Origin of the sequence: Klebsiella sp. AqSCr, assembly GCF_008452795.1 — a bacterium.
GTDB lineage: Bacteria > Pseudomonadota > Gammaproteobacteria > Enterobacterales > Enterobacteriaceae > Klebsiella > Klebsiella pneumoniae.
In genome coordinates this window covers 2703963-2760620 of sequence record NZ_MJDM01000005.1, presented here as the reverse complement: position 1 = coordinate 2760620, position 56658 = coordinate 2703963, and the positions used below count along the sequence as shown (strand labels likewise).

Annotated in this window: 55 protein-coding genes (2 of these 55 running past the window's edge); 39 read left to right on the top strand and 16 right to left on the bottom strand. The window is 58.8% G+C overall.

What is annotated here, in order from left to right:
* Both nikA and BHE81_RS17630 read right to left on the bottom strand, forming a co-directional pair.
* Positions 1-1254, bottom strand: partial view of a nickel ABC transporter substrate-binding protein gene (gene nikA, locus BHE81_RS17635; RefSeq protein WP_004173960.1) — the 5' portion only. It extends 315 nt beyond the left edge of the window; 1254 of the gene's 1569 nt are visible here — the first part of the coding sequence; it begins with the start codon at positions 1252-1254; its stop codon lies beyond the left edge, outside the window.
* 138 nt (positions 1255-1392) lie between these two features.
* Positions 1393-2253 carry a LysR family transcriptional regulator gene (locus BHE81_RS17630; protein ID WP_023301451.1) on the bottom strand — a complete coding sequence of 287 codons (861 nt, stop codon included), beginning with the start codon at positions 2251-2253 and terminating at the stop codon, positions 1393-1395.
* Positions 2254-2350: 97 nt separating this feature from the next.
* Here BHE81_RS17630 and BHE81_RS17625 point away from each other — a divergent pair, with 97 nt between their 5' ends.
* From BHE81_RS17625 to arnF, 8 genes are all read left to right on the top strand, one after another.
* Positions 2351-2857 (top strand): phenolic acid decarboxylase, encoded by a 507-nt coding sequence (locus BHE81_RS17625; protein ID WP_004181483.1) that lies wholly within the window; start codon positions 2351-2353, stop codon positions 2855-2857.
* A gap of 396 nt (positions 2858-3253) precedes the next feature.
* Positions 3254-4393 carry a UDP-4-amino-4-deoxy-L-arabinose aminotransferase gene (arnB, locus tag BHE81_RS17620; protein ID WP_023301452.1) on the top strand — a complete coding sequence of 380 codons (1140 nt, stop codon included), beginning with the start codon at positions 3254-3256 and terminating at the stop codon, positions 4391-4393.
* 1 nt (position 4394) lies between these two features.
* Positions 4395-5378 carry an undecaprenyl-phosphate 4-deoxy-4-formamido-L-arabinose transferase gene (gene arnC, locus BHE81_RS17615; RefSeq protein WP_002921035.1) on the top strand — a complete coding sequence of 328 codons (984 nt, stop codon included), beginning with the start codon at positions 4395-4397 and terminating at the stop codon, positions 5376-5378.
* Positions 5375-7360, top strand: a complete 1986-nt coding sequence (arnA, locus tag BHE81_RS17610; RefSeq protein WP_004901142.1) for a bifunctional UDP-4-amino-4-deoxy-L-arabinose formyltransferase/UDP-glucuronic acid oxidase ArnA — start codon at positions 5375-5377, stop codon at positions 7358-7360. The genes arnC and arnA overlap by 4 nt, the downstream gene beginning before the upstream one ends.
* Complete coding sequence (gene arnD / locus BHE81_RS17605; protein WP_009308746.1) at positions 7357-8259, top strand: 4-deoxy-4-formamido-L-arabinose-phosphoundecaprenol deformylase; 903 nt, start codon at positions 7357-7359, stop codon at positions 8257-8259. The genes arnA and arnD overlap by 4 nt, the downstream gene beginning before the upstream one ends.
* On the top strand, positions 8259-9914 hold the full coding sequence (gene arnT / locus BHE81_RS17600) for a lipid IV(A) 4-amino-4-deoxy-L-arabinosyltransferase (protein ID WP_004151418.1): 1656 nt from the start codon (positions 8259-8261) through the stop codon (positions 9912-9914). The genes arnD and arnT overlap by 1 nt, the downstream gene beginning before the upstream one ends.
* The gene (arnE, locus tag BHE81_RS17595; protein WP_002920864.1) at positions 9911-10249 is read left to right on the top strand and encodes a 4-amino-4-deoxy-L-arabinose-phosphoundecaprenol flippase subunit ArnE; all 339 of its coding nucleotides are present in this window, start codon (positions 9911-9913) and stop codon (positions 10247-10249) included. Before arnT ends, arnE begins: the two co-directional genes overlap by 4 nt.
* Complete coding sequence (gene arnF / locus BHE81_RS17590; protein WP_002920863.1) at positions 10249-10629, top strand: 4-amino-4-deoxy-L-arabinose-phosphoundecaprenol flippase subunit ArnF; 381 nt, start codon at positions 10249-10251, stop codon at positions 10627-10629. The genes arnE and arnF overlap by 1 nt, the downstream gene beginning before the upstream one ends.
* On the opposite strand, the gene BHE81_RS17585 is transcribed toward arnF, so the two are convergent.
* The gene (locus BHE81_RS17585) at positions 10626-11675 is read right to left on the bottom strand and encodes an AI-2E family transporter (RefSeq protein ID WP_004145147.1); all 1050 of its coding nucleotides are present in this window, start codon (positions 11673-11675) and stop codon (positions 10626-10628) included. The two genes, arnF and BHE81_RS17585, sit on opposite strands and share 4 nt — an antisense overlap.
* Before the next feature lie 133 nt (positions 11676-11808).
* Between BHE81_RS17585 and BHE81_RS17580 the strand changes: the two genes are divergently transcribed.
* Positions 11809-13029: an MFS transporter gene (locus BHE81_RS17580; RefSeq protein ID WP_023301453.1), complete on the top strand. Its 1221-nt coding sequence runs from the start codon at positions 11809-11811 to the stop codon at positions 13027-13029.
* Here BHE81_RS17580 and BHE81_RS17575 read toward each other — a convergent pair whose 3' ends face one another.
* Entirely contained in the window at positions 13030-13587 is a 558-nt protein-coding gene (locus tag BHE81_RS17575; protein WP_002920861.1) for a DcrB family lipoprotein, read from the bottom strand.
* A 73-nt stretch (positions 13588-13660) separates the two neighbouring features.
* Positions 13661-14326 (bottom strand): 7-cyano-7-deazaguanine/7-aminomethyl-7-deazaguanine transporter, encoded by a 666-nt coding sequence (locus tag BHE81_RS17570; protein WP_002920860.1) that lies wholly within the window; start codon positions 14324-14326, stop codon positions 13661-13663.
* A 206-nt stretch (positions 14327-14532) separates the two neighbouring features.
* On the opposite strand from BHE81_RS17570, the gene tusA reads away from it, so the two are divergent.
* Positions 14533-14778, top strand: a complete 246-nt coding sequence (gene tusA, locus BHE81_RS17565) for a sulfurtransferase TusA (protein ID WP_002920858.1) — start codon at positions 14533-14535, stop codon at positions 14776-14778.
* A 326-nt stretch (positions 14779-15104) separates the two neighbouring features.
* On the opposite strand, the gene zntA is transcribed toward tusA, so the two are convergent.
* Both zntA and BHE81_RS17555 read right to left on the bottom strand, forming a co-directional pair.
* On the bottom strand, positions 15105-17315 hold the full coding sequence (zntA, locus tag BHE81_RS17560; protein ID WP_004173985.1) for a Zn(II)/Cd(II)/Pb(II) translocating P-type ATPase ZntA: 2211 nt from the start codon (positions 17313-17315) through the stop codon (positions 15105-15107).
* Between the two features lie 78 nt (positions 17316-17393).
* Positions 17394-18020, bottom strand: a complete 627-nt coding sequence (locus BHE81_RS17555) for a lysoplasmalogenase (protein WP_004173987.1) — start codon at positions 18018-18020, stop codon at positions 17394-17396.
* Positions 18021-18170: 150 nt separating this feature from the next.
* On the opposite strand from BHE81_RS17555, the gene BHE81_RS17550 reads away from it, so the two are divergent.
* Positions 18171-18521: a DUF2500 domain-containing protein gene (locus BHE81_RS17550; protein WP_004173989.1), complete on the top strand. Its 351-nt coding sequence runs from the start codon at positions 18171-18173 to the stop codon at positions 18519-18521.
* 13 nt (positions 18522-18534) lie between these two features.
* Here BHE81_RS17550 and BHE81_RS17545 read toward each other — a convergent pair whose 3' ends face one another.
* A complete protein-coding gene (locus tag BHE81_RS17545) occupies positions 18535-18810 on the bottom strand; it encodes a DUF1145 family protein (RefSeq protein WP_002920822.1) in 276 nt (91 codons plus the stop codon).
* On the bottom strand, positions 18800-19396 hold the full coding sequence (rsmD, locus tag BHE81_RS17540; protein ID WP_002920820.1) for a 16S rRNA (guanine(966)-N(2))-methyltransferase: 597 nt from the start codon (positions 19394-19396) through the stop codon (positions 18800-18802). Before rsmD ends, BHE81_RS17545 begins: the two co-directional genes overlap by 11 nt.
* Before the next feature lie 182 nt (positions 19397-19578).
* On the opposite strand from rsmD, the gene ftsY reads away from it, so the two are divergent.
* The 4 genes from ftsY to rpoH all read left to right on the top strand — a co-directional run bounded on the left by ftsY (position 19579) and on the right by rpoH (position 23945).
* Entirely contained in the window at positions 19579-21102 is a 1524-nt protein-coding gene (ftsY, locus tag BHE81_RS17535; protein WP_004173992.1) for a signal recognition particle-docking protein FtsY, read from the top strand.
* Positions 21103-21104: 2 nt separating this feature from the next.
* A complete protein-coding gene (ftsE, locus tag BHE81_RS17530; RefSeq protein ID WP_002920817.1) occupies positions 21105-21773 on the top strand; it encodes a cell division ATP-binding protein FtsE in 669 nt (222 codons plus the stop codon).
* Entirely contained in the window at positions 21766-22821 is a 1056-nt protein-coding gene (ftsX, locus tag BHE81_RS17525) for a permease-like cell division protein FtsX (RefSeq protein ID WP_004173994.1), read from the top strand. The genes ftsE and ftsX overlap by 8 nt, the downstream gene beginning before the upstream one ends.
* 269 nt (positions 22822-23090) lie before the next feature.
* A complete protein-coding gene (rpoH, locus tag BHE81_RS17520) occupies positions 23091-23945 on the top strand; it encodes an RNA polymerase sigma factor RpoH (protein WP_002920815.1) in 855 nt (284 codons plus the stop codon).
* Between the two features lie 52 nt (positions 23946-23997).
* Here rpoH and BHE81_RS17515 read toward each other — a convergent pair whose 3' ends face one another.
* Positions 23998-25521 (bottom strand): PLP-dependent aminotransferase family protein, encoded by a 1524-nt coding sequence (locus BHE81_RS17515; protein ID WP_004181476.1) that lies wholly within the window; start codon positions 25519-25521, stop codon positions 23998-24000.
* Between the two features lie 118 nt (positions 25522-25639).
* Here BHE81_RS17515 and BHE81_RS17510 point away from each other — a divergent pair, with 118 nt between their 5' ends.
* Positions 25640-26905 (top strand): 4-aminobutyrate--2-oxoglutarate transaminase, encoded by a 1266-nt coding sequence (locus BHE81_RS17510; RefSeq protein ID WP_004181475.1) that lies wholly within the window; start codon positions 25640-25642, stop codon positions 26903-26905.
* A 396-nt stretch (positions 26906-27301) separates the two neighbouring features.
* Here the strand turns inward: BHE81_RS17510 and BHE81_RS17505 are convergent, their stop codons facing one another.
* A complete protein-coding gene (locus BHE81_RS17505; protein WP_000427623.1) occupies positions 27302-28306 on the bottom strand; it encodes an IS110-like element IS4321 family transposase in 1005 nt (334 codons plus the stop codon).
* A gap of 73 nt (positions 28307-28379) precedes the next feature.
* Between BHE81_RS17505 and BHE81_RS17500 the strand changes: the two genes are divergently transcribed.
* Complete coding sequence (locus BHE81_RS17500) at positions 28380-29624, top strand: aromatic amino acid transport family protein (RefSeq protein WP_004150081.1); 1245 nt, start codon at positions 28380-28382, stop codon at positions 29622-29624.
* A 257-nt stretch (positions 29625-29881) separates the two neighbouring features.
* Positions 29882-30985 (top strand): branched chain amino acid ABC transporter substrate-binding protein LivJ, encoded by a 1104-nt coding sequence (gene livJ / locus BHE81_RS17495; RefSeq protein WP_002920812.1) that lies wholly within the window; start codon positions 29882-29884, stop codon positions 30983-30985.
* A gap of 271 nt (positions 30986-31256) precedes the next feature.
* On the opposite strand, the gene panM is transcribed toward livJ, so the two are convergent.
* Positions 31257-31640, bottom strand: a complete 384-nt coding sequence (gene panM, locus BHE81_RS17490; RefSeq protein ID WP_020325124.1) for an aspartate 1-decarboxylase autocleavage activator PanM — start codon at positions 31638-31640, stop codon at positions 31257-31259.
* Positions 31641-32063: 423 nt separating this feature from the next.
* On the opposite strand from panM, the gene livK reads away from it, so the two are divergent.
* From livK to ugpQ, 12 genes are all read left to right on the top strand, one after another.
* Complete coding sequence (gene livK, locus BHE81_RS17480) at positions 32064-33173, top strand: high-affinity branched-chain amino acid ABC transporter substrate-binding protein LivK (protein WP_002920808.1); 1110 nt, start codon at positions 32064-32066, stop codon at positions 33171-33173.
* A 61-nt stretch (positions 33174-33234) separates the two neighbouring features.
* Positions 33235-34161: a high-affinity branched-chain amino acid ABC transporter permease LivH gene (gene livH, locus BHE81_RS17475; RefSeq protein ID WP_002920807.1), complete on the top strand. Its 927-nt coding sequence runs from the start codon at positions 33235-33237 to the stop codon at positions 34159-34161.
* Complete coding sequence (livM, locus tag BHE81_RS17470) at positions 34158-35435, top strand: branched chain amino acid ABC transporter permease LivM (protein WP_004174005.1); 1278 nt, start codon at positions 34158-34160, stop codon at positions 35433-35435. Before livH ends, livM begins: the two co-directional genes overlap by 4 nt.
* Positions 35432-36199, top strand: coding sequence for a high-affinity branched-chain amino acid ABC transporter ATP-binding protein LivG (livG, locus tag BHE81_RS17465; protein ID WP_002920803.1), 768 nt, complete (start codon positions 35432-35434; stop codon positions 36197-36199). The genes livM and livG overlap by 4 nt, the downstream gene beginning before the upstream one ends.
* Before the next feature lies 1 nt (position 36200).
* Complete coding sequence (gene livF, locus BHE81_RS17460) at positions 36201-36914, top strand: high-affinity branched-chain amino acid ABC transporter ATP-binding protein LivF (RefSeq protein ID WP_004145133.1); 714 nt, start codon at positions 36201-36203, stop codon at positions 36912-36914.
* A 163-nt stretch (positions 36915-37077) separates the two neighbouring features.
* On the top strand, positions 37078-37299 hold the full coding sequence (locus tag BHE81_RS17455; protein WP_004174006.1) for a type II toxin-antitoxin system Phd/YefM family antitoxin: 222 nt from the start codon (positions 37078-37080) through the stop codon (positions 37297-37299).
* Positions 37296-37664 (top strand): type II toxin-antitoxin system death-on-curing family toxin, encoded by a 369-nt coding sequence (locus tag BHE81_RS17450; protein ID WP_023285605.1) that lies wholly within the window; start codon positions 37296-37298, stop codon positions 37662-37664. The genes BHE81_RS17455 and BHE81_RS17450 overlap by 4 nt, the downstream gene beginning before the upstream one ends.
* Before the next feature lie 272 nt (positions 37665-37936).
* Positions 37937-39253 (top strand): sn-glycerol-3-phosphate ABC transporter substrate-binding protein UgpB, encoded by a 1317-nt coding sequence (gene ugpB / locus BHE81_RS17445; protein ID WP_002920796.1) that lies wholly within the window; start codon positions 37937-37939, stop codon positions 39251-39253.
* A gap of 106 nt (positions 39254-39359) precedes the next feature.
* On the top strand, positions 39360-40247 hold the full coding sequence (ugpA, locus tag BHE81_RS17440) for a sn-glycerol-3-phosphate ABC transporter permease UgpA (protein ID WP_002920792.1): 888 nt from the start codon (positions 39360-39362) through the stop codon (positions 40245-40247).
* A complete protein-coding gene (gene ugpE / locus BHE81_RS17435) occupies positions 40244-41089 on the top strand; it encodes a sn-glycerol-3-phosphate ABC transporter permease UgpE (RefSeq protein WP_004145129.1) in 846 nt (281 codons plus the stop codon). The genes ugpA and ugpE overlap by 4 nt, the downstream gene beginning before the upstream one ends.
* 1 nt (position 41090) lies before the next feature.
* Positions 41091-42161: a sn-glycerol-3-phosphate import ATP-binding protein UgpC gene (locus BHE81_RS17430; RefSeq protein WP_004150074.1), complete on the top strand. Its 1071-nt coding sequence runs from the start codon at positions 41091-41093 to the stop codon at positions 42159-42161.
* Complete coding sequence (ugpQ, locus tag BHE81_RS17425; protein ID WP_016531888.1) at positions 42158-42898, top strand: glycerophosphodiester phosphodiesterase; 741 nt, start codon at positions 42158-42160, stop codon at positions 42896-42898. The genes BHE81_RS17430 and ugpQ overlap by 4 nt, the downstream gene beginning before the upstream one ends.
* A gap of 23 nt (positions 42899-42921) precedes the next feature.
* Here the strand turns inward: ugpQ and BHE81_RS17420 are convergent, their stop codons facing one another.
* The gene (locus tag BHE81_RS17420; RefSeq protein WP_004150073.1) at positions 42922-43242 is read right to left on the bottom strand and encodes a DUF2756 family protein; all 321 of its coding nucleotides are present in this window, start codon (positions 43240-43242) and stop codon (positions 42922-42924) included.
* Between the two features lie 123 nt (positions 43243-43365).
* Between BHE81_RS17420 and ggt the strand changes: the two genes are divergently transcribed.
* Complete coding sequence (gene ggt / locus BHE81_RS17415; protein WP_009484082.1) at positions 43366-45111, top strand: gamma-glutamyltransferase; 1746 nt, start codon at positions 43366-43368, stop codon at positions 45109-45111.
* 89 nt (positions 45112-45200) lie between these two features.
* On the opposite strand, the gene yhhY is transcribed toward ggt, so the two are convergent.
* Together yhhY and BHE81_RS17405 are read right to left on the bottom strand one after the other, a co-directional pair.
* Complete coding sequence (gene yhhY / locus BHE81_RS17410) at positions 45201-45677, bottom strand: N-acetyltransferase (protein WP_072145336.1); 477 nt, start codon at positions 45675-45677, stop codon at positions 45201-45203.
* A gap of 239 nt (positions 45678-45916) precedes the next feature.
* Positions 45917-46570, bottom strand: coding sequence for a bactofilin family protein (locus BHE81_RS17405; protein WP_110246645.1), 654 nt, complete (start codon positions 46568-46570; stop codon positions 45917-45919).
* Between the two features lie 264 nt (positions 46571-46834).
* Between BHE81_RS17405 and BHE81_RS17400 the strand changes: the two genes are divergently transcribed.
* The 5 genes from BHE81_RS17400 (at position 46835) to gntU (ending at position 51850) form a co-directional block, all read left to right on the top strand.
* On the top strand, positions 46835-47872 hold the full coding sequence (locus tag BHE81_RS17400) for an oxidoreductase (protein WP_004174013.1): 1038 nt from the start codon (positions 46835-46837) through the stop codon (positions 47870-47872).
* Between the two features lie 121 nt (positions 47873-47993).
* On the top strand, positions 47994-48689 hold the full coding sequence (locus BHE81_RS17395; RefSeq protein ID WP_002920779.1) for a pirin family protein: 696 nt from the start codon (positions 47994-47996) through the stop codon (positions 48687-48689).
* Between the two features lie 114 nt (positions 48690-48803).
* Entirely contained in the window at positions 48804-49799 is a 996-nt protein-coding gene (gene gntR / locus BHE81_RS17390) for a gluconate operon transcriptional repressor GntR (RefSeq protein WP_002920777.1), read from the top strand.
* A 180-nt stretch (positions 49800-49979) separates the two neighbouring features.
* On the top strand, positions 49980-50510 hold the full coding sequence (gene gntK, locus BHE81_RS17385) for a gluconokinase (protein WP_002920775.1): 531 nt from the start codon (positions 49980-49982) through the stop codon (positions 50508-50510).
* A complete protein-coding gene (gene gntU / locus BHE81_RS17380) occupies positions 50510-51850 on the top strand; it encodes a gluconate transporter (RefSeq protein ID WP_002920773.1) in 1341 nt (446 codons plus the stop codon). Before gntK ends, gntU begins: the two co-directional genes overlap by 1 nt.
* Here the strand turns inward: gntU and BHE81_RS17375 are convergent.
* A complete protein-coding gene (locus tag BHE81_RS17375) occupies positions 51847-52209 on the bottom strand; it encodes a hypothetical protein (protein WP_004213401.1) in 363 nt (120 codons plus the stop codon). The two genes, gntU and BHE81_RS17375, sit on opposite strands and share 4 nt — an antisense overlap.
* A gap of 103 nt (positions 52210-52312) precedes the next feature.
* Here BHE81_RS17375 and asd point away from each other — a divergent pair, with 103 nt between their 5' ends.
* The 3 genes from asd to glgX all read left to right on the top strand — a co-directional run.
* On the top strand, positions 52313-53419 hold the full coding sequence (gene asd, locus BHE81_RS17370; protein ID WP_002920570.1) for an aspartate-semialdehyde dehydrogenase: 1107 nt from the start codon (positions 52313-52315) through the stop codon (positions 53417-53419).
* A 238-nt stretch (positions 53420-53657) separates the two neighbouring features.
* Entirely contained in the window at positions 53658-55844 is a 2187-nt protein-coding gene (gene glgB, locus BHE81_RS17365; RefSeq protein WP_004150069.1) for a 1,4-alpha-glucan branching enzyme, read from the top strand.
* Positions 55841-56658, top strand: the 5' end (the start) of a protein-coding gene (gene glgX, locus BHE81_RS17360; RefSeq protein WP_023342583.1) for a glycogen debranching protein GlgX. 1159 nt of this gene lie beyond the right edge of the window; 818 of the gene's 1977 nt are visible here — the first part of the coding sequence; its start codon is at positions 55841-55843; its stop codon lies off the right edge, out of view. Before glgB ends, glgX begins: the two co-directional genes overlap by 4 nt.

Sequence of the window (56658 nt, the reverse complement as noted above, 5' to 3'; positions counted from 1 at the left end):
CCAGGTGCGATTGAAGATCATGCCGAAGCGGCCTTCGCGCTGGCGCGCGTAAATGCTGCTTTCCTCCTCGCCCACCAGGGTGACCTGCACGCCGACCTGCCGCAGATTGGCCTGAATAATTTCGGCCATCGATTTAGCCAGCGCGTCGGTGCCAATAAACGCCAGCTCAATCGCCAACGGTTGCCCGGCTTTTTGTCGCCAGGGCTGGCCCTCCAGCTGCTGCCAGCCGGCCTGTTCCAGCAGGGCGCGGGCTTTTGTCGGGTCGTAACGGCGCGGCGTCAGATTCTGCGGGGCGTAAGGGACGGAGGGGGCAAACAGGGTGTCGGCAACCTGCTGGGTGCCATACAACACGCTATCGACAAGGGTCTGTTTATCGACGGCGTAGTTGAGCGCCTCACGAACCGCCTGCTCGCGGGTCGGGCCCTGGCTGGCGTTTAGCGCCAGCATTACCGTCTCCGCCGGGGCGGACAGGCGCGCCACGTAGCCGGGGTGATGGCGAAAGCGTTCGAAGGTGTCCAGCGGCAGCAGCCCTTCATCGCCGTAGAGCATATCGATTTCCCCGGTTTCGAACGCCACCGCCCGGCTGGTGGCGTCAGGGATCACCTTGATGGTGATTTGCTGTAGCGCGGGTTTGCGACCCCAGTAGCGCTCATTGCGCACCAGCACATCGCGCTGATTGAGCTGCGAGCTTGCCAGCCGCCACGGGCCGGTGCCGATCGGGGCTTTAATGCCCCTGGCGGTGCCGCCATCGATAAACTGCGAGGGGGCGATGAAGCGGAACGGGCGGGGCAGGGCCAGCTCTTGCAGTAAGGGGGCGTAGGCGCTTTTCAGGGTGATCTGCAGCTCGGTGGCGCTGAGGGCCCGCACGTCGGTTATTTGGTTGGCGAGCTCAAGCCAAGCGTGGCGTTGGCGGTTGGCCAGCACCGCCTGAAAATTGGCCGCCGCGGCCTGGGCATTAAACGGTTCGCCGTTGGAGAAGGCCACATCGTCGCGCAGGGTGAACCACCAGGTTTTGCCGTCGGCGGAGTGACGCCAGCGGGTTGCCAGCCAGGGCTGTACGCTGCCGTCAGCCTGATACTTCACCAGCGGTTCATAGACCATGCTTTGGGCAAACATCTGGTTGGGCGTATAGAGATGGGGATTCAGCGGGCCGACGTTAACCGGCCAGGCGGTGGTGAGCTGGTACGGCGCGGCCTGAGCCAGCAGAGGGACGCAGGCGAGCAGCGCCAGCAGGGTGAGGCGGATAATAGACAAGACGGCAATCTCAACGACAGGAAAGTATGACGATTTTAGTGATTCATCATACTTTGGGAGTAACCTGGATCAATATTGCGCCGGAAAGTATAAGAAAATCGTATCATTACGCCCAGGCGACCAGCGCCGCCTTACCCCTCAGGGCGTCCGGAACAACGCCAGCAGCGTGGCCACCTGTTCGTCGATCGGCGCCAGGTCCCGCTTAACGATCAGATGCAGCGGCGTCGCGCGGCGCGCGCCATGGCTGAGGGGCAACCGCTTCAGCACGCCCTGGTTGAGATGGGGGCGAATGCGCTCCTCCGGCAGCCAGCCGAAGCCGACCTGATACATCACCGCATCAATGGCGGCATCAATGGTGGAGAAGGTCCAGGCGTCTCGCGGCGCCTGGCTATCTCCGCCCTGATCGGCAATGCGCACCAGCGGCCACGGCGCCAGCGCGCTATCCTCCAGCGGTCCGTCCAGCGCGGCGAGAGGGTGGTCGCGGTGGGCGACGGCGATGAAATCAATATTCATCAGCCACTCCCCGCGGCCGGTAATATCCTGGCGGCGGGTCAACACCATCACATCGGCTTCCGTCCGCGCCGCGCTCTCGTCATCCAGGTTTTCCAGCACTTCGGTGAGCCTGACCTGGGTCTGCGGATAGCGCTGCTGAAACTGGCGTAAAATCGCGAACAGCCGCTGGCGCGGGAAAATACTGTCGACCACCAGATCCAGGCGGGTCCGCGCCCCGTTGCGCAGAGTGGCGGCGTGCGTCTCGACGTAGGCGAAGGCCTGCAGCAGCGGCTTGACCTGATTCAGCAGTAGTTCGCCAGCCGGCGTCAGCACCGCCCGCCGGCCGGACGGCGCCAGCAGCGCCACGCCTAAGCGCTCCTGCAGCAGCGCGAGGTTATAGCTTACCGATGACTGACTGCGATTGGTCTCCTCCGCCGCTCTGGCAAAGCTCCCCAATTCCACTACCTTTTCGAGTAACGCCCACTGCTCCAGGGTTGTCTTGTGCATAATCAATCTAAAATTTGAATGTATTTAATCCAAACATAGCGTTATTCATTCATTTTTTAAAGACGTATGCTGTCCTCAACAAAACAGAGGAGAATAAATGATGAGCACTTTCGACAAACATGACCTCAGCGGCTTTATCGGTAAACATCTGGTCTATACCTACGACAACGGCTGGAACTACGAGATTTACGTCAAAAATGGCCACACCCTCGACTACCGTATTCACAGCGGCATCGTCGGCAATCGCTGGGTGAAAGATCAGGAAGCGTACATTGTGCGGGTGGGGGAAAGTATCTACAAAATCTCCTGGACCGAACCGACCGGCACCGACGTCAGCCTGATCGTCAACCTGGGCGACAAACTGTTCCACGGCACTATTTTCTTCCCGCGCTGGATCATGAATAACCCGGAAAAAACTATCTGCTTCCAGAACGACCATATTCCGCTGATGAATTCGTATCGCGATGCCGGCCCGGCCTACCCGACGGAAGTGATTGACGAGTTCGCCACTATCACCTTCATTCGCGACTGTGGCGCGGATAATGACGAGGTCATTAATTGCCCGGCGAGCGAATTGCCTGCGGATTTTCCTGCAAATTTGTAATTCAGCAGAAATAACTTTGTGATCTGCGCTAACTTTTTGTCATTAAGCGTGACAATGACAGAATAATAAATTGTGAACTGGTTTAGTTCTCGTTTAATTTCAACTATTGCGTTCCTGTTCTCTTTTTCGTGACAGGAACGCTCCTCCGTCAAATTTCTGCCATAAAAAACTCCTATCATACTGTTTATTAATAAGTTATTTCTTATTCTGAAGAAATATTAATTTCTTAATATTATCCTAAGCAAGGTCGACTACATTAATAGTGGTCGAGATACCCTGAAATGGAATGCCGTGCTGAACTCACTTCATTTTAATTTCGTTTAAGTCCGCAGGCGCAGGATATTTTATTCTAACGACCCAGATTCGTGCGTGGGTCATCTACAGAACAGGATGATGATGAGCGATTTTTTGCCTTTTTCGCGCCCGTCGATGGGCGACGCAGAGCTGGCTGCGCTGCGTGAAGTTTTAGCGTCGGGCTGGATCACCACCGGACCGAAGAATCAGGCACTCGAAGCGGCATTCTGCCAGCTGACCGGCAACCGCCACGCGATTGCCGTCAGTTCAGCGACCGGCGGGATGCATGTGACCCTGATGGCGCTGGGTATTGGCCCCGGCGATGAAGTCATTACGCCGTCCCAGACCTGGGTCTCCACTCTCAATATGATCTGCCTGCTGGGCGCCACGCCGGTGATGGTCGATGTCGATAACGACAATCTGATGATTACCCCTGCAGCGGTGGAAGCGGCGATCACCTCGCGTACCAAAGCGATAATTCCCGTGCACTACGCGGGCGCGCCAGCCGACATCGACGCCATTCGCGCGGTGGGCGAGCGCCATGGCATTTCGGTGATCGAAGACGCCGCCCATGCGGCCGGTACCCATTATAAAGGCCGCCACGTGGGCTGGCAGGGGACCGCCATTTTCTCGTTCCACGCGATCAAAAACATGACCTGCGCCGAAGGCGGGCTGATTGTCACCGACGACGACGAGCTGGCCTCCCGCATCCGTAGCCTGAAATTCCATGGTCTGGGCGTGGACGCTTATGATCGCCAGACCCACGGCCGCGCGCCGCAGGCGGAGGTGATCACCCCGGGCTTCAAGTACAACCTTGCCGATATCAACGCCGCTCTGGCGCTGGTCCAGCTGGAAAAACTGAGCCACGCCAATCAGCGCCGGACCGAGATTGCCCAGCGCTACCTGCGCGAGCTGGCGGACACGCCGTTTAAACCGCTGAGCGTCCCGACCTGGGATCACCAGCACGCCTGGCATCTGTTTATCATCCGCGTCGATGAGGCCGCGTGCGGCATCAGCCGCGACGCGCTGATGGAAAAGCTGAAGGCGATGGGCATCGGCACCGGCCTGCACTTCCGTGCGGCCCATACGCAAAAATATTACCGCGAGCGCTTTCCTGAGGTTTCCCTGCCGAATACCGAATGGAACAGCGCCCGCATCTGCTCTCTCCCGTTGTTCCCGGATATGACCGATGACGATGTCACTCGCGTTATCTCCGCACTGCGCCAGTTGTCAGGACGTTGATATGCTTACTTACCCTCCCGTGAAGAAGGTCTCGGTGGTTATCCCGGTTTATAACGAACAGGATAGCCTGCCGGAACTGCTTCGTCGTACGGATGCCGCCTGCGCCACCCTGGGGCGGCAATATGAAATTCTGTTGATCGACGATGGCAGCAGCGACGATTCCGCGCGCATGCTCACCGAAGCCGCCGAGGCGGAAGGCAGCCACGTCGTCGCCGTGCTGTTAAACCGTAACTACGGCCAGCACTCGGCGATCATGGCCGGCTTCAGCCATGTAACCGGCGATCTGATTATTACCCTCGACGCCGACCTGCAAAACCCGCCGGAGGAGATCCCGCGGCTGGTGGCGAAGGCTGATGAAGGTTACGACGTGGTGGGCACCGTCCGCCAGAACCGTCAGGACAGCATCTTCCGTAAAACCGCGTCGAAGATGATCAACCGCCTGATCCAGCGCACCACCGGCAAAGCGATGGGCGACTACGGCTGCATGCTGCGCGCTTACCGCCGCCATATCATCGACGCCATGCTCAACTGCCATGAGCGCAGCACCTTTATCCCGATCCTGGCGAATACCTTCGCCCGGCGCGCGGTGGAGATCCCGGTGATGCACGCCGAGCGCGAATTCGGCGACTCCAAATACAGCTTTATGCGCCTGATCAACCTGATGTACGACCTGGTGACCTGTCTGACCACCACGCCGCTGCGTCTGCTCAGCATTTTCGGCAGCGTGATTGCCCTGCTGGGCTTCGCCTTCGGCCTGCTGCTGGTGGTGCTGCGTCTGGCCTTCGGCCCACAGTGGGCGGCGGAAGGGGTGTTTATGCTCTTCGCCGTGCTGTTCATGTTCATCGGCGCCCAGTTTGTCGGTATGGGCCTGCTCGGGGAGTATATCGGCCGCATCTATAACGACGTGCGCGCCCGCCCCCGCTACTTTATTCAACGTGTTGTTCGCCAGCCGGAAACGGCATCTAAAGAGGAAGATCGTTCATGAAAGCCGTAGTCTTCGCTTATCACGATATGGGCTGCACCGGTATCCAGTCCCTGCTGGACGCCGGGTATGATATCGCTGCTATTTTCACCCACCCGGATAACCCTGGCGAAAACCATTTCTTTGGCTCCGTGGCGCGCCTTGCCGCCGAGCAGGGTATTCCGGTGTGGGCGCCGGAAGACGTGAACCATCCGCTGTGGATTGAGCGTATCCGCGAGATGAAGCCGGACGTGCTGTTCTCCTTCTACTATCGCAACCTGCTGGGCGATGAGATCCTCAATCTGGCGCCGAAAGGGGCGTTCAACCTGCACGGTTCGCTGCTGCCAAAATATCGCGGCCGCGCGCCGCTGAACTGGGTGCTGGTCAATGGCGAAAGCGAAACCGGCGTCACCCTGCACCGGATGGTGAACCGCGCAGACGCTGGCGATATCGTCGCCCAGCAGGCCGTGGCGATTGGCGCGGATGACGCCGCCCTGACGCTGCATCGTAAGCTGTGCGCTGCCGCCACTGAGCTGCTGAGCCGGGCGCTGCCGGCGATCCTCGCCGGCACCACCGATGAGCGTCCGCAGGATCACAGCCAGGCAACCTATGTGGGGCGTCGTACCCCGGAAGATGGCCGGCTGGACTGGGAGCTGCCGGCGCAGACCCTGCACAATCTGGTGCGTGCGGTCTCGGATCCGTGGCCGGGCGCCTTCGGCTACGCCGGAGCGAACAAGTTTATCGTCTGGAAATCCCGCGTTCGCCACGATTTGCCAGCAGCTAAACCGGGCACCGTGATCTCCATTGCGCCGCTGATCGTCGCGTGCCAGGACGGGGCGCTGGAGATTGTCACCGGCCAGACCGAACGCGGCGTGTACATGCAGGGCGCTCAGCTGGCGCAGGCGCTGGGCCTGGTGTCCGGGGCGGTGATCAGCAGCAAACCGGTGGTGGCGATTAAGCGTCGCACCCGGGTGCTGATCCTCGGCGTCAACGGCTTTATCGGTAACCACCTGACCGAGCGCCTGCTGCAGGACGACAACTATGAGATTTACGGTCTGGATATCGGCTCCGACGCCATCAGCCGTTTTCTCGACTGTCCGCGTTTCCACTTTGTGGAAGGCGATATCAGCATTCACTCCGAGTGGATCGAGTATCACATTAAGAAATGCGACGTGGTGCTGCCGCTGGTGGCCATCGCCACGCCTATCGAATACACCCGCAACCCGCTGCGCGTGTTCGAGCTGGATTTCGAAGAGAACCTGAAAATCATCCGCGACTGCGTAAAATACAATAAGCGCATTATCTTCCCGTCGACCTCGGAAGTGTACGGCATGTGCACCGACAAAAATTTCGACGAAGATAGCTCCAACCTGGTGGTGGGGCCGATCAACAAACAGCGCTGGATCTACTCGGTCTCCAAGCAGCTGCTGGATCGTGTGATCTGGGCCTATGGCGATAAGAATGGCCTCAAGTTCACCCTGTTCCGTCCGTTCAACTGGATGGGGCCGCGTCTGGATAACCTTAATGCCGCGCGTATCGGTAGCTCCCGCGCCATCACTCAGCTGATCCTCAACCTGGTGGAAGGGTCGCCGATCAAGCTTATCGAAGGCGGCAAGCAGAAGCGCTGCTTCACCGACATCAGCGACGGTATCGAAGCGCTGTTCCGCATCATCGAGAACAAAGACGGCCGCTGCGACGGGCAGATCATTAACATCGGCAACCCGGATAACGAAGCGAGCATCAAAGAGCTGGCCGAAATGCTGCTCGCCTGCTTCGAACGTCATCCGCTGCGCGATCGCTTCCCGCCGTTCGCCGGCTTCCGTGAAGTGGAAAGCAGCGATTACTACGGAAAGGGCTACCAGGACGTTGAGCATCGTAAGCCGAGCATCCGCAACGCCAAACGCTGCCTGAACTGGGAGCCGAAGGTGGAGATGGAAGAAACGGTCGAACACACGTTGGACTTCTTCCTGCGCACGGTTGAACTGGTGGACGATAAAAATCCATGAAACAGGTCGGCTTACGCATAGATGTCGATACCTTTCGCGGCACGCGGGACGGCGTTCCGCGGCTGCTGGAGCTGCTGGGCCGGCATGGGATCCAGGCAAGCTTCTTCTTCAGCGTCGGGCCGGACAATATGGGGCGCCACCTGTGGCGCCTGGTAAAACCGAAGTTTCTGTGGAAGATGCTGCGTTCCAGAGCCGCCTCGCTGTACGGCTGGGATATTCTGCTGGCCGGCACCGCCTGGCCGGGGCGCCGCATCGGCGCAGGGAACGAAGCGGTGATCCGCGCCGCCGCCGAATCTCATGAAGTCGGCCTGCACGCCTGGGACCACTACAGTTGGCAGGCGTGGAGCGGCGTCTGGCCGCAGGAACGGCTGGCGCTGGAAGTTGAGCGCGGCCTGCTGGAGCTCGAGCGCATCATCGGCCGGCCGGTGACCTGCTCGGCCGTCGCCGGCTGGCGCGCCGATCAGCGGGTGGTTAAAGCCAAAGAATCCTTCGATTTTCTCTACAACAGCGACTGTCGCGGCACGCGGCCGTTTCTGCCCCAGCTCGGCAGCGGCGTCTCTGGTACGGTGCAGATCCCGGTCACGTTGCCGACCTGGGACGAGGCGGTGGGCACGGCGGTGGATATCGCCGGCTTTAACCGCTACCTGCTGGACTGCATCCATCGCGATGCGGGCGTGCCGGTCTATACCATTCACGCTGAAGTGGAAGGCATTGCCTACGCCGATCAGTTCAATGAACTACTGACCATGGCGGCGGAAGAAGAAATTCAGTTTTGCCCACTGAGCCAGCTGCTGCCCGCTGACTTTAGCGAGCTGCCCTCAGGCAAAGTGGTTCGTGGTGAACTGGCTGGCCGGGAAGGCTGGCTCGGACGTGAACAATTACTGACTTCGGGTATTTGATGAAAAGCATTCGCTATGGCGTCTCTCTGATTGCGCTGTTTGCGCTGTATTATCTGCTGCCGCTCAATTTCCGTTTGCTCTGGCAACCCGACGAAACCCGCTACGCGGAGATCAGCCGTGAAATGCTGGCCACCGGCGACTGGGTGGTACCGCATTTTCTCGGCCTGCGCTACTTCGAAAAACCGATTGCCGGTTACTGGATCAACAGTATCGGTCAGTGGCTGTTTGGCCATAATAACTTCGGCGTACGCTTCGGGTCGGTCTTCGCCATCACCATGACCGCCCTGCTGGTGGCCTGGCTGGCGTGGCGGATCTTTCGTGATAAGCGGGTAGCTATCCTGTCGCCGATTATCTTCCTCACCGCGATGCTGGTGTATGCGATTGGCACCTATGCGGTGCTGGACCCGATGATCACCCTGTGGCTGGCGCTGGCGATGTGCAGCTTCTGGGGCGCGGCGCAGGCGCACAGCCGCAGCGGCAAAATACTGGGCTACGTGCTGCTGGGCGTCGCCTGCGGGATGGGGGTGATGACCAAGGGCTTCCTGGCGCTGGCGGTGCCGGTGGTGGGCGTTCTGCCGTGGGTGATCGCCCGTAAACGCTGGCGTGAAGTGCTGACCTACGGCTGGCTGGCGGTAATCGTCTGTACGCTGGTGGTGCTGCCCTGGGGGCTGGCTATCGCTCAGCGCGAGCCGGACTTCTGGCGCTACTTCTTCTGGGTCGAGCATATTCAGCGTTTTGCTGAAAAAGACGCCCAGCACAAAGCGCCGTTCTGGTACTACATCCCGTTCCTGATCGCCGGCAGTCTGCCGTGGCTGGCCCTGCTGCCGGGGGCGCTAAAGCGCGGCTGGCTTGAGCGCGATGAGGCCCGCGGCGCGCTGTATCTGTTAGGTTGGGTGGCGATGCCGTTCCTGTTCTTCAGTATCGCCAAAGGCAAACTGCCGACCTATATTCTGCCGTGCTTTGCGCCGCTGTCGATCCTGATGGCCCGCTACGCGCTGGAGGCCGCAAAGACCGGCGCGAAAGCGTTGCGCATCAACGGGATGATCAACCTGGGCGTTGGTTTGCTGGGGCTTATCGCCGTGCTGGTGGTCTCGCCGTGGGGCTTCATGCATAAGCCGGTGTGGACCAAGATTGAGCTGTATAAATGTCTGCTGGCGGCGATCGCTTTTGCCGTCTGGGCGCTGATGGGCTGGCTGGCGATGAAAGACTCTGGCCGCCGCTGGAGCCTCGCCGCGCTCTGTCCGCTCGGCCTGGCGCTGCTGGTGGGCTTCGCCATCCCGGACCGGGTTATCGACAGCAAACAGCCGCAGTTCCTCGTGGATATCGTCAGCGAATCCCTGCAGCCCAGCCGTTACGTCCTGACCAACAACGTTGGGATCGCCGGCGGCCTGGCCTGGGAGCTGAAGCGAAGCGATATTATTATGTTCGACAAACAGGGTGAGCTGAAGTACGGTCTCGACTGGCCGGATGCTCAGGGAAGCTTTGTCAGCCAGGCCGGTTTTGCCGACTGGCTGGCCGCGCATCGTCAGCAGGGGCCGGTCTCGCTGGTGCTGTTGATGGATAAAGGAGAGAGTATGCTCGACTTACCGTTACCGAAACCGGATAACGCCTACGAGCTGGGCCGGGTCGTTTTCCTTCAGTACCTGCCGCAATGAGCGTCTGGATCTGTCTGGTGTGCGCCAGCCTGCTGAGCTGCGCCGGACAGCTCTGCCAGAAACAGGCGACCCGCCCGTCCCGTCGCGGACGGCGGAGTCGCCATATACTCTTCTGGTTGGGGATGGCGCTGTTATGTCTGGGCTGCGGCATGCTGCTGTGGCTGAGCGTCCTGCAGTCTATTCCGGTCAGCATCGCCTATCCGATGCTGAGTCTGAATTTCGTCTGGGTTACCCTCGCGGGCTGGGGCATCTGGCATGAGCCGGTCGCCCGTCGCCACTGGCTTGGTGTCGGGTTGATCGTCGTGGGCATTGTCATTCTGGGGACCAGCGTCTGATGGGCTTTTTCTGGGCATTACTCAGCGTCGGCCTCGTCAGCGCCGCGCAGTTGCTGCTGCGCAGCGCCATGGTGGCCTTGCCGCCGCTGACCGATATTGTGGCATTTCTCCAGCATCTGCTGCATTTCCAGCCCGGGACTTTCGGCCTGTTTTTCGGCCTGCTGGGCTACCTGCTGTCGATGGTCTGCTGGTACTTTGCCCTCCATCGCCTGCCGCTGTCGAAAGCGTATGCGCTACTGAGCCTGAGCTATATCCTCGTGTGGGCCGCCGCCATCTGGCTGCCCGGCTGGCATGAGCCGTTCTACTGGCAATCGCTGCTGGGCGTGGCGATCATCGTCGCCGGCGTATTGACCATCTTCTGGCCGGTGAAACGCCGCTAGCCGGGGAGCCGGCTTTTGGGACGGCCCGGGCCGAGCAGGATCGCCAGCTTGCTGCCTCCGACGGTGGTTTCCATCCAGATTTTACAGACGCTGGTTAACGGCACTGAGAGCAGCATTCCCACCGGCCCCAGCAGCCAGCCCCAGACCAATAACGACAGGAACACCACCAGGGTCGACATCCCCAGCCGGTGGCCCATCATGCGCGGCTCCACCATGTTGCCCAGCACCATATGCACCACCAGAAACAGCGCCCCTACCAACAGGCACTCATAGATGCCGCTGAACAGCAGCGCCTGCAGCATGGGGGGGATAGCGGAGATGGCGGAGCCAATGTTCGGCACATAGTTCAGCAAAAACGCCAGCACCCCCCACATCAGGGCGAACTGTACCCCCATCGCCAGCAGCCCCAGCCAGACAATCAGCCCGGTCCACAGGCTAATCAGCGTCTTCAGCGCCAGATAATGGGTGACGCCTTTCAGCGCCCGGTGCAATCCGGCGATATGCAGGCGCGGGTTATTGAGGGCAAAACGCAGTTTGTAGGGCAGGTGGCGAACCTCAAACAGCATAAAGATCACCGTCATCACCAGCAGCACGATGCTGGCCATCGCCCCGGAAAGCTGGGTCATCAGCGTCGTGGCCCAGGTCATCAGCCGTTCTGAATCCATGCGCCGCAGCATCCGCTCCGGATTGATATGCAGATTAAGGAAGGGGAGATACTCCTGGAGCTGGAGGATCTTGCGCGTCAGGGCGCGGTTGAAATCGGGCAGCATGGCGACAAAGTCATTGAGCGACGCCGCCAGCACGCCGAGCAGCGCGGTGAGCATCACCAGCATCGCCGTCACCACCAGGGTAATGGCGAACGGACGCCGCACCCCGCGGCGAATGAACCAGGTGACCAGCGGGTTGAGAACAATAGCGAAAAACAGCGCCAGCAGCAGCTGCACCAGGATATCGGCGGCGGCGTGGATCCCGGCGAGGATAATCACCAGCGCCGCCAGCTTAAGTAAAATATGAAGCCCGGCTTTATCAGCCTGCGGAGGGGACATAGGTATTCCTTTTATGAGTCGCGCCAGATAAGTGTAGCGGTTCGCCGACTGCCAATATTCCGAAAGGAGGGCTGCTTTTCCGCCGACAGCGTGGTAATAGTGAAAGCTGGTTGTCGAAATCTGGTGGAACCTGATGCCCGAACCCGTCGCCGAACCGGCGCTTAATGGACTGCGCCTCAATCTGCGGATTGTCTCTGTCGTTATCTTTAACTTTGCCAGCTACCTCACCATCGGCCTACCGCTGGCGGTGCTGCCCGGCTATGTTCATGAAGTCATGGGCTTTAGCGCTTTCTGGGCCGGGCTGGTGATTAGCCTGCAATATTTCGCCACGCTGCTCAGCCGCCCGCATGCCGGGCGCTATGCCGACCTGCTGGGGCCCAAAAAGATTGTCGTCTTCGGCCTCGGCGGCTGCTTTTTGAGCGGTTTAAGCTATCTGCTGGCCGCCTGGGGCAGCGGCTGGCCACTGATTAGCCTGCTGCTGTTATGCCTCGGACGGGTGATCCTTGGTATCGGCCAGAGCTTCGCCGGCACAGGCTCGACGCTGTGGGGCGTCGGCGTGGTCGGTTCGCTGCATATCGGGCGGGTGATCTCGTGGAACGGGATTGTGACCTATGGGGCGATGGCGATGGGCGCGCCGCTCGGCGTGCTGTGCTATTCGCACATTGGCCTCAGCGGTCTGGCCGGGGTCATTATGGCGGTAGCGCTGGTGGCTATCCTCTGCGCGCTGCCCCGCGCGGCGGTGAAGGCTGCCAAAGGCAAAGCGATGTCGTTTCGCGCGGTGCTCGGCCGGGTCTGGCCCTACGGCATGGCGCTGGCGTTGGCCTCCGCCGGCTTTGGGGTGATCGCCACCTTTATCACGCTATTTTATGACGCCAAAGGTTGGGACGGCGCGGCTTTCGCGCTGACATTATTCAGCTGCGCGTTCGTTGGCGCGCGGCTGCTGTTTCCCAACGCCATTAACCGACTCGGCGGGCTGAACGTGGCGATGCTCTGCTTTAGCGTGGAGGCGATCGGCCTGCTGCTGGTCGGCTTTGCCGATACGCCGATGATGGCGAAAATCGGTACTTTCCTTACCGGGGCTGGCTTTTCGCTGGTCTTCCCGGCGCTGGGGGTGGTGGCGGTGAAAGCGGTGCCGCAGCACAATCAGGGGTCGGCGCTGGCGACCTATACCGTGTTTATGGATTTGTCGTTGGGCGTCAGCGGGCCGCTGGCCGGATTGCTGATGGCGTGGACCGGGATCTCGATGATTTATCTCGCCGCGGCGGGGCTGGTGATGGCGGCGCTGCTGTTGGGCTGGCGGCTAAAAAAACGGCCCCCGGTTAGCGAACCGGAGGCCAGCGCACCAGGCCAGTAATTACTGGATGGTGAGGGTGTTGATGATGCTTTCCGCTTCGGTCTGCGCCTGCTGCTGGTTATCCGCCGGCAGGGTGACCTGCAGGGTCAGCAGCTTGTCATCCACTTTGCCGAGGATCACGGAAGACCAGGCGGTCTGCCCCTTGGCGGAGATAATGCTGTCCAGCTGCTGCAGGGTATGGCCTTTAATCTCCAGCGGTTTATTGCTCACCACCTGCAGCTGCGGGTCGCGGCTGCGCTGCTGATCTTCCAGGCGTTTCGCCAGCACCGCCAGATCTTCATTGGTGCTGTCGCCGACGATGACGATGACCGCTTTCTGGCCGGTAGCGTCAGAGTAGACGTGCATATTGTTCGCCTGGGTACCCAGTTTGCCGCTCTGGTCGGCCATGCCCGCAGGCAGGGTGAAGCTCAGCTTGCCATCCAGCAGGCTGATTGCCTGGCCGCTGGCATTGCTCTCCGCTGCTGCGCCAACGGTTGGCGCTTTTGAATCGCTGTTATCGCAGGCGGCAAGCCCCATCACCAGCAGGCCAATACCGACATATTTAACCAAATTGCGCATTGACATCTTCCTTTCGATAAACGGCCACTAATGGCTCATCCGGCTATCTTAACACATCAGCCCGCGAGTACCTTTAACTCGGCTGTAATGCCGACAAATCAGATTTATCCGCCAGTCTTTTCAACAGCATATTTAACAGCACGCCGTACATCGGCAGGAAGAAAATGATGCTGATAAGCACTTTAAAGCTGTAGTCGACGAGGGCGATTTCCCCCCAGTGGGCGGCCATAAACGGGTCCGGGCTGCGCCAGAAAGCGATAAAGAAAAACGCCACGGTATCGCTGATGTTGCCGAACAGCGTCGAGGCGGTAGGGGCCAACCACCAGCGGCGGCTCTGCCGCAGGCGGTTAAAGACGTGAACGTCGAGGATCTGCCCCAGCGCATAGGCCATAAAGCTGGCGACGGCGATGCGCGCGACGAAGAGATTAAAGGTGCCCAGCGCGGCAAAGCCCTGCCATTCGCCCATGTAGAACAGCGCGGAGATGCCGTAAGAGATGGCCAGCGCCGGGACCATCACCGCGAAAATGATGCGTCGCGCCAGCGGGGCGCCAAAAATTCGCACCGTCAGGTCGGTGGCGAGGAAAATAAACGGAAAACTAAACGCGCCCCAGGTGGTATGGAAACCAAAGATGGAGATCGGCAGCTGAACCAGATAGTTGCTGGAGGTGATGACCAGCAAATGAAATAGCGAAAGCCAGACGAGCGCTTTTTTGCGCTGTACGGTAGTAAACGGATTCATATTGTGACCTTTTTATGCCCGTCATGCTTCAGGTGAATGAGCAATCGGCAGCGGAACGTTGGGGTGAGGGAACCCAATTAAAAACGGCTGCATGATACTGCGTTGCCGGCGTAATGCAATGGTTGTTTTTCGCGCAAACGTTAACCTGGCTTGCGTACTGGCGAGCAGGGGGTAAACTAAGGCCGTTTTGTTGACGTGAGACTAAAATGAGCGAACTTTTCTCCACTCCTGACCACACCCTGGATGCCCTGGGACTCCGCTGCCCGGAGCCGGTCATGATGGTGCGTAAAACCGTGCGGACGATGCCGGTGGGCGAGACGCTGCTGATTATTGCTGACGATCCGGCCACCACCCGCGATATCCCGGGATTCTGCCGCTTTATGGAGCATGAGCTGGTGGCCCAGGAAACCGAAGCCCTGCCGTACCGCTACCTGATCCGCAAAAGCCACTGAGCCTCTCCCGGATGGCGGCGCGTAGCGCCTTATCCGGGCTACCCCTTTATGCCGTTATGTTGTCTTTTGCCGGGTGGCGGCTACGCCTGACCCGGCTTACAGCAGCAACAAACCGCTCCACCCGTAGGCCCGCGCAAGCGCAGCGCCGCCGGGCGCTATTTCAGGCACAGTGTCCGATATTTTCCCCGGTGGCGGCTGCGCCTGACCTGGCCTACGTCCCTGAGCCTCTCCCGGATGGCGGCGCGTAGCGCCTTATCCGGGCTACCCGACGGTCTGGAACCGTAGCCCTGCTAAGCGTAGCGCGAGCAGGGAAGCCGGTATCGATGCTACAACTTCTTACGCAATAACCGCAGCGCGTTAGCCGTTACCAGCACGGTGGCGCCGGTATCCGCCAGCACCGCCAGCCACAGACCGGTCAGGCCGAGCAGGGTGGTGACGAGGAAAATCCCCTTCAGCCCTAAGGCAATCGCGATGTTCTGGCGGATATTGGCGTGGGTGGCGCGCGCCAGGGAAATCATCTGCGCCAGGCCGGTCAGACGGTTATGGGTCAGCGCGGCGTCGGCCGTCTCCAGCGCCACGTCGGTTCCGCTGCCCATGGCGATGCCGATGGTGGCCGCTTTCATCGCCGGCGCGTCGTTGATACCGTCCCCGACCATCGCCAGCGGCGCGTCGGCATTCAGCGCTATCACCGCGTTGACCTTGTCCGCCGGTAGCAGACCGGCGCGGAATTCCAGCCCCAGTTCGCTGGCGATGGCCGCCGCGGCGCGCGGGTTATCCCCGGTAAGGATCACCCCCTGAACGCCCAACTGATGCAAAGCATCCACCGCCTGACGCGCGTCGTCGCGCAGGGTATCGCGCAGCGCCAGAATGCCGAGCAGCGTCTCGCCGCGCATCACCAGCACTACCGTTTGCCCGGCGCTTTCCAGCTGCTGGATCTGCGCCTCATGCTCTGCCGGGGCGGCTTTGCTGGCTGCGCAGATCAGGATGCGGCTGCCGTTGACTTCGGCTTCGATACCAGAGCCCGCCAGCGCCCGCTGGCCGCTGGCAAGCGGAATGCTCAGCTGACGCCGCTGCGCTTCACGGACGATAGCCTGCGCCAGCGGGTGGCTGGAGCCTTGCTCCACTGCCGCCGCCAGCGCCAGCAGCGCGTTGTCGTCAACTTCGGCCGTGGCAATAACCGAAGTCACCTGCGGCTGGCCGACGGTCAGGGTGCCGGTTTTATCGAACGCCACCTGGCGCACCTGGCCCAGCTGTTCCAGCGCCGCGCCGCCTTTGATTAGCGCCCCGCGGCGGGCGGCGACCGCCAGGCCGGAGGTGATGGCCGCCGGCGTGGAGATGACCAGCGCGCATGGACAGCCGATCAGCAGCAGCGTCAGTCCTTTATAAATCCACGGCAGCCAGGCGCTGGCGAAGAACAGCGGCGGGACAATGGCGACCAACAAGGCCACCACCATAATGGCCGGGGTGTAGATCCGGCTGAAGCGGTCGATGAAGCGCTCGATTGGCGCCCGACGCTCCTCAGCCTCTTCAATCAGCTTCAGGATGCGGTCGATGGCGCTGTCGCCCGGTTCGGATATCACGGTAAGCTGCACCAGGCGGTCGACGCTGGTGGCGCCCGCCGCTACCCGTTCCCCGGCCTGACGCTCCACCGGCACCGACTCGCCGGTCAGGGCGCTTTCATCAAAGCTGGCAAACGGCGACAGCAGTTGTCCATCCGCCGGCAGACGCCCGCCGGCAGCCACTTCAATCACATCTCCGGGACGCAGGTCGCGCTGGGCGACGGTTTCCCGCACGCCGTTGCGCAGACGGATGGCGGTGTCGGGCTTCAGCGCCATCAGCGCGCTCACCCCCTGCCGTGCGCGGCTGGCGGCCCAGCCTTCGAGACGCTCGCCGATCAGGAACAGCAGCAGGACCATCGCCGCCTCCGCGGTGGCGCCGATAAACAGCGCCCCGATGGCGGCGACGCTCATCAGCGTTTCAATGGCGAACCAGCTCCCGCTCTTGATCAGGCGTAGCGCCTGGCGGGCAACCGGCCACAGGCCAACCAGGGTGGTGGCAATAAAGGCCAACTGACCGGCAGGGTGGTTGGCCTGCTCCAGCCCCCAGCTCAAGGCCATCATGATAACCAGCGTCAGTAACGGCAGATTGTCGCGCAGCAGCGACCCTCGGGTTTGCTCTGCTGCGGGAGCATCGGCATCGCGCAGCGTATACCCCGCCTGGCGGACCGCGTTCTCAACCTGAGCGCGGACATCGCCCTCGGCGTTAACCAGCAGCTTTTCTGTGGCGAACAGCACCTGGACCTGACTGACCCCGGGCACCTGACGGACCGCGGTTTCCACCTTGCGGGCGCAGGCGGCGCAGTCCATGCCATCTACCTGCCAGCGGTAGCGGGCGTCGCTAAGCGCTTCGGCGGCAGGGGCGGACTCTGTGGCGCAGGCGTGATCTGTACAGCAGCTCTCCGCCGGGGCGGTTGCTGGCCGCATGGTGAAAGACGAGAATTGTGGAACTTTTTTATCCTGCGCGTCTGGAGTCGACATGGCACCCTCCGGGAAATGATAATTTTCTCATTAGCCGTAGGATACACTCTGGAGTCGACTCCAGAGTCAAGGACTAAATTACAGGTACAGCGCGCGCACGATCAGGAAGTGGCCGGCAAAGTAGAATGCGGCGGCGATGGCGTTATCGGCGCGGAAGCGGCGACGATAGTGGCTCACCAGCCACACGGCATTGCTCAGCAGCAGCAGGGCTGCGCCGGCGAAACCGGACAGCGCGGTGTTGGTGGGGCGGGCAAACCACAGCTCACCGGCCAGCCAGACCATTACCAGCGTCATTCCGATAAAGGTCAGCACCGGCATTTTCATCTCTTCCAGCCGACTCCAGATCACCGCCATTAGCAGGGCGCCGAATACCAGCAGCACCAGTGGCAGCGGCCAGAAGAACGACAGCGTCAGCTGGCTGGCGAACCAGATGGTATACAGCAGATGTGACAGGAAGAAAGCGCCCACCGCGTACATCACCCGCTGGCGCGGCAGCAGGGTCAGGGCGTCGCCGAGCAGCGAGGCGCACAGGCCAGCCAGCACCAGATAGCTGATGGCATTGAACATCGGCGCCTGCCAGGCCAGTAACAGCAACAGAATCAGGGTGACAGGTTTAAAAACCCAGCGTCGCCATGCCGGCCCACGATAGGATGCATCGACATAAAGCCATGCGGAGAAACAGACAGCAATAAATGACCAAAGCATAGTAAGTCCCTGTATCTGTTATCATAAAGAAAGTTACGGATGCGTGATGCTACTACTCAGTGTAGTGGTTTGGTGTAGCAGATGACAATGTTATTCCCGACGCAGTATGCTGATTCCTGATATTTTTTATGGGTAACCCTAATGAGTAAAATGCCCCTCTTTTTTGTTCTGGTCGTCGCGGTGATTGTGGTGGCGGCTTCGTTTCGCTATGTCCAGCAGCGCCGTGAGAAACAGGCGAATGACGCCGCGCCGTTGCTACAAAAGCGGGTTATCGTCAGCAATAAACGGGAAAAAGTGATTAACGATCGGCGCTCGCGGCAGCAGACGGTGACGCCTGCAGGCAGTGAGATGCGCTATGAAGCGAGCTTTCGCCCCGAAAACGGTGGGCTGGAGGTGGTGTTTCGCCTTGACGCGCCGCAATATCACGCGCTGAGCGTCGGCGATCGTGGGATGTTGAGTTATAAGGGCACAGCGTTCGTGGCGTTTACGCCCGATCCCTGAGCCCTTTTCAGGACTATTTTTTCAGCGTCGCCTTCAGTTTTTTCTGCCAGGCGACGAGCTCAAACACGCCGAAAATAAAAATGCGGATTTGCTCAAAGCGGCTCAGCGGCGGCGCCTCTTTCGGCTGCGTCGCCTTGAGCAGCGTCAGCTGCAGACCGTGCATCAGGATCATGAAAATCAGCGCGACGTTGACAAAGATATTCAGCGGCTTCGGGAAGGGCTGAAACAGATTCAATAACAGAAAGGCCCAGACGCACAGCATCAGCAGGCGGCCTAAATTAATCAGCATGGTGCTCTCCTTGGGCCTCACGTTGGTAAAGACGGTAGGCGACCTGTCCGGCCACTTTTTCACGATACAATTGCCAGTTAGCCGGCACCGGCGGTAAGCCGTTTTCGACTTCGCTTTCGACGTACACCAGGGCCTCATCGGCCAGCCAGCCTTGTGTCTCCAGCAGACGTAGCGTCTCCTCCAGCAGCCCCTGACGGAACGGCGGGTCGACGAACACGATCTGGTGCGGGGTCCCCGGCTGGCTCAGGAAGCTGAGGGTGTTGGTGGTGATCACCTTGCCGCGATCCGCTTTCAGGGTGGCGAGATTTTTTTGCAGCTGCTGGGCTACGCCGCGCTCCATCTCCAGCAGCGTGGTGCTGGCCGCATAGCGGGACAGCGCTTCCAGCCCCAGCGCGCCGCTGCCGGCAAAGCAATCGAGGCAGTGCGCGTCAACAATGGACGGCGCCAGCCAGTTAAAAAGGGTTTCGCGAACCCGGTCGGTGGTCGGCCGCAGGCCCGGGCTCTCCGGCACCGGTAATTTACGGCCGCGCCATTGCCCGCCGATGATGCGGATCTGACCGCTGCCCGCGTGGTTTGGTTTTTTCATCTCTCTGCTCAAGTCTCAACTTCCAGCCTGCTATTCTAGCGATCGACGGCGGTTGACGAAACCTTAATCCGGGGGCGGTGCTGCGAGTTAAGTTAAGTGATAGACTATCCAACTAATTTCATCATTTTTTCAGCTTCTGATGAAGCTGCGCCATGAATAAACAGCGAGGAGTGTGGTCGCAAATGGCAAAAGAGAAAAAACGTGGCTTCTTTTCCTGGCTGGGCTTTGGACAGAAAGAACAGGCACAGGAAACCGAGACTGAGCAAAAAGTAGAAGAACAGCAAGCGGTTGCCGAAGAGATACCGGCGGTTGAAACCCCTGCTGAGCCGAGCGCGCCGAAAGCAGACCCGGAGGCGTTTGCCGAAGACGTCGTCGAAGTGACCGAGACGGTGGTCGAAAGCGAAAAAGCGCACCTCGCGGAGCCTGCCAGCGCGCAGGAAGAAGAGTGGGTGGAAACGCCTGCTCTGACCGAAGAAACGCCTGTTGTTGAACCGGAGCCCGCGGTCAGCGAACCGCCTGAACAGCCTGCGGTGGTTGAGCCGCTGGCGGAAGAGGTTATCGCCGAACCGGTGGTGGCGGAAGCCGTAGCAGAGCAGCCTGTGGAAGGCATCGTTGTCCAGCCGCAGGAGACAGAAGCGCCCGAAGAGGACGCGCCGTTAAGCGATGAAGAGCTGGAAGCGCAGGCGCTGGCGGCCGAAGCGGCAGAAGAGGCGGCGGTAGTGGTGCCGGCGCCCGAGGACGAGGCGCCGCTTGAAGCGCTGGCTCAGGAGCAGGAAAAACCGACAAAAGAAGGTTTCTTCGCCCGCCTCAAACGTAGCCTGCTGAAAACGAAGCAAAATCTCGGTTCCGGATTTATCAGCCTGTTCCGCGGTAAGAAGATCGACGATGATCTGTTTGAAGAGCTGGAAGAACAGCTGCTGATCGCCGACGTCGGGGTGGAAACCACCCGCAAGATCATTACCAACCTGACGGAAGGCGCCAGCCGTAAGCAGCTGCGCGATGCGGAAGCGCTGTACGGCCTGCTGAAAGAAGAGATGGGCGAGATTCTCGCCAAAGTAGACGAGCCGCTGAACGTTGAAGGCAAAACGCCATTTGTTATTCTGATGGTCGGCGTGAACGGGGTGGGGAAAACCACTACCATCGGCAAGCTGGCGCGTCAGTTTGAACAGCAGGGTAAGTCGGTGATGCTGGCGGCGGGGGATACCTTCCGTGCGGCGGCGGTGGAACAGCTGCAGGTCTGGGGCCAGCGTAATAATATCCCGGTGATCGCCCAGCACACCGGCGCCGACTCCGCCTCGGTGATTTTCGACGCCATTCAGGCGGCGAAGGCGCGCCATGTTGACGTACTGATTGCCGATACCGCCGGGCGTTTGCAAAATAAATCGCACCTGATGGAAGAGCTGAAGAAGATTGTCCGGGTAATGAAAAAGCTGGACGTCGACGCGCCGCACGAGGTGATGTTAACCATTGACGCCAGCACCGGGCAGAATGCTATTAGCCAGGCCAAACTGTTCCATGAGGCGGTAGGTTTGACCGGGATCACTTTGACCAAGCTGGACGGCACCGCCAAAGGCGGCGTGATCTTCTCGGTGGCCGATCAGTTCGGCATTCCGATTCGCTATATTGGCGTCGGCGAGCGTATTGAGGATCTGCGTCCGTTTAATGCGGGCGACTTTATTGAGGCACTTTTTGCCCGAGAGGATTAAGAATGATTCGCTTTGAACAAGTCAGCAAAGCCTATCTCGGTGGGAGACAAGCGCTGCAGGGGGTGACCTTCCACCTGCAGCCGGGCGAGATGGCGTTTCTGACCGGCCATTCCGGCGCAGGGAAGAGTACCCTGCTGAAGCTTATCTGTGGTATCGAACGGCCCAGCGCCGGGAAAATCTTCTTCAGCGGTCATGAAATCAGCCGTCTGAAGAGCCGTGAGGTGCCGTTCCTGCGCCGCCAGATCGGTATGATTTTCCAGGACCACCATTTGCTGATGGATCGTACCGTGTATGACAACGTGGCGATCCCGCTGATTATCGCCGGCGCCAGCGGCGATGATATTCGTCGTCGCGTCTCGGCGGCGCTGGACAAGGTTGGCCTGCTGGACAAAGCGAAGAATTTTCCCATTCAGCTCTCCGGCGGTGAACAGCAGCGCGTGGGAATCGCTCGCGCGGTGGTCAACAAGCCGGCGGTGCTGCTGGCGGATGAACCGACCGGCAACCTCGACGAGGCGCTCTCGGAGGGGATTTTACGTCTGTTTGAAGAGTTTAACCGCGTCGGGGTGACGGTACTGATGGCCACGCACGATCTGGGGCTTATCTCCAGTCGTCCGTACCGCGTGCTGACGCTTAGCGACGGCCATCTGCATGGAGGCATTCGGGGTGAATAAGCGCGACGCAATGAACCAGATTCGCCAGTTCGGCAGCAAGTTCGATCGCCTGCGCAACGCCGCGGGCGGCGGCGGCGGCGGACGCAATGCGCCAAAACGGCCGAAAGCGGCGCCTAACCCGGCCTCGCGTAAGAGCAACGTATTCAACGAGCAGGTGCGCTATGCCTGGCACGGCGCGCTGCAGGATCTAAAAAGCACGCCGCTGGCGACCTTCCTGACGGTCATGGTCATCGCCATTTCGTTGACCCTGCCAAGCGTCTGCTACATGGTCTACAAAAACGTCAGCAGCGCGGCGTCCCAGTATTATCCCTCGCCGCAGATCACCGTTTATCTGGAAAAAACGCTGGATGACGATGCCGCGGCGCGGGTGGTGGGCCAGCTGCAGGCGGAGCAGGGCGTCGACAAGGTAAACTATTTGTCCCGTGACGAGGCGCTGGGGGAATTCCGTAACTGGTCTGGCTTTGGCGGCGCCCTGGATATGCTGGAGGAGAACCCGCTGCCGGCGGTCGCCATCGTGGTGCCGAAGCTGGATTTCCAGAGCACCGAGGCGCTGAATACCCTGCGCGATCGGGTAACGCGGATCCAGGGCGTCGATGAAGTGCGGATGGACGACAGCTGGTTTGCCCGTCTCTCCTCGCTCACCGGGCTGGTAGGACGCGTGTCGGCGATGATCGGCGTGCTGATGGTGGCGGCGGTGTTCCTGGTGATCGGCAACAGCGTGCGCCTGAGCATCTTCGCCCGCCGCGATACCATTAACGTTCAGAAGCTTATCGGCGCCACCGACGGCTTTATCCTGCGTCCGTTCCTCTACGGCGGAGCGATGCTGGGCTTTTCCGGCGCGTTTTTATCGCTGATCCTGTCGGAGATTCTGGTAATGCGCCTCTCGTCGGCGGTGACCGAAGTGGCGAAAGTCTTCGGCACCCAGTTTGAGCTGAGCGGCTTAGGCTTCGACGAGTGTCTGTTGATGTTGATCGTCTGCTCGATGATCGGGTGGGTAGCCGCCTGGCTGGCGACAGTGCAACATTTACGTCACTTTACTCCCGATTAATAAAAGCGTGATATAATCTTTCCCTGCTGCAATGAGTTCCTGTTCGCAGGGAAAGATACCGCAAGCTTGTTCCCCTTTTCCTGCCCTCACTTTTTCATCGTGGTGTCACATTTTGTGCGTAATTTATTCACACCGTTGCATGGAACTTGTGGATAAAATCACTGTCTGATACTAATGTGAGTGATATTCTCGTTGCTCATGAATGCTGGCATGCTTGTTGCCTGATGGGGACAAGAACGCGTCAGAAGATATCAATTGAGAGGATTTGAATGACCAAAGAAATGCAAACTTTAGCTTTAGCCCCCGTTGGTAACCTGGAATCGTACATCCGGGCCGCTAACACTTGGCCGATGCTGTCGGCTGATGAAGAGCGGGAGCTTGCTGAAAAGCTGCATTACCAGGGCGATCTGGAAGCAGCGAAAAAGCTGATTCTGTCTCACCTGCGCTTTGTTGTTCACATTGCTCGTAACTACTCGGGCTATGGCCTGCCGCAGGCGGATCTGATCCAGGAAGGCAATATCGGCCTGATGAAAGCCGTGCGTCGCTTCAACCCGGAAGTGGGTGTGCGCCTGGTCTCCTTCGCCGTGCACTGGATTAAAGCCGAAATTCACGAATACGTGCTGCGCAACTGGCGTATTGTGAAGGTCGCTACCACCAAAGCACAGCGTAAGCTGTTCTTTAACCTGCGTAAAACCAAACAGCGTTTGGGTTGGTTCAACCAGGATGAAGTGGAAATGGTGGCCCGTGAGCTGGGCGTGTCGAGCAAAGACGTCCGCGAGATGGAATCCCGTATGGCGGCCCAGGACATGACCTTCGACATGTCGTCCGACGATGAGTCCGACAGCCAGCCGATGGCGCCGGTCCTGTATCTGCAGGACAAAACGTCTAACTTTGCTGACGGCATCGAAGACGATAACTGGGAAGAGCAGGCGGCGAATAAGCTGACTGACGCGATGCAGGGCCTGGACGAGCGTAGCCAGGACATCATCCGCGCCCGCTGGCTGGACGAAGATAACAAGTCCACGCTGCAGGAACTGGCCGACCGCTACGGCGTCTCCGCAGAGCGCGTGCGTCAGCTGGAAAAGAACGCCATGAAAAAACTGCGTGCCGCTATCGAAGCCTGATACGCCACGCCTGCCTGATACCTGATATCAGGCTCCCCGATAACGCCCCGCCTCAGGTTGGGGCGTTTTGTTTTTCTGCGTCCTCCCGGAGCAGGAGCATCTGCGGGCAGTGCGTCTGCAGGCAGCCGAGTAAGACGCTGAACGCCGACGCCATCTGCTCTTCGGGCTGGCTGGCGAATCCCATCAGTAATCCTTTCTTGCGCGCCGCCGTCAGGTAGTAGCGCGACAGCGGCCGCACCAGAATGTGCCGCGCATTGGCCTCTCTGGCGATCGCCACATCGTCAGCCTCTGCGGGCAAATTGAGGATCAAATGCAGCCCGGCATTATCGCTAAAGTCAGACAGGGCGTACGGCATACAGTGCCGCTGGATAAGCTCAGTTAAAAAGGCGCGGCGACGGCTGTAGAGCAGCCGCATACGGCGGATATGGGCCGAATAGTGGCCGGCGGTAATAAACTCCGCCAGCGCCATCTGGATCAGCGAATGGCCGCCGCGGTAAAGCTCGGCATGGGCGTGCTTCAGGTCGCTGACCAGCGGCCGCGGGATCACCACGTAGCCCAGGCGCAGGCCGGGATAGAGCGTCTTGCTGAAGGTGCCGATATAGACCACCGGGGCGTCGGCGACCAGACCCTGCAGGGCGGGGATCGGCTGACCGGAAAAGCGAAACTCGCTGTCATAATCATCTTCGACGATCCAGCTCCCCTGCTGACGGGCGAGTGCCAGCAGGCGCTGGCGGCGCTCAAGGCTCATCACCGCGCCCAGAGGATACTGGTGGGAAGGCGTAACGAAGATCAGCCTCGGCGCATCGTCAACCGTCTCCGGCGGGCACAGGCCGTTGGCATCGACGGTCAGGGGCTCTGCCCGAACGTCGTTCATCGCCAGCACGTGGCGGATCCCCCAGTAGGAAGGCTCCTCCACCCATGCCAGATCGCCGTTATCACACAGCATGCGGGTGACCAGATCGATCGCCTGGTGGATCCCCTCGGTGATAAGAATTTGATCTGACTGACAGTGGACGCCGCGCGACACGCGCAGATAATCCACCAGCGCCTGCTGCAGTTCCGGAGTGCCGCCGTTGCAGCTATAGCTGAGCCGCTCCGGTTTGGGCCGACGGCTGATGCGGGCCTGGATCTTACTGAACAGCGGGTGGGGAAAGGCGTTAACGTCCGGCACGCCGGGTATAAACGCTCCCCACTGGCGCGGGCTGGCGCTGACCTGGCCGAGCAGATGCTGGCCTCGGCGTGAAAGATGCGCCGTCGGTGCTGCGATACTGCTGTTTTCTTGCTGACCTTTAGCCGTCAATGAGCTCTCAGGGGCGGTTTGGGCAACGAATGTTCCGCTTCCCCGACGGGAAACCACATATCCTTCCGCCAGCAATTGTTCATAAGTTGTTAATATGGTGTTTCTTGATACGCCAAGTTCGCCCGCCAGGTCCCGCGACGGCGGCAGACGGCTTTGAGGCGCCAGCGAACCGTCGAGGATCGCGCGGCGCAGCGCGTTATATAAGCGTTTGTGCAGAAGAGGATCCCGCTCTTCCTGCAGACGGACCAGCACCAGGTCACCCACCAGCGAACGCAATTGGATCCCTCAGATATTCAAAATTGGTACTCGATTATAGGGCCAACTCCTGTGTAAATAAACGACATCGTTTCTAATTTGTTGCGATAACGTGACATACACGACAGGAGATTCGCAGGTGAAAAGCTCAGAACTGAATCAACGTCGCCAGCAGGCGACGCCGCGCGGCGTAGGCGTAATGTGTAACTACTTTGTCGAGAAGGCGGAAAACGCCACGCTGTGGGATATCGAAGGCAATGAGGTGATCGATTTCGCTGCCGGGATCGCCGTGTTAAATACCGGTCACCGCCATCCGAAAGTGGTCGCCGCGGTTGCCGACCAGCTGCAGGCCTTCACCCACACCGCCTATCAGATTGTGCCGTACGAAAGCTATGTTTCGCTGGCGGAGCGTATCAACGATCTGGCGCCAATTGACGGGCCGGCAAAAACGGCTTTCTTCACCACCGGCGCGGAAGCGGTCGAGAACGCGGTGAAAATCGCCCGCGCTTACACCGGTCGTCCGGGGCTGATTACCTTCGGCGGCGGTTTCCACGGCCGTACCTTTATGACCATGGCCCTCACCGGTAAGGTCGCGCCCTACAAAATCGGCTTCGGGCCATTCCCGGGCTCGGTGTATCACGGCGTTTACCCCAATGCGGCGCATGGCGTGACCACCGCGGATGCGCTGAAAAGCCTGGAGCGCATTTTCAAAGCGGATATTGCGCCGGACCAGGTAGCGGCCATCATTCTCGAGCCGATCCAGGGGGAAGGCGGCTTTAACGTCGCGCCGGCCGATTTTATGCAGGCGCTGCGCGACCTGTGCGATACCCACGGCATTCTGCTGATCGCCGATGAAGTGCAGACCGGTTTCGCCCGCACCGGCAAGCTGTTCGCTATGCAGCACTATGAGGTGAAACCGGATCTGATGACGATGGCGAAAAGCCTCGCCGGCGGTTTCCCGCTGTCGGGCGTCGTTGGTCGCGCCGAAGTGATGGATGCGCCAGCGCCTGGCGGGCTGGGCGGAACCTATGCCGGTAACCCGCTGGCGGTGGCCGCGGCGCACGCGGTGCTGGATGTGATTGCCGAAGAGCAGCTGTGCCAGCGCGCTGAACAGCTGGGTAGCCATCTGCAGGAAGTGCTCAACCAGGCGCGCGCTACCTGCCCGGCGATCGTTGATGTCCGCGGCCGGGGGTCGATGGTGGCGGTGGAGTTTAACGATCCGCAAACAGGCGAACCGTCGCCGGAATTCACCCGCCAGGTGCAACAGAAAGCGCAGGAGAACGGCCTGCTGCTGCTGAGCTGTGGCGTCTACGGCAACGTGATCCGCTTCCTGTATCCGTTGACTATCCCCGACGCCCAGTTCTCGAAAGCGCTGGATATTCTGGCGCGCGTACTGAAGAGCTAACGTCTCCCCGGCGGGCTGCGGCGGCAGGGAAGCCGAACAGAAACAGGACGCCGCAGCCGGCTGTTTATGCTCAGCGTGAGTGGTTTATCACCCTGATATCACCTTTTTTCCGGCGGTGACAACCGCCGGAGTAAAACGGAATCTATGGTCACTCCCGTTTTTGCAACACCGATTTTGACGACAAGTTGGCTTGCTTGAATCTATCCGGCGTCTGAATGGGATTTTATTCCCGCGCCTTGATGAGTTCCGCGCCTGATGAACCTCCAGAAAATATACGGCTTCAATGAGCCTTTCCGTTTTACAGGTTCCTCAACAGGCCGGTGGGCCGTTAGTATCATCAATATCAGTATTCGCAAAACCAGATCAGTAATTCTTTAAACCGGTGTATTTCTGCCGTTATGCTACATAAGTTTGCTGTCGTGCCGTTAGGGCCCAGGCTATTCTGGCCAGCTTGTTTGCCAGAGCACAAGTGACGACAAAGTTGCTTTTCCGGCACAGTAAATCCCTGACCCAATCGGCCAATTTGCCAGACTGGTGTTCCAGTTTTTGTATGAATACCCTGGCACATTGAACCAACAAAGTTCGGATCTTTTTATTACCTCGCTTACTAATTCCCAGCAATGTCGTCCTACCTCCCGTGCTGTACTGCCGAGGTACAAGCCCTGTTGCCGCCGCAAAGTCACGGCTGCTGGCGTACTGCTTCCCGTCGCCAATCTCAGTTGAAATAGTACTCGCTGTCAGTGTTCCGACGCAGGGAATGCTCAGCAAGCGCTGTCCAACCTCATCTTCGTCCAACTTTCGTTTCAACTGGGATTCCAAATCTTTAATCTGCTCAACAAGATAGTGATAATGCTGTTGTAATTTCAGCAATAACTGGCTGAGGTAAAGAGGCAAACTATTATCCTCAAGAATGGTACTCAGTCGGCTAATAACGGCAGCTCCTCGGGGAACGCTAATGCCAAATTCCAGCAGAAAAGCATGCATTTGATTGGTTGTTTTTACCTTATCCTGAACCAGGGATTCACGGACACGATGCAGAGCCCGCATTGCCTGCTGAGATTCCGTTCTGGGCTGCACAAAACGCATAGACGGACGCGATGCAGCTTCACAAATAGCTTCGGCGTCGACAAAGTCGTTTTTATTGCTTTTAACGAACGGGCGGACAAATTGTGGTGATATCAGCTTTGGGGAATGCCCCAACTCTTCCAACTTGCGTGCCATAAAGTGAGAACCGCCACAGGCTTCCATTGCGATGGTTGTAGCGGGGCATGTCGCCAAAAATTCGATCAACTTTGGCCGGGTAAATTTTTTACGGTAAACAGCCTTCCCGCGACGATCCTGGCAATGAATATGGAAAGAGTTTTTACCCAGATCGATACCAATGAGCGCAATGTTTTCCATGATAGTTCTCCGAATGAAAGCCTGTCCTCAGCATAGTACCGGGAAGGAGGGAGTGACCATCTCATTAAGTATTATGTCTGAAAACTCCACCTTTTCTCCCGTCCTCACCGGCCGGGAACGTACGGCTGTCCCTGCAAAATCTCTGAGCTTCGTCGAAGGGGTATCGATGATTGTCGGTACCAATATTGGCGCGGGCGTCCTCTCTATCGCCTATGCGTCAAGCAAAGCGGGCTTTTTACCACTGCTGTTCTGGCTGGTGCTGGTGGGTAGTCTGACCACGGTGACTATGCTCTATGTCGCGGAATCCACGCTGCGCACCCGTAAACATCTGCAGCTCAGTGGATTATCGAAGCGCTACGTCGGCGGCTTTGGCGCGCTGATGATGTTTCTCTCCGTCTGCGTCAATAGCGTCGGGGCATTGACGGCGTATATGACCGGCAGCGGTAAGCTGCTGCACTCCCTGTTTGGCATCTCGCCGGCGCTGGGTAGCGTGCTGTTTTTCGTTCCGGCGGCAGGGGTACTCTACCTGGGGCTGAAGGCGATCGGCCGCGGTGAGAAATTTATCAGCATCGGCATGGTGGTGATGATCTCGGTGCTGGTGATTGCCACGCTGTTGAAAGAGACCACCCGCGTCGGCTATCTGCTTGACGGCAACTGGCTGTATATGGTTCCGGTCTTCAACGTCGTGGCATTCTGCTTCTCGGCACAGTATATCGTGCCGGAGATGGCGCGGGGCTTCGCCGACAAACCGGAAAAATTGCCTAAAGCCATCATGGTCGGCATGGCGCTGACCTTTACCCTGCTGGCGCTGGTGCCGTTGTCGGTGATCTCGCTTAACGGTCTCGACAATATCTCGGATGTGGCCACCATCTCCTGGGGGCGGGCGCTTGGCGAATGGGCCTTCTTCTCAGCCAATCTGTTTGCGCTGTGCGCGATGCTGACCTCCTACTGGGGACTGGGCGGCAGCTTTCTGACCAATATCTTCGATCAGTTCCGCCTGGGGAATGACGAACAGCCCGCCCGGCGCCTGATGGTGCTGCTGGTGGTGGCGATCCCGCCGTTCGTACTGGCCTATAGCGGCATGGTCTCCTTCGTCAACGCGCTCTATTTTGCCGGGGTGTTCAGCGGCGTCATTTTATCGATTATGCCGATCCTGATGCTCAAGGGCGCCCGCCAGCGTGGCGATCTGACCCCGGGCTGGACCTGTCCGGCCTGGATGACCCATCCGCTTATCCAATGCTTCATTGTGTTGTTGTATCTTTGCAGCGCCGCCTACGCGATAGCATCCGCGGTGGGCTACCTACCCGCAGGCTGGTAATCAGGCTCTGTTTTGCACCGCGTCCGGTTCATGCTGGCGCGGTTTTTTTATTTGTCACTTATCTGTTACATAGCCCGCAATTTAGTCGTTTCAAATTCCTCAGAATGACGGTATGTTTAGCATAGTGTGCTGCAAAAGCGCGGGCAGCACCCGGTTGATTAGCTATCATATGCTTTTCCTATCGGTATAAACAAAATAATACGCTAATAAACAACATCACAACAAATGCAAAAACCATAATAATGGGGAGCCTCAGGATGAATATGAAGGGTAAAGCGTTACTGGCAGGATGTATTGCCTTAGTTATGAGCAGCGCGGCGCTGGCGGAAGATATCAAAATCGCGGTAGTCGGGGCGATGTCCGGCCCGGTGGCCCAGTACGGCGACCAGGAGTTTACCGGCGCAGAGCAGGCGGTAGCGGATATCAACGCTAAGGGCGGCATCAAGGGCAATAAGCTGCAGATCGTCAAATATGATGACGCTTGCGACCCGAAACAGGCGGTAGCGGTAGCCAACAAAGTGGTCAACGACGGCATCAAATACGTTATTGGTCATCTGTGTTCCTCTTCCACTCAGCCGGCGTCTGATATCTATGAAGACGAAGGCATTCTGATGATTACCCCTGCAGCGACTGCTCCGGAGCTGACGGCGCGCGGCTATAAGCTGATCCTGCGCACCACCGGTCTGGACTCCGATCAGGGGCCAACCGCGGCGAAATACATTCTCGACAAAGTGAAGCCGCAGCGTATCGCAGTGGTACATGACAAACAGCAGTACGGCGAAGGTTTGGCCCGTGCGGTGCAGGATGGCCTGAAAAAAGGTGGGGCAAACGTGGTCTTCTTCGACGGGATCACCGCCGGTGAGAAAGATTTCTCCACCCTGGTGGCGCGCCTGAAGAAAGAGAATATCGATTTCGTCTACTACGGCGGCTATCACCCGGAAATGGGCCAGATCCTGCGTCAGGCGCGCGCCGCCGGTCTGAAAACCCAGTTTATGGGCCCGGAAGGCGTAGCGAACGTCTCCCTGTCTAACATCGCCGGCGAGTCGGCGGAAGGCCTGCTGGTAACCAAGCCGAAGAACTACGACCAGGTGCCGGCGAACAAACCGATCGTGGATGCGATCAAGGCGAAGAAACAGGATCCGAGCGGCGCCTTCGTGTGGACCACCTACGCGGCGCTGCAGTCGCTGCAGGCAGGCCTGAATCAGTCTGACGATCCGGCGGAAATCGCTAAATACCTGAAAGGCGCGACAGTAGACACCGTGATGGGCCCGCTGTCGTGGGATCAGAAAGGCGACCTGAAAGGCTTTGAGTTCGGGGTCTTTACCTGGCATGCTAATGGTACGGCGACCGACGCCAAATAATTTAACCGGCGCCTTTCACGCTGCAAATGCGTTGTCTGCGGCCCTCAACCCCGGTCACTTACTGATGTAAGCTCCCGGGGATTTCGGGTCTTGACGCCTTTTTGCAACGCGAAATGCTGGGTTAAATGGGCGGGGCGCCTTTCACGCTGCAAATGCGTTGTCTGACCCCGGTCGCGCTGCGCTTACCGGGGCTACAGTCGCCAGGTAGCCCGGCTAAGCGAAGCGCCGCCGGGTTCTTCCTTGGTCATGCTCCGCTTATTGGGGCTACGGCTTAATACTTTTCCCAACCATTCTGCTGGGCGCTAAAGCCGAGCGCCTGCATAAAGGCCGCCATCACGCCGCGGTCCTCCACCCCGTGGTCGGCGACGCGCCAGCTATTGATCGCCGGGTTATCACGCAATGTCTCTTCCACTAAGTATTGTCCGACGCCGCGGCGGCGGGTCACTTCACGCACGCACAGATCGCTGAGCTCACCTTCGACGCCGCGCAGGGTAACGCGCACGGCGCCCAGCAGGCGCTCGTTAAAGCGGGCGGCGTAGAGACGATGGTTTTCATCAAGGGTCAGCGTCGACAGATCCTGCGACGGCCAGATTTTCCCCAGATCAATGCGATCCTGATCGCTGAAGTGCTGTAAACGGATAATGGTCAGTTTCATGGGCGGCAAATCCAGTGCAAAACAGAGGCGCCAGTGTACCCAAAATTGCTGTCTGGCGGAGCGCTGTTTTTTGCGCGTACATCAGGGGATTCGTTTTCCTGGCGTTGTCAGGGTAGCGCAATCCGTCATGGATCGAAAAATAAGCAGAATTTTAACCTAATGTGCAGCGTTTTATTCCGCCTTATGTATCGTTATTTTATGCTACAGGATGGACTTTTTTTTGTTTATCTTCACCAAAATACAGAATATTATCTTTGCTTAATCGACTGAAAAATAGAGGTTTTAATCTGTTTTTTAGTGAAAAGCTGCGCTAAACCATTAAACTCAATGGTAAAAATGGCGTTGTTTAATAAAAGCACAGAATGCTTTTTAACCATAAAAATACAAAACATTTACACCACATCACGAACGGGGTTCTGCAGCATGAAAAGGAACGCGAAAACCATCGTCGCGGGCATTGTCGCATTAGCGATGTCGCACGCGGCGATGGCCAAGGATATTAAGGTCGCCGTGGTCGGCGCGATGTCGGGTCCAGTGGCCCAGTGGGGCGACATGGAGTTCAATGGCGCGCGTCAGGCGATTAAAGACATCAACGCCAGCGGCGGCATTAAGGGCGACAAGCTGGTGGCCGTCGAATATGACGACGCCTGCGATCCGAAGCAAGCGGTCGCGGTGGCCAACAAAATCGTCAACGACGGCATTCAGTACGTTATCGGCCACCTGTGCTCCTCTTCCACCCAGCCGGCTTCCGACATCTATGAGGATGAAGGCATCCTGATGATCTCCCCCGGGGCGACCAATCCGGAGCTGACCCAGCGCGGATACCAGTACATCATGCGTACCGCCGGCCTCGACTCCTCGCAGGGGCCGACCGCGGCGAAATATATCGTCGAGAAAGTCAAACCGCAGCGTATCGCCATCATTCATGACAAGCAGCAGTACGGCGAAGGGCTGGCGCGTTCGGTGCAGGACAACCTGAAGAAAGCCGGGGCCAACATCGTCTTCTTCGATGGCATCACCGCGGGGGAAAAAGATTTCTCCGCCCTGCTGGCGCGCCTGAAGAAAGAGAACATCGACTTCGTCTACTACGGCGGCTACTACCCGGAAATGGGCCAGATGCTGCGCCAGGCGCGCTCCGTCGGGTTGAAAACCGTGTTTATGGGGCCGGAAGGGGTCGGCAACGCCTCGCTGTCCAATATCGCGGGCGCCGCGGCGGAAGGCATGCTGGTGACAATGCCAAAACGCTACGATCAGGACCCTGCCAACAGCGCCATCGTCAACGCGCTGAAAGCGGAGAAGAAAGATCCGAGCGGACCGTACGTCTGGATCACCTATGCCGCCGTTCAGTCGCTGGCGCAGGCGATGGACAGAACCGGCAGCCAGCAGCCGCTGGATTTAATCAAAGATTTGAAAGCGCACGGGGCGAAAACCGTGATTGGGCCGCTGACCTGGGATGAAAAAGGCGATCTGAAGGGATTTGAGTTTGGTGTCTTCCAGTGGCACGCCGACGGCTCTTCGAGCGCGGCGAAATAAGCGCTGAAGACGAGTTATCCCTCCGCCTGCGAACCGCGGGCGGTTTGAAAAAGGTTACCTTATGTCCGAGCAGTTTCTCTATTTTCTGCAGCAGATGTTTAACGGCGTCACGCTGGGCAGTACCTATGCGTTGATCGCCATCGGCTATACGATGGTGTACGGCATTATCGGCATGATCAACTTCGCCCACGGCGAGGTCTATATGATTGGCAGCTATGTCTCCTTCATGATCATCGCCGCGCTGATGATGATGGGCATTGACACTAGCTGGCTGCTGGTCGCCGCCGGATTCGTGGGCGCCATTGTGATTGCCAGCGCCTACGGCTGGAGCATTGAGCGCGTGGCCTATCGGCCGGTGCGTAACTCCAAGCGCCTGATTGCGCTGATCTCCGCCATCGGGATGTCTATCTTCCTGCAGAACTACGTCAGCCTGACCCAGGGCTCCCGCGACGTGGCGCTGCCGAGCTTGTTTAACGGCCAGTGGGTCGTCGGCCACAGCGACAGCTTCTCCGCGACAATCACCACCATGCAACTGGTGATCTGGGTGGTGACCTTTATCGCCATGCTGGCCCTGACGCTGTTTATTCGCTACTCGCGGATGGGGCGCGCCTGCCGCGCCTGCGCGGAAGATCTGAAAATGGCCAGCCTGCTCGGGATTAACACCGACCGCGTCATTGCCCTGACCTTTGTCATCGGCGCAGCGATGGCGGCGGTGGCCGGCGTGCTGCTGGGGCAGTTCTACGGCGTGATTAACCCCTACATCGGCTTTATGGCCGGGATGAAGGCGTTCACCGCCGCCGTGCTCGGCGGGATCGGCAGTATCCCTGGCGCGATGATCGGCGGCCTGATCCTGGGTATTGCCGAGGCGCTCTCTTCCGCCTATCTCAGCACCGAATATAAGGACGTCGTTTCCTTCGCGCTGCTGATTCTGGTGCTGTTAGTGATGCCGACCGGCATTCTGGGCCGCCCGGAGGTGGAAAAAGTATGAAACCGATGCAAATTGCAATGGCGCTGCTCTCTGCCGTGATGTTCTTCATTCTGGCGGGCGTCTTTATGGGCGTGCAGCTGGAGCTGAACGGCACCAAACTGGTGGTCGATACCGCCGCCGATATTCGCTGGCAGTGGATCTTCATCGGTACCGCGGTGGTCTTTTTCTTCCAGCTGCTGCGGCCGCTGTTCCAGAAAGCGGTTAAGAACGTCTCCGGGCCGAAGTTTATTATGCCGGCGATTGACGGGTCGACGGTGAAGCAGAAGCTGTTCCTGATCGCCCTGCTGGTGATTGCCGTGGCCTGGCCGTTTATGGTGTCGCGCGGCACGGTGGATATCGCCACCCTGACGATGATCTATATCATCCTCGGCCTCGGGTTGAACGTGGTGGTCGGCCTTTCCGGCCTGCTGGTGCTGGGCTACGGTGGGTTCTATGCCATCGGCGCGTATACCTTTGCGCTGCTGAACCACTATTACGGTCTTGGCTTCTGGACCTGTCTCCCGCTGGCCGGCCTGGTCTCCGCGGCGGCCGGTTTCCTGCTGGGCTTCCCGGTGCTGCGTTTGCGCGGCGACTACCTGGCGATTGTGACCTTAGGCTTCGGCGAGATCGTGCGCATTCTGCTGCTCAACAATACCGAGATCACCGGCGGGCCGAACGGCATCAGCCAGATCCCGAAACCGACCTTCTTTGGCCTCGAATTTAGCCGCAGCGCCCGCGAAGGCGGCTGGGATACCTTCAGCAACTTCTTCGGCGTCAAATACGATCCCTCCGACCGGGTGATTTTCCTCTACCTGGTGGCGTTGCTGCTGGTAGTGCTCAGCCTGTTCGTCATCAACCGCCTGCTGCGAATGCCGCTGGGCCGGGCATGGGAAGCGCTGCGTGAAGATGAGATCGCCTGTCGTTCGCTGGGCCTGAGCCCGACGCGCATCAAGCTGACCGCCTTTACCATCAGCGCCGCGTTTGCTGGCTTCGCCGGCACGCTGTTCGCCGCGCGCCAGGGCTTCGTCAGCCCGGAATCCTTTACCTTCGCCGAGTCAGCCTTTGTGCTGGCGATCGTCGTGCTGGGCGGGATGGGCTCGCAGTTCGCGGTGATCCTCGCGGCTATTCTGCTGGTGGTCTCGCGCGAGTTGATGCGTGACTTCAACGAATACAGCATGTTAATGCTCGGCGGCCTGATGGTGCTGATGATGATCTGGCGTCCGCAGGGGCTTCTGCCAATGACGCGCGTGCAGTTGAAGCTGAAAAACGGTCAGGCGAAAGGAGAGCAGGCATGAGTCAGCCATTATTATCCGTTAGCGGCCTGATGATGCGTTTCGGCGGTCTGCTGGCCGTCAACAATGTGTCGCTGGAGCTCAGAGAGCGCGAGATCGTCTCGCTGATCGGCCCCAACGGCGCCGGGAAGACCACCGTCTTTAACTGCCTGACCGGTTTTTACAAGCCCACCGGCGGCACTATTCTGCTGCGCGACCAGCACCTGGAAGGGCTGCCGGGTCAGCAGATTGCGCGGATGGGCGTGGTGCGGACCTTCCAGCACGTGCGCCTGTTCCGCGAAATGACGGTGATTGAAAACCTGCTGGTGGCGCAGCATCAGCAGCTGAAAACCGGGCTCTTCTCCGGCCTGCTGAAAACGCCGGCCTTCCGTCGGGCGCAGAGCGAAGCGCTGGACAGGGCCGCCACCTGGCTGGAGCGCATCGGCCTGCTGGAGCATGCCAACCGTCAGGCCAGCAACCTGGCCTACGGCGACCAGCGTCGGCTGGAGATTGCCCGCTGCATGGTGACCCAGCCGGAAATTCTGATGCTCGATGAACCGGCGGCGGGGCTGAACCCGAAAGAGACCAAAGAGCTGGACGAGCTTATCGCCGAGCTGCGTAACCATCACAACACCACCATCCTGCTTATCGAACACGATATGAAGCTGGTGATGGGCATTTCCGATCGCATCTACGTCGTGAACCAGGGAACACCGCTGGCCAACGGGACGCCGGAAGAGATTCGTAATAACCCGGACGTGATCCGCGCATACCTTGGTGAGGCATAAGATGGAAAACGCGATGTTAACTTTTGACAACGTCAGCGCCCACTACGGCAAGATTCAGGCGCTGCACAACGTCAGCCTGCATATCAAACAGGGCGAGATCGTCACGCTTATCGGCGCCAACGGCGCGGGGAAAACCACCCTGCTCGGCACGCTGTGCGGCGACCCGCGCGCCTCCAGCGGGCGCATTGTCTTTGACGGTAAGGATATTACCGACTGGCAAACCGCGAAGATCATGCGCGAGGCGGTGGCGATCGTTCCGGAAGGGCGGCGCGTCTTTTCGCGTATGACGGTGGAAGAGAACCTGGCGATGGGCGGTTTTTTTGCCGACCGCGATCAGTTCCAGACCCGCATCAAATGGGTGTATGAGTTGTTCCCGCGTCTGCATGAACGCCGTATTCAGCGCGCCGGCACCATGTCCGGCGGCGAGCAGCAGATGCTGGCGATCGGTCGCGCCCTGATGAGCCAACCGCGCCTGCTGCTGCTGGATGAACCGTCGCTGGGGCTGGCGCCGATTATCATTCAGCAGATTTTCGACACCATCGAGCAGCTGCGCGAGCAAGGGATGACGATCTTCCTGGTTGAGCAGAACGCCAACCAGGCGCTGAAGCTGGCCGACCGCGGCTATGTGCTGGAGAACGGCCACGTGGTGCTGGAGGACACCGGCGACGCGCTGTTGGCCAACGAGGCGGTGCGCAGCGCCTATCTCGGCGGTTAATTCATCGCAACCCGGCGTCGTTCACTTCGCCGGTTTGTAGCCCGGGCGAGGCGCTTGCGCCGACCCCGGGAGCCGATCGCACGAATACATTTAAAAGAGCCTGTTGGCTCTTTTTTTGTACATGTATGTTGTACAATAAAAGAGTACAGCTTTGGAGGTTTTTATGAGAACGGTTAACTATAGCGAAGCCCGGCAAAATCTGGCCGATGTGCTGGAAAGCGCAGTGACAGGTGTACCTGTGACCATTACCCGTCGTGGGCATAAATCTGCAGTCATCATTAGTGCAGAAGAGTTTGAACGCTACCAGGCGGCCAGAATGGATGATGAGTTCGCTGCTATCATGGCGGTTCATGGTGATGAGATCAGGGAGCTTGCGGATAAATGACGCTGCAGATTATCTCAGCGGAAGAGATAATACAGTTTCACGACAGGCTGCTCCGCGTCACGCCTGGCGTTGCCGGTATGCCCGATCCGGGGCGTGCCGAAGCGATAATGTATAGGGTGCTAAACAAAATTGAATATGAAGGTGTGACAGACGTGTGGCGACTCGCTGCGATGCATCTGCTGGCGATTTCTCGCGGTCATATATTTAATGATGGTAATAAGCGTACGGCACTGTTTATCACCCTGCTTTTTTTAAAGCGAAATGGAATTATATTGCCAGCGAATCCAGACTTCGTCGGTATTACCGTCGAGGCAGCAGCAGGGCAACTTACCCTGGAACAGATTGTCGCGCGTTTGCGTGGATGACTGTTAACTCGTTGCAACCCGGCGGCTTCGCCGGTTTGTAGCCCGGGCGAGGCGCTTGCGCCGACCCCGGGAGCCGATCGCAAGAATATTATCCGTGTCTCAGCTCCCACTTTACTTCCCCCATCCTTTCATCGGCTTGTCATCTCTCTGACCCGTTACTATCTTTTTTTTGTAATAAAAAAGTTATTTTTCTGTAATTCGAACATGTCATGTTACCCCGCGAGCATAAAACGCGTGAAATCGCGCATCCGGCACAACAAGAGAGATAACCGATGATATCGTTACGACATACAGCTTTAGGACTGGCGCTGAGCCTGGCTTTTGCCGGTCAGGCCCTGGCGGTTACCACCATCCCATTCTGGCACTCAATGGAAGGCGAGCTGGGTAAAGAAGTGGATTCTCTGGCGCAACGCTTTAACGCGGCCAATCCTGATTACAAAATCGTTCCGGTATACAAAGGCAACTACGAGCAGAGCCTGAGCGCCGGTATCGCCGCCTTCCGTACCGGCAACGCGCCGGCTATCCTGCAGGTGTATGAAGTCGGCACCGCCACCATGATGGCGTCAAAAGCCATTAAGCCGGTCTACCAGGTGTTTAGCGAGGCGGGCATCAAGTTTGATGAATCGCAGTTCGTACCGACGGTGGCCGGGTATTACACCGATTCGAAAACCGGCCATCTGCTCTCCCAGCCGTTTAACAGCTCTACCCCGGTGCTCTACTACAACAAAGACGCCTTCAAAAAAGCCGGCTTAGATCCGGATCAGCCGCCGAAGACCTGGCAGGATCTGGCGGCCTATACCGCGAAGCTGAAAGCCGCCGGGATGAAGTGCGGCTACGCCAGTGGCTGGCAGGGCTGGATCCAGATTGAAAACTTCAGCGCCTGGCACGGTCTGCCGGTGGCCACGAAGAATAACGGCTTCGACGGTACCGACGCGGTTCTTGAGTTCAACAAGCCGGAGCAGGTGAAGCATATCGCGCTGCTCGAAGAGATGAACAAGAAGGGCGATTTCAGCTACTTCGGGCGTAAAGACGAGTCTACCGAAAAGTTCTATAACGGCGACTGCGCCATTACCACTGCCTCGTCCGGCTCGCTGGCCGATATCCGCCAGTACGCCAAATTTAACTACGGCGTCGGCATGATGCCTTACGATGCCGACGTGAAAGGCGCGCCGCAGAACGCCATCATCGGCGGGGCCAGCCTGTGGGTGATGCAGGGCAAAGACAAAGAGACCTACACCGGCGTGGCGAAGTTCCTCGACTTCCTGACCAAACCGGAAAACGCCGCCGAGTGGCACCAGAAAACCGGCTACCTGCCGATCACTACCGCGGCCTACGATCTGACGCGTCAGCAGGGCTTCTATGATAAGAACCCGGGCGCCGATATCGCTACCCGCCAGATGCTGAACAAGCCGCCGTTGCCGTTCACCAAAGGTCTGCGCCTGGGCAACATGCCGCAAATCCGCACCATCGTCGATGAAGAGCTGGAGAGCGTGTGGACCGGCAAGAAAACCCCGCAGCAGGCGCTGGATTCCGCCGTGCAGCGCGGGAACCAGCTGCTGCGTCGCTTCGAGCAAGCGACCAAATCGTAATCTGTAACTTGCCCGGTGGCGCTGCGCTTACCGGGCCTACGATGTGCCCTATGTAGGCCGGGTAAGGCGTAGCCGCCACCCGGCATTGTTCAGGAACCCAATCTCAATGTCATCATCCCGTCCGGTATTCCGCTCGCGCTGGCTGCCCTATGTGCTGGTCGCGCCGCAGCTGATTATCACGTTGATTTTCTTTATCTGGCCCGCAGGCGAAGCGCTGTGGTACTCGCTGCAGAGCGTCGATCCCTTTGGCCTTTCCAGCCAGTTCGTCGGCCTGGATAACTTCGTTGCGCTGTTCCACGATCCGTACTACCTGGACTCGTTCTGGACCACCATAAAATTCAGCGCTCTGGTGACCGTCAGCGGCCTGCTCATTTCACTGTTTTTCGCCGCGCTGGTCGACTATGTGGTGCGCGGCAGCCGCTTTTATCAAACGCTGATGCTGCTGCCGTACGCCGTGGCCCCCGCCGTCGCGGCGGTGCTGTGGATCTTCCTCTTTAACCCCGGGCGCGGGCTGATCACCCATTTCCTCGGCGAGCTGGGCTATGACTGGAACCATGCGCAGAACAGCGGCCAGGCGATGTTTCTGGTGGTCTTCGCCTCGGTGTGGAAGCAGATAAGCTACAACTTCCTGTTCTTCTTCGCCGCGCTGCAGTCGATTCCGCGTTCGCTGGTTGAGGCCGCCGCCATCGACGGCGCCGGGCCGATTCGTCGCTTCTTTAAGCTGGCGCTGCCGCTGATTGCGCCGGTGAGTTTCTTCCTGCTGGTGGTCAACCTGGTTTATGCCTTCTTCGACACCTTCCCGGTGATCGATGCCGCCACCGCTGGCGGCCCGGTGCAGGCGACCACCACTCTGATCTACAAAATCTATCGCGAAGGTTTCGCCGGGCTCGATCTATCCGCTTCCGCCGCGCAGTCGGTGGTGCTGATGTTCCTCGTCATTATCCTGACGGTGGTGCAGTTCCGTTACGTTGAAAGTAAGGTGCGTTACCAATGATTGAGAACCGTCGCGGGCTGACGATTTTCAGCCACACCATGCTGATCCTGGGTATCGCCGTCATTTTATTCCCGCTGTACGTCGCCTTCGTGGCGGCGACGCTGGATAACAAATCGGTATTTGAAACGCCGATGACGCTGATCCCCGGCGGACATCTGCTGGAGAACATGAAGACCATTTGGGTGAACGGCGTCGGCGTCAACAGCGCGCCGTTCTGGCTGATGATGCTCAACAGCTTCATCATGGCGTTCGCCATTACGGTCGGCAAAATCGTGGTGTCGATGCTTTCGGCGTTCGCTATCGTCTGGTTCCGCTTTCCGCTGCGTAACCTGTTCTTCTGGATGATCTTTATCACCCTGATGCTGCCGGTCGAGGTGCGTATTTTCCCGACGGTGGAGGTGATCGCCAACCTCAACATGCTCGACAGCTATGCCGGGTTAACGCTGCCGTTGATGGCTTCGGCCACCGCTACCTTCCTGTTCCGCCAGTTCTTTATGACCCTGCCGGACGAGCTGATTGAAGCGGCGCGTATCGATGGCGCTTCGCCGATGCGCTTCTTTCGCGACATCGTGCTGCCGTTGTCGAAAACCAACCTCGCCGCGCTGTTCGTCATCACCTTTATCTACGGCTGGAACCAGTATCTGTGGCCGTTGCTGATTATTCAGGATGTGAATCTTGGCACCGCCGTCGCCGGTATTAAAGGCATGATCGCCACCGGCGAAGGTACTACCCAGTGGAATCAGGTGATGGCGGCGATGCTGCTGACCCTGATCCCGCCGGTCGTCATCGTTTTAGCCATGCAGCGCGCGTTTGTGCGCGGCCTGGTCGATAGTGAGAAATAAAATGGCTGGTTTAAAACTACAGGCAGTAAGCAAAAGCTGGGATGGCAAAACCCAGGTAATTCAACCGCTGACGCTGGACGTGGCGGACGGGGAATTTATCGTTATGGTCGGCCCGTCGGGCTGCGGGAAATCAACGCTGCTGCGGATGGTCGCCGGACTTGAACGGGTGACCAGCGGCGATATCTGGATCGATCGTAAACGGGTGACCGAGATGGAGCCGAAGGATCGCGGCATCGCGATGGTGTTCCAGAACTATGCCCTTTATCCGCATATGAGCGTGGAAGAGAACATGGCGTGGGGGCTGAAGATTCGCGGCATGGGTAAGGGATTGATCGCCGAGCGGGTGCAGGAGGCGGCGCGCATTCTTGAGCTGGATGGTCTGCTCAAGCGCCGCCCGCGGGAACTGTCCGGCGGCCAGCGCCAGCGCGTGGCGATGGGCCGCGCCATCGTGCGTGACCCGGCGGTATTCCTCTTCGACGAACCGTTGTCAAACCTCGACGCCAAGCTGCGCGTGCAGATGCGTCTGGAACTGCAGCAGCTGCATCGCCGCCTGAAAACCACCTCGCTGTACGTCACCCATGACCAGGTGGAGGCGATGACCCTCGCCCAGCGGGTGATGGTGATGAACAAAGGCGTTGCCGAGCAGATCGGCACCCCGGTGGAAGTGTATGAGAAGCCAGCCAGCCGCTTTGTGGCGAGCTTTATCGGCAGCCCGGCCATGAACCTGCTGGAAGGGCGCATCAGCGATGACGGCGGTCGCTTTGAGCTGGCGGGCGGCATGCAGCTGCCGACGAATCATGAGCACCGGCGCCACGCTGGGCGTAAAATGACGCTCGGTATCCGTCCGGAGCATTTTATCTTAAGCTCGCAGGCGCAAGGTGGTATTCCGCTGCTGATGGACACCCTGGAAATTTTAGGTGCCGATAACCTCGCTCACGGGCGCTGGGGCGAACAGAAGCTGGTGGTCAGACTGCCGCACCAGCAGCGCCCGGCGGCAGGCAGCACGCTATGGCTGCATCTGCCTTTGGAACATCTGCACCTCTTTGATGGTGAAACAGGACAACGCGCATGAGTAACTGGCCTTATCCCCGCATCGTCGCCCATCGCGGCGGCGGTAAACTGGCGCCGGAGAACACCCTGGCGGCTATCGATGTCGGCGCCCGCTACGGGCACACGATGATTGAATTTGACGCCAAGCTGTCGAAGGACGGGCAGATCTTTCTGCTGCATGACGATAATCTCGAACGCACCAGCAATGGCTGGGGCGTGGCGGGAGAGCTGGCGTGGGACGATCTGCTGAAGGTCGATGCCGGCAGCTGGTTCAGCCGTGAATTTAAGGGCGAGCCGCTGCCGTTGCTCTCCCAGGTGGCGGAGCGCTGCCGTCGTCACGGCATGATGGCGAATATCGAAATTAAGCCGACCACCGGGCTGGGGCCGCAGACCGGCAGAGTGGTGGCGCTGGCCGCGCGCGATCTATGGCAAGGCATGACCGCGCCGCTGCTCTCCTCTTTTGAAATCGACGCCCTTGAGGCGGCGCAGGAAGCCGCGCCCGAGCTGCCGCGCGGGCTGCTGCTGGATGAGTGGCGCGATGACTGGCGCGAATTGACCACCCGGTTGGGCTGCGTGTCGATTCACCTCAATCACAAACTGCTGGATGCGGCGCGGGTGGCGAGCCTGAAACAGGCTGGCCTGCACATTCTGGTGTACACGGTCAATAAACCCCAGCGCGCCGCCGAACTGCTGCGCTGGGGCGTAGACTGCATCTGCACCGATGCCGTTGATGTCATCGGGCCGAATTTCCAGCCTTAAGACGGATTTGCGGCGGACGACCTTTACGGATTAGTCTGCCGCAGCATCCCACCGTTGTTATTTGGCCGCACCTGCTGCGGCGCATTCAGATTGCCGCCCTGGGCCGCGCGCTGCTGATTAGTCTGCAGCTGGTTTTGCAAATGCTGCTGCTGCGAGCGGGTCTGATTGTTCAGATCCTGCTTCAGCATGCTCTGCTGCTGCTGTTGCTGGATCTTCATCTCATTTTGCATGCGCTGCTGGCTGGGGACCACGTAACCCGGCTGGTTAGGGTTGTTATTAATATTGATCGGCTGGGCTAATACGCCAAGCGGCATCAGCGCCGCCAGAAACAGAATCGCTTTCATGGTTTTCTCCTCCCGTGCGTGGGATCACTTAAGTGTACCTCGAATCTGCCATAACAATGATTTTTTAGGAGTTATCAACCAGGCTTAAGCGGGGAATGAAACCTACCTTTCAGGAGTAAGACAATGATAAAAACAACAATATGGCGTCAGGTGGTCATCGCTGCGTTGCTGGCGGGGGGCAGCTTTACCGTCGCCGCCAATCCGCCACCGCCGCCGCCGGTCTCTTATGGCGTAGAGGAAGATGTGTTCCACCCGGTACGCGCCCGGCAGGGGATGGTGGCCTCGGTGGACGCGCTGGCGACCCGCGTCGGCGTGGATATCCTGCGCCAGGGCGGTAACGCTGTCGATGCGGCGGTAGCGGTAGGCTACGCGCTGGCGGTCACCCATCCGCAGGCCGGGAATATTGGCGGCGGCGGTTTTATGATGCTGCGGACTAAAGACGGCAAGACCACGGCGATCGATTTCCGCGAAATGGCGCCAGAGCAGGCCACCCGCGACATGTTCCTTGACGACCAGGGCAACCCGGACAGTAAAAAATCACTGACTTCGCATCTGGCCTCCGGCACGCCAGGCAGCGTCGCCGGTTTCTCCCTCGCGCTGGAAAAGTATGGCACCATGCCGTTGAACAAAGTGATCCGTCCGGCGATTAAGCTGGCGGAAGAGGGGTTTATCGTTAACGATGCGCTGGCGGACGATCTGAAGACCTACGGCAGCGAAGTGATCCCGCAGCATGAAAATAGTAAAGCGATCTTCTGGAAGAACGGCGAGCCGCTGAAGAAGGGCGATCGGCTGGTGCAGAAGAACCTCGGTAAGAGCCTGGAGCTGATTGCCGAGCACGGCCCGGACGCCTTCTATAAAGGGGCCATCGCCGACCAGATCGCTGACGAGATGAAAAAGCACGGCGGGCTAATCACCAAAGCTGACCTCGCCAACTACAGGGCCGTGGAGCGTACGCCGGTTAGCGGCGAGTATCGCGGGTATGAGGTTTACTCTATGCCGCCGCCGTCCTCCGGCGGGATCCATATCGTGCAGATCCTCAATATCCTCGAAAACTTCGATATGCAGAAATATGGTTTTGGCAGCGCCGACGCCATGCAGGTGATGGCGGAGGCAGAGAAACACGCCTACGCCGACCGTTCCGAATATCTCGGCGACCCTGACTTCGTCAACGTGCCGTGGCAGGCGCTGACCAGCAAGGCTTACGCCAAAGCGATCGCCGCCGAGATTGATGTCAACAAGGCGAAGCCTTCCAGCCAGATCCGTCCGGGCAAGCTGGCGCCCTATGAAAGTAACCAGACCACCCACTTCTCGGTGGTCGATAAAGACGGCAATGCGGTGGCGGTGACCTATACGCTGAATACCACCTTCGGTACCGGCATTGTGGCCGGTGATTCCGGCATTCTGCTCAATAACCAGATGGATGATTTCTCGGCGAAGCCCGGCGTGCCTAACGTCTATGGTCTGGTGGGCGGCGACGCCAATGCGGTGGAGCCGAAAAAACGCCCGCTGTCGTCAATGTCGCCGACCATTGTGGTGAAAGACGGCAAAACCTGGCTGGTGACCGGCAGCCCGGGCGGCAGTCGGATCATCACCACCGTACTGCAGATGGTGGTCAATACCATCGATTTCGGGATGAACGTCGCGGAAGCCACCAACGCGCCGCGTTTCCACCATCAATGGCTGCCGGATGAGCTGCGGGTGGAGAAAGGCTTTAGCCCGGATACCCTCAAGCTGCTGGAGGCGAAGGGGCAGAAAGTGGCGCTGAAAGAGGCGATGGGCAGTACCCAGAGCATCATGGTGGGGCCGGACGGCATGCTGTATGGCGCCTCCGATCCGCGTTCGCCGGATGATTTAACGGCGGGGTATTGATGTGTTGCCCGGTGGCGCTGCTGCGCTTACCGGGCCTACAACTGTGCGAACGCAGGCCGGGTAAGGCGAAGCCGCCACCCGGCAACACGCTACTTCATTCTCGCCATATAATACGCATCCACATACTCACCGTTGCGCAGCGCGTAACGCCTGCCGGTGCCTTCGATCTCAAAGCCGTACTTCTTATACACCGCAATCGCCGGGGCATTATCGGCGAACACCGTCAGCTCAATACGCTCGACGCGCAGCCAGTTGTCGCACAGGTCGATCATCTCGCGCATCAGCGCGCTGCCGATGCCGCAACCCTGATGGCCGGCGGCAACCGCCATGCCAAAGGTTGCGACGTGGCTGCGCCGAGGGCGCGGCTCAACATGGAGAGACAGATGTCCGGCGACCTGCTCGTCCAGTGTCGCCACCAGATGAAAGGTATGGGGTCTGGGCTGTAGCTTCTCCTGCCAGGCTTCCATTGATGGATAGGGGATCTGTAGTGTGTCATGATAGACCTCCGGGTGCGCCATCAGCATACGTAAAGGTTCAGCATCGCGCGGTTCGGCATGGCGTATCACTATGTCACTCATTCCCTTATCCTCTTTTTGGTTACTGATTCCCCTTCACAATCTCTGACGGCGGCCGGGGAGTCAATGTTGTTTTTTGCAAAAAAAAGTAGACAAGTGCGAATGAGAATGATTATTATTGTCCTGCATTCAGGGAGACCCTTGCGGAAAGCCTGAAAGCACGACATTGCTCACATTGCTTCCAGTATTACTTTAGCCAGCCGGGTGCTGGCTTTTTTTTTGCTGCTATCTCAGGCGCTCTGCGGCCTGACGGGCTCCGCGTCGGTTTTGGAGGGGGCGTCTGCTACCAGACCGAGAATATGACTTTTGTTCTCCGCGGCGGCCAGCATTTCAGCGCGACCGCTAAAAACGCCGCCTTTCTTGATCGCCAGCGCGCGATAGGCGAGGGTACCCTCCAGATGGCCGTGCTCCTCAATGGTGATGCTGTCGCCATGACACTGGCCCTGCACCTTGCCGTCAATTATTAGCTCCCGGCAGCTGACGTTGCCCTCCACCTGGCCTTCACGCATTACCTTAATCAAATGCTCTTTGGCCTCAATGTTGCCGGTGACCTGACCGTGGATATAGACATGGCCGCTGGCGACTATATTGCCGACGAAATGCACCCCGCTGGCGATGACCGTAGTCTCGTGTTTTTTGCTGGCGACCGCTTCGGGTTCTGGGTTAATTGCCGGAGGCGTGGCTGCTTCTGATATCTGAGGTTCCGTTTTATTTTTCTTAATAAATATCGCGTTAATCTTGTTCCGTTGGCTATGGAGGAGGAAAGCGATAAGCGCGCAGGCGGCCGCCAGGCGCGCCAGCGCGCTTGCATCGACAGACCAGGCGATCAGCGCGAGAAGCCAGAAAAAAAGGGCGCCGTTTATGGCGAGATACTGTTTGTCCATCAGCAGCGGCTGGCTACTCCGTTAGTCATCAGCAACCTCCTGGTTTGCTCTCCACTTATCCGCAGTTTTGCCATGGCGATCAAGGTTTTTTGCCGAAAACTGCTGATTTAATCACTTATTAATCAATAAGTTATTAATAATTACGTATGAGTGATACTCGAACTATTTTCCTAACGAATCTTCACTGCAAGCAAACAGAGAGGATGAAGTGAGGGACCGGCTTGCGCTATGGTTGAAGGTAGCTCATTAACTAAGGACAGCGTTATGACTCTGCACTGCGCATTTATTGGCTTTGGTAAAAGCACCACCCGCTATCACCTTCCTTACGTTTTGCACCGCAAAGACCGCTGGCAGGTAGCGCACATTTACCGCCGCCGGGCGAAGCCCGAGGAGCAGGCGCCGCAGTATTCCCATATTCATTTCACCAGCGACCTTGAAGAAGTATTAAACGATCCACTGGTCAAGCTGGTGGTGGTCTGCACTCACGCCGACAGCCATTTTGAATATGCGAAAAAGGCGCTGGAGGCAGGAAAAAACGTGCTGGTGGAAAAGCCGTTCACCCCGACGCTGGAGGAAGCAAAAACTCTGTTTGCCCTGGCGAACAGCAAAGGCCTGACGGTGACGCCCTATCAGAACCGCCGTTTCGACTCCTGCTTCCTGACCACCAAAAAGGTGATTGAGAGCGGGAAACTCGGCGAACTGGTGGAGATCGAAAGCCATTTTGATAATTATCGCCCGCTGGCGGAGACCAACCCCGGCGGTCCGCAAAACGGCGAGTTCTATGGCCTTGGCGTGCATACCCTGGATCAGATCATTTCGCTGTTCGGCCGCCCGGACCATGTCTCTTACGATCTGCGCTCGCTGCGCAATAAAGCCAACCCGGATGACACCTTTGAAGCCCAGCTGTTCTACGGCGATATGAAGGCCATCGTTAAGACCAGCCATCTGGTGCAGATCGATTACCCGAAATTTATCGTTCACGGGCACAAAGGTTCGTTTGTGAAGTACGGCATTGACCAGCAGGAGACCAGCCTGAAGGCCAATATCATGCCGGGCGAGCCGGGATTTGGCGCGGACGACAGCGTTGGCGAGCTGGTGTATGTCAACGAGGCAGGGGAGATGGTGCGCGAAGCGGTGCCGCTGGAGAGCGGCGATTATGGTCGGGTGTACGACGCGCTGTACGACACCCTCGTCAACGGCCAGCCGAATTACGTCAAGGAAACTGACGTTCTCACCAATATGGAGATCCTGCAGCGCGGCTTTGAGCAGCCTTCACCGGCCACCATTACCCTTACCCGATAAGTCAAATTGGCTCCTCTGCGCTTGTTCATATTTTTTGAACAGAGGAGTCAATTTTCACCCTCTATGATCGCCGGCGAAATGGGTCCACACTGACTCCATCGACAACATACGGGGGTGCAACATGATCTATTTACGCAAAGCGAACGAACGTGGCCACGCTAACCATGGCTGGCTGGATTCCTGGCATACTTTCTCTTTCGCCAACTATTATGACCCGAACTTTATGGGCTTCTCCGCCCTGCGGGTGATTAACGACGACGTCATCGACGCCGGTCAGGGCTTCGGTACCCACCCGCACAAAGACATGGAGATCCTGACCTATGTGCTGGAAGGGGCGGTGGAGCACCAGGACAGCATGGGCAACAAAGAGCAGGTGCCGGCGGGCGAGTTCCAGATCATGAGCGCGGGTACCGGGGTGCGCCACTCTGAGTACAACCCGAGCAAAACCGATCGTCTGCGTCTGTATCAGATCTGGATTATTCCGGAAGAAACCGGCATTACCCCGCGCTACGAGCAGCGCCGCTTCGACGCCGCCCAGGGCAAACAGCTGGTGCTGTCGCCGGATGCGCGAGATGGCTCGCTGAAGGTGTACCAGGATATGGAACTCTATCGCTGGGCGCTGCTGAAAGATGAGCAGTCGGTTCACCAGATTGCCGCGGAACGCCGCGTGTGGATCCAGGTGGTCAAAGGCGAAGTGACCATCAACGGTACTAAAGCCACCACCAGCGACGGTCTGGCCATCTGGGACGAGCAGGCGATTTCGGTTCATGCCGACAGCGATAGCGAGATCCTGCTGTTCGATCTGCCGCCGGTTTGATAGTTATCTGAGCCAGGTTAAATAAATTGCGCAGCCTTCCCTCATGTTAGGGAAGGTTGCGCTTTGTCCGTGATAAACTGAGAAAATGTTTCCCCGTTGATCACAGTCAGGACGATGAAAAAGAAAAGACCCGTACTTCAGGATGTAGCCGATCTTGTCGGCGTGACCAAAATGACGGTCAGTCGCTATTTACGCAACCCGGAGCAGGTCTCCGAAGCGCTGCGTGGCAAGATTGCCGTTGCCCTCGATGAACTGGGTTATATTCCCAATCGCGCCCCTGACATTCTTTCCAACGCCACCAGCCGCGCCATCGGCGTGCTGCTGCCGTCGTTAACCAATCAGGTCTTTTCGGAAGTACTGCGCGGTATCGAAAGCGTCACCGACGCCTTCGGCTATCAAACCATGCTGGCGCACTACGGCTATAAGCCGGAAATGGAAGAGAAACGCCTCGAATCGATGCTCTCCTGGAACATTGATGGCCTGATCCTCACCGAACGCACCCATACGCCGCGCACCCTGAAGATGATCGAAGTCGCCGGCATTCCGGTGGTGGAGCTGATGGACAGCCGGTCGCCGTGTCTCGATATTGCCGTCGGGTTTGATAACTTTGAAGCCGCCCGGCAGATGACCGCGGCGATCATCGCCCGCGGCCACCGCCATGTCGCCTATCTGGGGGCGCGTCTTGATGAACGTACTATCATCAAACAGAAGGGGTACGAGCAGGCGATGCTTGACGCCGGGATGACGCCCTACAGCGTGATGGTGGAACAATCCTCGTCCTATTCTTCGGGGATTGAGCTGATGCGCCAGGCGCGCCGCGAATATCCGCAGCTCGACGGCATCTTCTGCACCAACGATGACCTCGCGGTCGGCGCGGCGTTCGAGTGCCAGCGTCTGGGGCTGAAGATCCCCGATGATATGGCGATCGCCGGGTTCCACGGCCATGATATCGGCCAGGTGATGGAGCCGCGGCTGGCCAGCGTCCTGACCCCGCGCGAGCGAATGGGGCGCATCGGCGCCGAACGGCTGCTGGCGCGCATTCGTGGTGAAGCGATTACCCCTAAGATGTTAGATTTAGGTTTCACATTGTCACCGGGCGGATCAATTTAAACTGACAAGTTTGAAGTAGATCACACATATTCACATCTGGCACGAATGGATATTGCTTCTCCACAGGTCCGGCATGACAATGTTACCGATAACAGTTACCCGTAACAATTAACCGATACGCCGCCTTCGCGCTGGATGAATCAGCCCCGGCGCGGCGTACCAGTCCAGTGGGAGGACGCTTTGAGCACGACTAACCATGATCACCACGTCTATGTCCTGATGGGCGTTTCCGGCAGCGGAAAATCCGCTGTCGCCAGCGAAGTGGCGCATCAACTGCATGCCGCGTTTCTTGACGGCGACTTTCTCCATCCGCGCAGCAATATCACCAAGATGGCCTCCGGCGAGCCGCTCAACGATGACGACCGCACGCCGTGGCTGCAGGCGCTAAATGACGCCGCGTTCGCCATGCAGCGTACCAACAAGGTGTCGCTGATCGTCTGCTCGGCGCTGAAGAAGAGCTATCGCGACATTCTGCGCAAGGGCAACCCGAACCTCTCCTTCATCTACCTGAAAGGCGATTTCGACGTGATCGAAAGCCGTCTGAAGGCGCGTAAAGGGCACTTCTTTAAAACCCAAATGTTGGTGACGCAGTTTGAAACGCTGCAGGAACCAGGCGCCGACGAGAGCGATGTGCTTATCGTCGATATCGACCAGCCGCTGGAAGGCGTGGTGGCCAGCACCATCGAGGTGATCAACAAAGGCAGTCACTAGTGAGTACTTTAACGCTTGTTTTAACAGCAGTCGGCTCGGTATTGCTGCTGCTGTTTTTAGTCATGAAGGCGCGAATGCACGCCTTCGTGGCTTTGATGGTGGTTTCTATTGGCGCCGGTCTCTTCTCCGGCATGCCGCTGGATAAAATCGCGGCGACGATGGAGAAAGGGATGGGCGGTACGCTGGGCTTCCTGGCGATCGTCGTCGCGCTCGGCGCGATGTTCGGGAAGATCCTGCATGAAACGGGGGCGGTCGATCAGATTGCCGTCAAGATGCTCAAATCCTTTGGCCACAATCGCGCGCACTATGCGATTGGTCTCGCCGGACTCATCTGCGCGCTGCCGCTGTTCTTCGAAGTGGCGATCGTACTGCTGATTAGCGTCGCCTTCTCGATGGCGCGCCATACCGGTACTAACCTCGTGAAGCTGGTGATCCCGCTGTTTGCCGGCGTTGCCGCCGCCGCGGCGTTTCTGTTGCCTGGACCGGCGCCGATGCTGCTGGCGTCGCAAATGCACGCCGACTTTGGCTGGATGATCCTGATTGGCCTGTGTGCGGCCATTCCGGGGATGATTATCGCCGGTCCGCTATGGGGCAACTTCATCAGCCGCTACGTCGAATTGCATATTCCTGACGACGTCACGGAACCGCATCTCGGCGAAGGCAAAATGCCCTCCTTCGGCTTCAGCCTGGCGCTGATCCTGCTGCCGCTGGTGCTGGTTGGCCTGAAAACCATCGCCGCGCGCTTTGTGCCGGTGGGTTCCACTGCCTACGAATGGTTCGAGTTTATCGGCCACCCGTTCACCGCGATCCTGGTGGCCTGCCTGGTGGCGATTTACGGTCTGGCGGTACGTCAGGGAATGGCGAAAGACCGGGTGATGGAGATTTGCGGCCACGCGCTGCAGCCGGCCGGGATTATTCTGCTGGTGATCGGGGCTGGCGGCGTCTTCAAGCAGGTGCTGGTTGACTCCGGCGTTGGCCCGGCGCTTGGTGAAGCGCTGACCGGAATGGGGCTGCCGATCGCTATTACCTGCTTCGTACTGGCGGCGGCGGTGCGTATCATTCAGGGCTCTGCCACCGTGGCGTGCCTGACGGCGGTCGGCCTGGTGATGCCGGTGATTGAGCAGCTGAACTACAGCGGCGCGCAGATGGCGGCATTGTCTATCTGTATCGCCGGCGGCTCGATTGTGGTAAGCCACGTGAACGACGCCGGCTTCTGGCTGTTCGGTAAATTTACCGGCGCCAGTGAAGCCCAGACGCTGAAGACCTGGACCATGATGGAAACCATCCTTGGCACCACCGGGGCGATTGTCGGTATGATCGCCTTCCAGCTGCTGAGCTAAGCCCGCTCATCTCCCGCTCGCGGGAAATAAAAAGCCAGGGTAACGCTGCTTACCCTGGCTTCTTTGCAATAAGCCGCCCTTTTTCCCTCTTTTCCTTGCCAGCTATTGGCCCTTATTAGCGCTACGACGATGCTCGTATCCCTCGTCAGCCCTTGCTGTGACTGGGTTTGTCGCTTTTTTTTGGCAAGCGGAAAAGCACCAGATTTCACGCTTAATCCATAATCAGGATCAATAAAATAGCGACGGAAAATATTCCATTCCCTGGGGGATTTCTCCGATAATCGTTGCGCTTTTGACGACGACCAGCGACGGTGGACAATGTGCAGGATAAGTTGCTTTTCTGATTGTTCAGCAATCATTGATTAATTTCACTTGCGACTTTAGCTGCATTTTGTAAGGTGAGGGATAATCCAGTTGGAAACTGGCCAGGCACAAACAGCACACACCTCGCAGGAATACGTTATGAAAAATGTTGGTTTTATCGGCTGGCGCGGAATGGTCGGCTCTGTCCTCATGCAACGCATGGTTGAAGAGCGCGATTTCGACGCCATTCGCCCGGTGTTCTTCTCTACCTCCCAGCTGGGACAGCCAGCGCCGTCATTCGGCGGTAGCACCGGTGGCACGCTGCAGGATGCGTTCGATCTGGACGCGCTGAAGGCGCTGGACATTATTGTCACGTGCCAGGGCGGCGATTACACCAACGAGATTTACCCGAAGCTGCGCGCAAGCGGCTGGCAGGGTTACTGGATTGACGCGGCTTCTTCGCTGCGCATGAAGGACGATGCGATCATTATCCTCGACCCGGTTAACCAGGATGTGATCACCGCCGGCCTGAACAACGGCGTGAAAACCTTTGTCGGCGGCAACTGCACCGTCAGCCTGATGCTGATGTCCCTCGGCGGCCTGTTTGCTCAGGATCTGGTGGAGTGGGTCAGCGTGGCGACGTACCAGGCGGCTTCCGGCGGCGGCGCGCGTCATATGCGCGAGCTGCTGAGCCAGATGGGGCAGCTGCATAATCATGTGGCCGCGGAGCTGGCGGACCCGGCTTCCGCCATCCTGGATATTGAGCGCAAAGTGACGTCGCTGACCCGCAGCGGCGAGCTGCCGGTCGATAACTTTGGCGTACCGCTGGCGGGCAGCCTGATCCCGTGGATCGACAAACAGCTGGATAACGGTCAGAGCCGCGAAGAGTGGAAAGGCCAGGCGGAGACCAACAAGATCCTCGCCACCTCGTCCGTTATCCCGGTAGACGGCCTCTGCGTTCGCGTTGGCGCGCTGCGCTGCCACAGCCAGGCGTTTACCATCAAGCTGAAGAAAGATGTTTCTATCCCGACCGTTGAGGAGCTGCTGGCCGCGCACAACCCGTGGGCCAAAGTGGTACCGAACGATCGTGAGATTACCATGCGCGAGCTGACCCCGGCCGCGGTGACGGGCACCCTGACCACCCCGGTAGGACGCCTGCGTAAACTGAATATGGGGCCGGAGTATCTATCGGCCTTTACCGTTGGCGACCAGCTGCTGTGGGGCGCCGCGGAGCCGCTGCGCCGGATGCTTCGCCAGCTGGCGTAAGCCCAGGATGAACAGAAAGGGGGTCTTCGAGCCCCCTTTTTTTTTGCGTAATACAAGGAGTAAACGCGGATGTTAGATTTTTCCCCACGGAGGTAACTCAGCCTTGGCTATGCTTTAAGTAAGGAATTCCTTACCTGAAGGTGGGACGGAGCAGGAGGATGCTGAGAGCACTGCGCCGTTCAGGTCAAAAAAAGTCGCCAGTTACAGGAATGAGCGACACTTACAACAGGATGAAAGCATGTCTAATCATATTGATAGAGACGTGATTAATGCGCTAATCGCCGGTCATTTCGCGGATCCCTTTTCCGTGCTCGGCATGCACCGTACTGACGCCGGGCTGGAAGTGCGCGCATTATTACCCGATGCCACCGACGTGTGGGTTATTGAACCGAAAACCGGACGCAAAGTCGGCAAGCTCGAATGTCTCGACTCGCGTGGTTTCTTCAGCGGCGTCCTGCCGCGGCGTAAAAACGCTTTTCGCTATCAGCTGGCCGTCACCTGGCACGGGCAGCAGAATCTGATCGATGACCCTTATCGCTTTGGTCCGCTGTTGCAGGACCTTGACGTCTGGCTGCTGTCGGAAGGGACCCACCTGCGCCCTTACGAAACGCTGGGCGCGCACGCTGCCACCATGGACGGCGTCACCGGTACCCGTTTCTCGGTGTGGGCGCCGAACGCCCGCCGCGTATCGGTGGTGGGGCAGTTTAACTACTGGGATGGCCGTCGCCACCCGATGCGATTCCGCAAAGAGTCCGGGATCTGGGAGCTGTTCGTTCCCGGCGCGCACAATGGCCAGCTGTATAAATTCGAACTGATTGACGCCCACGGCAATCTGCGGGTCAAAGCCGACCCTTACGCCTTTGAGTCGCAAATGCGTCCGGAAAGCGCCTCGCTTATCTGCGACCTGCCGCCCAAAGTGGAACAGCCAGCGGACCGCAGAGCGGCGAACCAGTTTGATGCCCCGATCTCTATCTATGAAGTGCATCTCGGCTCCTGGCGCCGTCATACCGATAATAATTTCTGGCTGAGCTACCGCGAGCTGGCCGACCAGTTGGTGCCCTATGCGAAATGGATGGGCTTCACCCATCTCGAACTATTGCCGGTTAACGAGCACCCGTTCGACGGCAGCTGGGGCTATCAACCCACCGGGCTCTATGCGCCGACCCGCCGCTTCGGCACCCGCGACGATTTCCGTTACTTTATCAATGCCGCGCACGCCGCCGGGCTGAACGTCATTCTTGACTGGGTGCCCGGCCACTTCCCGGCGGATGATTTTGCCCTTGCCTCGTTTGACGGCACTTCGCTGTATGAGCACAGCGATCCGCGCGAGGGGTATCACCAGGACTGGAATACCCTGATCTACAACTACGGACGTCGGGAAGTCAGCAACTACCTGGTGGGTAACGCGCTGTACTGGATCGAACGCTTCGGCATCGATGCGCTGCGGGTCGACGCGGTGGCCTCGATGATCTATCGCGATTACAGCCGCAAGGCGGGAGAGTGGATCCCTAACGAATACGGCGGGCGGGAGAATCTGGAAGCCATTGAGTTTCTGCGCAACACCAACCGCATCCTTGGCGAACAGACGCCGGGCGCGGTCACCATGGCGGAAGAGTCCACCGATTTTGCCGGGGTGACCCGTCCGCCAGCCGGCGGCGGCCTCGGTTTCTGGTTCAAATGGAACCTCGGCTGGATGCACGACACCCTGGATTACATGAAGCTCGATCCGGTGCATCGCCGCTACCATCATGACAAAATGACCTTCGGCATGCTCTACAACTACACCGAGAATTTTGTGCTGCCGCTCTCCCACGATGAAGTGGTGCACGGCAAAAAATCGATTCTCGACCGCATGCCGGGCGATGCCTGGCAGAAGTTCGCCAACCTGCGCGCCTACTACGGCTGGCTGTTCGCCTTCCCGGGGAAAAAGCTGCTGTTTATGGGCAATGAGTTCGCTCAGGGCCGCGAGTGGAACCATGACGTTAGCCTCGACTGGCATCTGCTGGAGGGCGGCGACAACTGGCACCACGGCGTCCAGCGGCTGGTGCGCGACCTGAACCATACCTACCGTCATCATAAAGCGCTACACGAGCTGGATTTTGACCCCTACGGCTTCGAATGGCTGGTGGTCGACGACCATGAGCGCTCGGTGTTTGTCTTTGTACGCCGTGACCGGGCGGGCAACGAGATTATCGTCGCCAGCAACTTCACGCCGGTGCCGCGCCACGACTACCGCTTCGGCATTAACCAGCCGGGCCGCTGGCGCGAGGCGCTAAATACCGACTCCATGCACTATCACGGCAGCAATCAGGGCAATGGCGGCGTGGTGGAAAGCGACGCTATCGCCAGCCATGGCCGCGAACATTCGCTGTCGCTGACCCTGCCCCCGCTGGCGACGATCTGGCTGGTCCGGGAGGCGCAATGACCTCACTCGCGGCAGGCAAACCTGCGCCATTGGGCGCCAGCTATGACGGCAAGGGGGTGAATTTCGCCCTCTTCTCCGCCCATGCGGAGCGGGTGGAGCTGTGCGTATTCGACGAGCAGGGCAACGAGCAACGCTTCGATCTCCCGGCGCGCAGCGGCGACATCTGGCACGGCTGGCTGGCCGCCGCCGGGCCGGGCCTGCGCTACGGCTATCGGGTACATGGTCCCTGGGATCCGGCGCAGGGGCACCGCTTTAACCCGGCCAAGCTGTTGATCGATCCCAGCGCCCACCGGGTCGAGGGCGATCTGCCTGACGATGAGCGCCTGCACGGCGGCATGTGGCAGCCCGATCGTCGCGACAGCGCCGCGGTCGCGCCAAAATCGCAGGTGGTGGATCTGCGCTATGACTGGCGTGGCGATAAACCGCCGCGTACCTCATGGGGGGAAACGGTGATTTATGAAGCGCACGTGAAAGGGCTCACCTTGCTTAATCCGCAGCTACCGGAAGCCATTCGCGGAACCTATAAAGCGCTGGGCCACCCGGCGATGATCGCTTACTTCAAATCGCTGGGCATCAGCGCCCTTGAGCTGTTGCCGGTGGCGCAGTTCGCCAGCGAGCCGCGACTGCAGCGGATGGGGTTAAGCAACTACTGGGGCTACAACCCGTTGGCGTGGTTCGCGCTGGATCCGCGCTACGCCAGCGACCCGGATCGCGCCCTGGATGAGTTTCGCGATGCGGTTAAGGCGCTGCACGCCGCCGGTATCGAAGTGATTCTGGATATCGTGCTCAACCATAGTGCGGAAATCGATCTCGA

Coding starts and splice junctions, on each gene's coding strand:
- BHE81_RS17630 (WP_023301451.1), bottom strand. CDS start 2,253: ATGCACAAGACAACCCTGGAGCAGTGGGCGTTACTCGAAAAGGTAGTG.
- BHE81_RS17625 (WP_004181483.1), top strand. CDS start 2,351: ATGATGAGCACTTTCGACAAACATGACCTCAGCGGCTTTATCGGTAAA.
- arnB (WP_023301452.1), top strand. CDS start 3,254: ATGAGCGATTTTTTGCCTTTTTCGCGCCCGTCGATGGGCGACGCAGAG.
- arnC (WP_002921035.1), top strand. CDS start 4,395: ATGCTTACTTACCCTCCCGTGAAGAAGGTCTCGGTGGTTATCCCGGTT.
- arnA (WP_004901142.1), top strand. CDS start 5,375: ATGAAAGCCGTAGTCTTCGCTTATCACGATATGGGCTGCACCGGTATC.
- arnD (WP_009308746.1), top strand. CDS start 7,357: ATGAAACAGGTCGGCTTACGCATAGATGTCGATACCTTTCGCGGCACG.
- arnT (WP_004151418.1), top strand. CDS start 8,259: ATGAAAAGCATTCGCTATGGCGTCTCTCTGATTGCGCTGTTTGCGCTG.
- arnE (WP_002920864.1), top strand. CDS start 9,911: ATGAGCGTCTGGATCTGTCTGGTGTGCGCCAGCCTGCTGAGCTGCGCC.
- arnF (WP_002920863.1), top strand. CDS start 10,249: ATGGGCTTTTTCTGGGCATTACTCAGCGTCGGCCTCGTCAGCGCCGCG.
- BHE81_RS17585 (WP_004145147.1), bottom strand. CDS start 11,675: ATGTCCCCTCCGCAGGCTGATAAAGCCGGGCTTCATATTTTACTTAAG.
- BHE81_RS17580 (WP_023301453.1), top strand. CDS start 11,809: ATGCCCGAACCCGTCGCCGAACCGGCGCTTAATGGACTGCGCCTCAAT.
- BHE81_RS17575 (WP_002920861.1), bottom strand. CDS start 13,587: ATGCGCAATTTGGTTAAATATGTCGGTATTGGCCTGCTGGTGATGGGG.
- BHE81_RS17570 (WP_002920860.1), bottom strand. CDS start 14,326: ATGAATCCGTTTACTACCGTACAGCGCAAAAAAGCGCTCGTCTGGCTT.
- tusA (WP_002920858.1), top strand. CDS start 14,533: ATGAGCGAACTTTTCTCCACTCCTGACCACACCCTGGATGCCCTGGGA.
- zntA (WP_004173985.1), bottom strand. CDS start 17,315: ATGTCGACTCCAGACGCGCAGGATAAAAAAGTTCCACAATTCTCGTCT.
- BHE81_RS17555 (WP_004173987.1), bottom strand. CDS start 18,020: ATGCTTTGGTCATTTATTGCTGTCTGTTTCTCCGCATGGCTTTATGTC.
- BHE81_RS17550 (WP_004173989.1), top strand. CDS start 18,171: ATGCCCCTCTTTTTTGTTCTGGTCGTCGCGGTGATTGTGGTGGCGGCT.
- BHE81_RS17545 (WP_002920822.1), bottom strand. CDS start 18,810: ATGCTGATTAATTTAGGCCGCCTGCTGATGCTGTGCGTCTGGGCCTTT.
- rsmD (WP_002920820.1), bottom strand. CDS start 19,396: ATGAAAAAACCAAACCACGCGGGCAGCGGTCAGATCCGCATCATCGGC.
- ftsY (WP_004173992.1), top strand. CDS start 19,579: ATGGCAAAAGAGAAAAAACGTGGCTTCTTTTCCTGGCTGGGCTTTGGA.
- ftsE (WP_002920817.1), top strand. CDS start 21,105: ATGATTCGCTTTGAACAAGTCAGCAAAGCCTATCTCGGTGGGAGACAA.
- rpoH (WP_002920815.1), top strand. CDS start 23,091: ATGACCAAAGAAATGCAAACTTTAGCTTTAGCCCCCGTTGGTAACCTG.
- BHE81_RS17505 (WP_000427623.1), bottom strand. CDS start 28,306: ATGGAAAACATTGCGCTCATTGGTATCGATCTGGGTAAAAACTCTTTC.
- BHE81_RS17500 (WP_004150081.1), top strand. CDS start 28,380: ATGTCTGAAAACTCCACCTTTTCTCCCGTCCTCACCGGCCGGGAACGT.
- livJ (WP_002920812.1), top strand. CDS start 29,882: ATGAATATGAAGGGTAAAGCGTTACTGGCAGGATGTATTGCCTTAGTT.
- panM (WP_020325124.1), bottom strand. CDS start 31,640: ATGAAACTGACCATTATCCGTTTACAGCACTTCAGCGATCAGGATCGC.
- livK (WP_002920808.1), top strand. CDS start 32,064: ATGAAAAGGAACGCGAAAACCATCGTCGCGGGCATTGTCGCATTAGCG.
- livH (WP_002920807.1), top strand. CDS start 33,235: ATGTCCGAGCAGTTTCTCTATTTTCTGCAGCAGATGTTTAACGGCGTC.
- livM (WP_004174005.1), top strand. CDS start 34,158: ATGAAACCGATGCAAATTGCAATGGCGCTGCTCTCTGCCGTGATGTTC.
- livG (WP_002920803.1), top strand. CDS start 35,432: ATGAGTCAGCCATTATTATCCGTTAGCGGCCTGATGATGCGTTTCGGC.
- livF (WP_004145133.1), top strand. CDS start 36,201: ATGGAAAACGCGATGTTAACTTTTGACAACGTCAGCGCCCACTACGGC.
- BHE81_RS17455 (WP_004174006.1), top strand. CDS start 37,078: ATGAGAACGGTTAACTATAGCGAAGCCCGGCAAAATCTGGCCGATGTG.
- BHE81_RS17450 (WP_023285605.1), top strand. CDS start 37,296: ATGACGCTGCAGATTATCTCAGCGGAAGAGATAATACAGTTTCACGAC.
- ugpB (WP_002920796.1), top strand. CDS start 37,937: ATGATATCGTTACGACATACAGCTTTAGGACTGGCGCTGAGCCTGGCT.
- ugpA (WP_002920792.1), top strand. CDS start 39,360: ATGTCATCATCCCGTCCGGTATTCCGCTCGCGCTGGCTGCCCTATGTG.
- ugpE (WP_004145129.1), top strand. CDS start 40,244: ATGATTGAGAACCGTCGCGGGCTGACGATTTTCAGCCACACCATGCTG.
- BHE81_RS17430 (WP_004150074.1), top strand. CDS start 41,091: ATGGCTGGTTTAAAACTACAGGCAGTAAGCAAAAGCTGGGATGGCAAA.
- ugpQ (WP_016531888.1), top strand. CDS start 42,158: ATGAGTAACTGGCCTTATCCCCGCATCGTCGCCCATCGCGGCGGCGGT.
- BHE81_RS17420 (WP_004150073.1), bottom strand. CDS start 43,242: ATGAAAGCGATTCTGTTTCTGGCGGCGCTGATGCCGCTTGGCGTATTA.
- ggt (WP_009484082.1), top strand. CDS start 43,366: ATGATAAAAACAACAATATGGCGTCAGGTGGTCATCGCTGCGTTGCTG.
- BHE81_RS17405 (WP_110246645.1), bottom strand. CDS start 46,570: ATGGACAAACAGTATCTCGCCATAAACGGCGCCCTTTTTTTCTGGCTT.
- BHE81_RS17400 (WP_004174013.1), top strand. CDS start 46,835: ATGACTCTGCACTGCGCATTTATTGGCTTTGGTAAAAGCACCACCCGC.
- BHE81_RS17395 (WP_002920779.1), top strand. CDS start 47,994: ATGATCTATTTACGCAAAGCGAACGAACGTGGCCACGCTAACCATGGC.
- gntR (WP_002920777.1), top strand. CDS start 48,804: ATGAAAAAGAAAAGACCCGTACTTCAGGATGTAGCCGATCTTGTCGGC.
- BHE81_RS17375 (WP_004213401.1), bottom strand. CDS start 52,209: ATGATTGCTGAACAATCAGAAAAGCAACTTATCCTGCACATTGTCCAC.
- asd (WP_002920570.1), top strand. CDS start 52,313: ATGAAAAATGTTGGTTTTATCGGCTGGCGCGGAATGGTCGGCTCTGTC.
- glgB (WP_004150069.1), top strand. CDS start 53,658: ATGTCTAATCATATTGATAGAGACGTGATTAATGCGCTAATCGCCGGT.